We start from the raw sequence: 57,671 nt of genomic DNA, 5'->3' as shown, positions 1-57,671 counted from the left end.
TGATGATAATAATAAAAACAAGGATTTTATGGGTAATTATATGACTAGATAAGTAATTTTAATAAAAGACAACTGGTATTTATAAGGAGCCGTTGTCTTTTTTTATTTGATACTATAGTACCTAGTTTTTTTTAATAGATTTGCAGGATTTCAACTAATAATGGAGAATCTTAAATAGTGGGTAATAGATAGTAAGTTTTGCTGGAGGTAGGAGTTAATGCATCAGGACAACATAATTGAATTTAAGGGAACCAAAAAAGGTATTTATATACAAATTAAACCTGAAATAGATTTTCAGACCATTAAAAAGCTACTGGTTGATAAGCTTGAGGACTCTAAATCATTTTTTAAGGGAGCTAAGATTCTTGATATTCACTGTGATACTTTGTCGTCTGATGAGAAGGTAGAATTAAGTGAAATAATGTCAAATAGATATCACATGTGTGTTAATATGGAGGAGGCTTCTCCAATCCTTAATATAAACCAAGTATTTGATGGTATTCATGAGGGTATTACTAGGTTTCATTACGGTACTGTTCGTTCGGGACAAAAACTTCATATTAAAGGAAACTTAGTTATTTTAGGTGATGTTAATCCAGGAGCTGAAGTAATAGCACTGGGAAATATTATTGTTATGGGAAGCTTAAGGGGTATAGCCCACGCTGGTGGCGATGGCAACAAAAACGCTCGTGTAGCTGCTATTTATTTAGACCCAACCCAACTAAGAATAGCCGATGTCATTACCCGTGCACCAGATGGGGAGTATGAAAAGCCCCTTACACCAGAACAAGCATATATTAAAGACAATATGGTTTGTATAGAGCCGTTCTTAATTAGAAAGCAAAACTAAGTAAATGAATAGGGGGTAAATAAATGTCACAAGTTATCGTAGTTACTTCAGGTAAAGGCGGAGTAGGAAAAACTACTACTACTGCAAATATAGGAACAGGACTTGCAAAAATGGGTTATAAAACAGTTGTTGTAGATGCTGATATTGGATTAAGAAATTTAGACGTGGTTATGGGGCTAGAAAACCGTATTGTTTATGATATTGTAGATGTTGTAGAGGGTGTTTGTAGGTTAAAGCAAGCATTAATAAAGGATAAAAGATTTGAAGGGTTATATCTTTTGCCAGCAGCACAAACAAGGGATAAAAATGCAGTTACACCTGAGCAAATGCAAAAGCTTACAACAGAGCTAAAGGAGCTTTATGACTACATTATTATAGATTGTCCGGCTGGTATAGAGCAAGGCTTTAAAAACGCTATAGCAGGTGCAGACAAAGCTATTGTTGTAACAACCCCTGAAATATCTGCTGTTAGAGATGCCGATAGAATTATTGGTTTATTGGAGGCAGCAGAGCTAAGAAATCCCCTATTAATTATCAATAGAATTAGAATTGATATGGTTAAAAGGGGTGACATGATGAATATCGAGGATATGATTGATATTCTTGCTATTGATCTACTTGGTGTTGTACCAGATGATGAGTCTATCGTTATATCTACAAATAAAGGAGAGCCAGTAGTAATAGATAATAACTCACTGGCTGGACAAGCCTATAGAAATATAACAAGAAGAATTATTGGTGAGGAAGTACCATTTATGAATATGGAGACAGAGGATGGTTTTGTTTCTAAGCTAAGAAGGATTTTTGGATTAAAATAAATAGCCGAGAGGGGGAGATATCATGGATCTATTTAAATTTTTTGGTAAAGACAGTGGAACAAGTAAAAACGTAGCTAAGGAAAGACTTAAATTGGTGCTGGTGCATGACAGAACCAACTGCTCTCCTCACTTTCTTGAGATGGTGAAGGGTGATATAATTAAGGTTATTTCAGATTACATGGAAATTGATGAAGAAGGATTAGAAATAAAAATAACCAAAACTAAAAGAGAAATAGATGAAACCTCTATTCCTGCTTTAGTTGCAAATATTCCAATCAGAAAAATGAAGGATAGATATCGTGATTAATTCTGGAGGTTTGATATATGAATGTTGCATTAATTGCACATGATAAAAAAAAGGACTTAATGATAAACTTTGTTATAGCCTATGAAAACATACTAAAAAAGCATACACTGTTTGCTACCGGCACTACTGGGAAACGAATTATGGAGGCTTCTTCTCTTTCGGTTAATACATTTCAATCTGGTCCATTGGGAGGAGATCAACAAATAGGTGCTGAAATTGCAAAGGGTGGTATAGATATGGTAATCTTCTTAAGAGACCCTATGACAGCACAACCCCATGAACCAGATATACAGGCCCTCATACGACTTTGTGATGTTCATATGATACCCGTTGCAACTAACATTGCTACAGGAGAATTACTGATTCGTGGATTAGAGCGGGGTGACCTAGAGTGGAGATTATATAAAGAAAACTTAGTTTAGATGGAGCTTTGACTCCACCTGAACTATAGTTCCACTTGTTACAAGGCGTGGCGGTACTTATATCCCTCTAAAAAAGCAGGTGTTAGTAACGCAGCTGAGATAAAAGTAGAAACTATAACTGTGTATAAGACTATTTGATAAAAATAGTCTTTTTTGCTTATAAAAAACGCTACCTGTGAAGTTTCTCTATAATTGGTGATTGAGTTATGTAATAAAACCTCCTCTTAAGCAATATATTATATTAATCTAAACAAAGGGAGTGAGAGTTACAGATGAGTTTAACAAGGAAGGATCAGCCACCTATAAGAATCTTCAATTATAATAGTAGTAATAAAGATATATTTAAAATAGATATAAATGAATGGATAAAAAAAACACTGCTAAGGACTGTTATTTCTATAATAATCCTATTTCTTATTTTTACATTAAGATTATTTGATGGTAGATACAATTATGGCATAACAGAAGCAATAAAGTACCATGTTAATAAAGAATTTAAAGCTAAGGAAGTCTATAATACTACTTTAGCCTGGAGTAAAGACATATTAAATAAAGGGGCAGGGGTAATATCAGTACTTAATTTAACATCAGAAGGAAAAGAATTTATACTACCATTGAATGGACAAATTGTAGTAGGCTATAATGTAATTGATTCCAATACTAATAAACAGCTAAATGGTATTTTATTAGAACAGGAAAGGGGTAGTCAAGTGGTGGCAGCAGGTGATGGTGTAGTTATAGAGGCCAATTCCAGCCAAGGATTAGGACATTATTTAATAATAAAGCATAAAGGTGAGCTTTTATCGGTTTACAAGTACTTAGAAGCCACTAGGGTTGAAATAAATCAATCTGTTGTTAAGGGGGAACCGATAGGAACAAGCTCGAGTAAGCTGCTATTTGAAATGTGGTATAGAAAGGAGTCTATAAACCCATTTGACCATATAGATACATCAGTGAGTGATATAAGAATATAGTTAAGGTGGTATATAATGGAAAACCTTAAGGTGGGAGATATAAAACTAAAGCTTCATAGACTTTTGTTGCCTTTTTTTCTTTTTAGCTTTTTATTTGGTTATCTAAGGGAGATGTTAATTATCTTCCTTGTTGTTTTTATACATGAAATTGCCCATCTATTGGTGGCAAAAAGCCTAAGCATAACAATAAACGAAATAGAGCTATTTCCCTTTGGAGGTGTAGCAAAGCTAGAAAAAGATATATATCTAGAAGCCTTTAAAGAAATATTAATCGCTTGTGCAGGACCAATATTGAATCTTATTTTTTTCTTAATTACAGAATTTATATTACTAAATCATTTTAAAGAAAGCTACTATTTAAATTTCTTTAAAATTACTAATATAGCAATTGGGCTCTTTAATCTTATACCTATTTACCCCCTTGATGGAGGAAGGGTGTTGAGGGGAGCTTTATCGATGTTTTTAAGTATACAAAAATCCACAATACTATCTATATATATCGGAAAGGTATTTTCTATAATCATTTTTACTATAGGAATTTATTTAACATTTTTTTCTTTAGTTAACATTTATATAGCTTTTCTGGCCATATATTTATTTTACCAGGGCTACAAAGAAAAAAAAATAACAGCTTTCCTCCTCATGAAGGAAATAATCAGAAAAAAGGAGACATTACTTAGTAAAGGAATAATGGATACTAAGCATTTAACTGTATATGAAATAGTTAATTTTAATATGCTATTTAGCTCCTTTACATCTAGCAAGTACCATTATGTCACTATTATAGATCAAGATGGAACCCCAGTTGGAACCTTAACGGAAAGTCAAATTATAGAGGGTATATCTAAGTATGGTGGGCAAATTACCTTATGTGGTTACTTAAAAATCTTGAAAAGAAAAGAAACTTGTTAATAACATATTTTCAAAACCTTTAAGTTATCATATACTTATAGGGTAAGTTTTGTAAATATGAATGGAGGCTTATTGATGAATAGATTAGAAATACATGATATATTGTTTAAGGTAGAAAAACCTGCAAGATATTTAGGAAACGAGTTAAATAGTGTACATAAAGAAGTTGATGAAAGCACAGTACGCTTTGCATTTTGCTTTCCAGATATATATGAAATCGGAATGAGTCACTTAGGGCTACAAATATTGTATAAGCTTTTAAATAAACAGGAGAATGTTTATTGTGAAAGGGTTTTTGCCCCAGCCTTAGACATGGAACAAGAAATGAAGGAGAATAATATTCCACTTTTTGGACTTGAAAGCAGAAATCCAATTAAAGCCTTTGATTTTATTGGATTTACCCTACAATATGAGCTAAGCTACACAAATCTATTAAACATGCTGGAGCTGGCAGATGTTCCATTGTACAGTAAAGATAGAACAAAACAGCATCCCCTTATAATAGTAGGTGGGCCATGTGCATATAATCCAGAACCCATTGCAGATTTTGTAGATATAGTCATTTTGGGTGAAGCAGAAGAGGTTATATTAGAAATTATTAATGCCTACAAGAAAAGAAAAAGTGAAGAAAGCTTTAGTAGGAGGGATTTTTTAATAGAAATAGCAACAATTCAGGGTGTTTATATACCATGTCTTTATGATGTTGACTACAATGAAGATGATACTATTAAAGGAATTAACCCAAATACTGAAGGAATACCTAAAAGGGTAACTAAAAGAATAATAAAAAACCTAGATGATGCCTTTTATCCAGAAGAGTTTATTGTACCCTACATTAATACAGTACATGATCGTATAGTGTTGGAGATATTTAGGGGCTGTGCTAGAGGCTGTAGATTTTGTCAAGCTGGTATAATTTATAGACCTGTAAGGGAAAAGGGCTTTGACAGATTAAAGGGCTTAACAGAAAAATTACTAGAAAATACAGGCTACGAGGAAATTTCCTTAGCCTCCCTTAGCACAAGTGATTACTCTAAATTGGACATGCTGGTGAGACATCTAATAGATGAATATAAAGGGGATAGAGTAGGTATTTCCTTGCCCTCCCTAAGGCTTGATAACATCACTCTTCAGCTTATTGAAGAAATACAAAAAATAAGAAAAACAGGTCTAACCTTTGCACCAGAGGCAGGGAGCCAACGCTTAAGAGATGTCATAAATAAAGGCTTAACAGAGGAGGATTTACAAAGTGCAGTAAAAAAGGCCTTTAGCTTAGGATGGACCAGCATTAAGCTTTACTTCATGATAGGATTACCAACAGAAATTTATGAGGATTTGGAGGGCATAGGGCAGCTTGCATTCAAGGTTTTAGATGCATATTACAGTACAGATAAGGAAAAGCGTGGAAAAGCCATAAATATAACAGTTAGTGCCTCTACATTTGTACCTAAGCCATTTACCCCCTTTCAATGGGAGCCACAGGATTCACTAGAGGCAATTCACCAAAAGCAACGTTTTTTAGTAGAAAATATTAAAAACAAGAAAATAACCTTCAATTACCATGATGCTAAAACCAGCTTTCTTGAAGCCGTCTTTGCAAGGGGAGATAGAAGGCTTTCAAGGGTTTTAGCTCAGGGACTTAAGGCTGGCTGTAAGTTTGATGGCTGGATGGAGCATTTTGACTTTGATAGGTGGATGCAGGTTTTTGAAGAATGTAAAATAGATCCTACCTTTTATGCCAATAGAAGAAGAGATTATGATGAGGTTTTACCGTGGGATCATATAGATGTCGGTGTAACAAAAAAATACCTAATAAAAGAAAATGAAAAGGCCAGATCAGGTGAAGTAACTGTTGACTGTCGTAGCAGCTGCTCTGGGTGCGGAGTTAATAAAGGTATTGTAGGGGGGATATGCTAATGTATAAGCTAAGGTCCAGATTTTCTAAGAATGGTGATATTATTTTTATATCTCACCTTGATGTAATGAGGGTTTTTGAAAGGGCCTTGAGGAGAGCAAATATTCCAATATCCTATACTAAAGGCTTTAACCCTCATCCCATCATGGCATTTGCTACAGCACTAGGCTTAGGTGTAAGCAGCGATGCAGAATATATTGATATTCAATTGGATGAAAAAATAGAACTATATGATTTTATTAAACAACTAAACAATGCTTTGCCAAAGGGTTTAACAATAATTGAATCCTCATATATATCATCAAAGGAAGAGTCCCTAATGTCTGTTATAAAAAGGTCTGTTTATTTAGTAAATTTTAAGCTAAAGGATGCAGTATCAAAGGAGGATATTATTAATGAGTTAAACAAGTTCAAAAACCTTGAAGACATACCTCTTGAGAAGGAGAAGAAGAAAAAAGGCAAAAGGAAAGAGAAAACAATTCAAATAGTTAATATAAGGCCTAATATATATGGTATAGAGGTTTTTTCATTGGAGGAAAGGAATGCTATAATTAAAATGGACCTTGCAGCCGGTAGCGTTGCCAACTTAAAGCCTGAAATAGTAATAAGTAAAATTAATGAGCATACTAGACTAGATATAGAACTAGATACCATAAGAATCCATAGAATTAAACTATTTAAAGAAGTAAATGGGTCCTTTGTAACACCCCTAGAGGAATTAAAGACCCTATAATTAGTTGGGAGCTGGGAATATGAATGAGATAATTGTAGATGCAGGAATTACTGAAACTAGAATAGCCTTTGTGGAAGATGAGGAGCTAGTTGAATTATATATAGAAAGAAAGAAGGATAAGCCCATAGAGGGGAACATATACAAAGGTAGAGTAACTAATGTATTACCTGGAATGGAGGCAGCATTCATAGATGTAGGGTTAGACAAAAACTGCTTCTTATATGTAAAGGATGCAATTCCCCAGGAATTACTTAACGAAGAATCACAAATTACTAAAGAAATAACTATAAAGGAAATACTAAAGACAGGTCAAGAGATATTAGTACAAGTAATTAAGGAACCTATTGGTACTAAAGGAGCAAGAGTTACAACCCATTTAACTTTACCAGGTAGGTATTTAGTATTAATGCCTTCAACCGATTATATAGGTATTTCAAGAAGAATTAATGATGAAGATGAAAGAGAAAGATTAAAAGCAGAAATTGAAGATATTAAGCCTCAAAACATGGGAGTAATAGTAAGGACTGTAGCAGAGGGAAAAAGTAAAGAAGACTTTAAAGATGATATTAAATTTCTATTGAAGCTATGGCAAAAAATTGAAAGAGAAAAAAAGCTAGGATATGCACCTAGACTAATTCACAAGGACTTTGATCTTGTAAACAGAACAATTAGAGATATTTTTAATAAAGAAATAAGCAGGTTTATAATAAACAACCAGGAGGTTTTTAAAGGTACTAAGGAACTTGTTGACCTCATTTCTCCAGCCTTAAAGGATAGACTCATTTTAATGGAGGATGATATAGATGTTTTTCAACTATATAATCTTGAAAATCAAATAGAAAAGGGCTTGTCAAGGAGGATATGGCTAAAAAGCGGAGGATACATTGTTATAGATACTACTGAAGCATTAACTGTAATTGATGTAAATACTGGAAAGTACGTTGGTAGTGTAGATTTAGACGACACTGTATATAAGACCAATCTCGAGGCTATAGAGGTTATAGCTAAACAGTTAAGATTAAGGGATATTGGTGGCATTATCATAGTAGACTTTATTGATATGAATAGTGAGTGCCATGAAGCAGCAATTTTAAACAAATTAGAAAAGGCTCTAGCTAAGGATAGAACCAAAACAAAAATTCTGGGAATAACAAATTTAGGACTTGTAGAAATAACTAGAAAGAAGGTCCGACAAAGACTAGATTTTCAACTTCAAAAACAGTGCTTCTATTGTAATGGTACAGGACAAATATCCTCTGAATATCATTTGATAAGAAAAATAGAAAAGCAATTAAAAAGAACAATGCAACATACAAGCTGCAGAGCTGTTTTATTTAAAATAAATCCACTTTCAATTAAGGCCATTGAAGACCATAAGGAGTTAATAAATGAAATAGAAGCTAATACAAAGATTACAATATATTTTGAGGAAAATGAGGCTACACCATATGGAGATGTAAAGTTGGTGCTTATGGGGAGCAAAGAAGTGGTTGAGAAAGCTATTGAAGAAAAGTAATATTAAGGGGTTGACAGAATTATTATGCTATGATAATATATATTTCTGTAGGTAGCCGCTCAGATCGGGTTTTAAAAACTATGTTACCTAGTATCTGGCGAGACTGGGATGAGGAGGTGTATTTATGTACGCAATTGTTGAAACAGGTGGAAAGCAATACAGAGTTCAAGAAGGAGACGCCATTTTTGTAGAAAAGCTAAATGCTTCAGAAGGAGATGTAGTTACTCTTGACACTGTTTTAGCATTATCTAAGGAAGGCAAGTTAACTTTTGGATCACCTGTTGTTGAAGGTGCAAGTGTTCAAGCTAAAGTTGATACTCAGGGTAAAGCTAAAAAAATTATAGTGTTTAAGTATAAGCGTAAAAAGGATTATAGAAGAAAGCAAGGTCATAGGCAGCCATTTACAAAGCTTATTATTGAAAAAATAAATGGGTAGGCTTAAACCATGATATCAATTAAAATCTATAGAAATAACCAAAATCAAATATGTGAATTTAACATATCAGGCCATGCTAATGCTGAAGCGCATGGTAAAGATATTGTATGTGCTGCGGTTTCGGTGCTGGGTCAAACTACTATACTTGGCTTATATGAGGTTTTAGAAATAAAAGCTACTTATAAAATTGATAATGGTTATCTTCAATGTAGTATTCCCGACGATTTAACTGAAAAGCAAAGATACGATGTTAATATACTATTGGAAACAATGGTTGTAGGGTTGAAAAACATAAAAGCAGGATATTATGAGTATATAGATATTCATGACAAGGAGGTGTAGGTCATGCAATTTTTAATGGATCTTCAGTTATTTGCCAGCAAAAAAGGAGTAGGTAGCTCAAAAAACGGTCGTGACAGTATTTCCAAAAGATTAGGGGTAAAAAGATCAGATGGTCAATATGTTAGCTCTGGCAATATTCTTGTAAGACAAAGAGGAACTAAAATACATCCAGGAAACAATGTTGGAAAGGGTTCAGACGATACCTTATTCGCATTGGTGGATGGAGTTGTAAAGTTTGAAAGAAAAGGTAAAGATAAAAAGCAAGTAAGTGTGTATGCAAAAGAAGCTGCATTATAAAACTACCCGCTAAGCGGGTAGTTTTAGACTGATGAAAAATCCCAATTTTCTTTGTTACTTCAAAATCCTAGCATTCTTACGTATTATTATATACGCTGCAATCGCTAGGATTTTTTGCGCCTCGAAACTTAGACTTTTTGATCAGTCTAGCATTTGCAAATATAAAACTACCCGCTAGGCGGGTAGTTTTTTATATTACTTATATATTTCTTCAATAGGCTTAGAAGTAAAGCTAGGATAGTCTATTATTTCTCCCTCCCAGGTTCTAATTTTAACATAATTTTTACCATGGGATATAATGTATTGAGGTAAAATTGGAGTCTTGCCCTTTCCTCCTGGTGCATTAACTATATAGGTAGGTATAGCCATTCCAGAGGTATAGCCCCTTAAATACTCCATAATTTCAATTCCCTCAGCTACAGAAGTATTAAAGTGAATCGTACCTACAACCTTCTTGGCATGGAATATATAATATGGTCTAACTCTACACTTTAGCATTTCGTGATTTAATAGACGCATTACATATTTATCATTGTTTACACCATTTAATAACACTGCCTGATTCCCTAAAGGAACGCCAATATTAGCTAATTTATCGCAGGCCTCCTTAGATTCCTTAGTAATTTCCATAGGATGATTAAAATGGGTATTTATATATAATGGCGGATATTTCTTCAGGATACTTAATAGATTATCGGTAATTCTTTGGGGCATAGTAACTAATGTCCTTGAGCCAAGTCTAATATATTCAACAGATGGAATGGAATGTAGCTGCCCTAACAACCAATCAATCATTTCATCTGAAAGGGTTAAGGGATCACCACCAGTAATTAAAACATCTCTAATTTCTGGATTAGCCCTAATATAGTCGATAGATTCCTGTAGCATTTCTCTCGATTGATGTAAATCTTGTGTTCCAATATTTCTTCTTCTTTGACAATGTCTACAGTACATAGCACACTCGTTGGTTACATTAATAATTAAGCGGTCGGGGTATCTTCTTGTTATTGACCCAGCTGGATTGGTGAACTCCTCACCCATGGGGTCCTTCTTGCCCAGCTTCTTTTCTATTTCTATTCCAGAAGGAACAGACATAAGCTTTATAGGACAATATTTATTGCTACTATCTATTAGTGATAGATAGTATGGAGATATAGACCATCTAAAGTTTTTTTGAACCTTTTTAATTGACTTTATTTCCTTATCACTTAACTCAATTACCTGAGTTAAGAAATCCACGTCACTTATCCTATTCTTAAGCTGCCATTTCCAATCCTTCCAATCCTCTTCAGTAGCATTTAATAGGCTTAAAATTTTTCTTTTTTGCTCATCAATTTTAATCTGCTGCTGCTGTGATAAACCCTTTGGTATCTTATCCTTTATATCAAGATAATCCTGTATTCTAGATTTCAATTGCGCAGCTCTTTCGATGGATATTTCTCTACTATCTGTGCTAGTAAATTCTTTACAATCCATAGTATATCTCCTCCTTCAATATATGTATTTAAATAGCTAATCCAATATAGCTATTTTTTGCCGATGGGTAAAATAAATACTACTTTAATAGGAAAATTAATCAACAGAATATTATGAAAAATCCAAAAGTCTTTATATGTAGAATAGATAAAGAAATGGGTATATAGAATCAAAAAAAATGAATCTGTAGTCATAAAATATATCATATTTTCATTTTTATGTCAAATTGCAAATTAATAATTTTTTTAAAGAATAACTATTTTTATTATAAAAAATAATGTATTATTACATAATTTTATAAATAATTCAACATAAAAAAAGGAAATTTAATACATTTTATCGAAATAATTATTATTAAATTGTTTAAATAGGATGTGAAAAGATGCTTTCTAAAATTAAGTCATGCTCAATAAATGGTTTAAAGGTAGACTCCATAGAGGTAGAGGTTGATTTGGCAAATGGCCTACCGGCAATAAATATTGTAGGCTTAGCAGATGTTGAGGTTAAAGAATCTAAGGAGAGGGTTAGAGCAGCCATTAAAAATAGCAATTTAGAGTTTCCATTAAAACGTATAACAGTAAACCTTGCTCCAGCTGATACAAAAAAGGAGGGTACACATTTTGATCTACCAATCGCAATGGGTATTTTAGCTGCTTCAGGCCAGTTGAAAAATGAATTTTCTGCCTCGGATTTTATTGCTATAGGAGAGCTTTCATTGGACGGAGGAATTAACAGAGTTAAGGGTGTACTTCCTATGCTATTAGAAATGTGTAGTAATGGTATAAAAAAAGTTATATTACCTAAAGATAACCTACCTGAAGCAAAATATGTAATGGGCATAGAGTGTATTGGTGTAGAAAGCCTAAGTGAGCTTCAAAAATATATTAATGGTTGCTTATTGCTTGAACCACAAAAAGGGCAGATACAAAATATAAAAAATGAAAATAGTAAAGGTCTTGATTTTAAAGATATAAGTGGACAAGAAAATCTGAAAAGAGCTATGGAGATTACAGCTGCAGGAAACCATAATTTACTGATGATAGGTCCACCAGGTTCTGGAAAGACAATGGCAGCAAGGAGATTACCTTCCATTTTGCCTAAAATGACCTTTCAAGAGGCAATAGAGGTTACTAAAATTTATAGTATTGCAGGACTATTAGATAAGGATGAGGGGTTAATCCATAGTAGATCCTTTAGATCACCACACCATACCATATCCAATATCGCATTAACGGGAGGTGGGAGAATTCCTAGACCTGGAGAGGTTTCCCTTAGTCATTATGGAGTGCTGTTTTTAGACGAGCTACCTGAGTTTAATAAAATAGCCTTAGAGGTACTAAGACAGCCTTTAGAGGATGGAGTTATTAGTATTTCCAGAGTAAATGCCTCCTATAGCTATCCATCAAAATTCATGCTGGTGGCTGCCATGAACCCATGCCCCTGTGGCTACTATGGAGCTAAAACAGAAAACCAATGTAGCTGTTCACCACAGCAGGTAAAAAGGTATATGGGAAGAATATCAGGCCCATTATTAGATAGAATTGATATAGTTGTAGAAACTGCTTCAATAGCCTATAATGATTTAGTAGGCAGAAGTAAAATAGAAGACTCAAATACTATTAAAAAAAGGGTGGAGAAGGCTAAGGAGTTTCAGCAAGAAAGGTACTTTGGTACTGATATTTTAAATAATTCTCAGCTAGCCCCATCAGACATTAAAAAGCATTGTAAAACAGATGCGGAGGCCAAAAATATATTACAGATAGCCTATAATAAAATGAAGCTCAGTGCTAGGGGGTATAATCGCATACTAAAGGTAGCTAGAACAATTGCAGATTTAGATGCATCTGAAATAATAAAGGAGCAGCACATATCAGAAGCCCTTCAATATAGGAATACAAATAATATTTTTAAGTTTTAATATAGACTAGGAGGAGTAGGCAAAATGAAAATAGAGTTTTATCAATTAGGAACAGTAGAAGATAGTAAACTAAAATATGCTGTTATTTATTCTACATATAAAGAGGAAATTTTGCTAGTTAAACACAAAGATAGGTCAACATGGGAGATTCCAGGTGGTCGTAGGGAAGAAAATGAAGATATTAATGCCACTGGAAATAGAGAATTGTTAGAAGAAACAGGTGCATTAGAATTCAATATTAATCCTATATGTGAATACTCAGTTGAAAAGGGAGAGGTTGAGTCTTATGGAAGATTGTTTACTGCAAAAATTTATGAGCTAGGTGAACTACCTAACTTAGAAATATCAGAGGTCAAATTATTTGATAAGTTACCCATGAACTTAACGTATCCAGATATTCAACCTGCCTTATATAGAAGAGCAAAAGAATAAAAGAAAATACTCATATTAAAAATATAATTAAATAAAAAAACTGCCCTTAAGGGCAGTTAATCTACTTATAACTTAACAACATTCTCTGCTTGAGGTCCACGGTTACCTTCAACTACGTTAAATTCAACCATTTGTCCTTCTTCAAGAGTCTTAAAGCCTTCTCCACTGATAGCAGAGAAATGAACAAATACATCATCTCCACCTTCTACTTCAATGAAACCAAAACCTTTTTCTGCGTTAAACCATTTTACTTTACCTGTTTTCATTCTTTGAAACCTCCAAATAATTTTCTGATTTTTGTTATATAACAAGAACAAAAATCCAATATATTAATATTATCTTATGATTATATTTAATATGTGAATTATAAACACTTATTATACAACAATATTAATTTTACTACTTTTAAAAAAAAATGTCAACATATACATTTATTATAAAGGAATAATTTTTTGTCTGTAAATGTTTTACTAATTCCCTTTAGGAAAATTAAAGCACTCCTTACAGTATACTGGCTTATCTCCACTTGGTTGGAATGGAACAGCAGCAGTTACACCACACTTACTACAGGTTGCAGAGTACATTTGTCGTCTTACTGCTTTATTGCTTCTTGTATTTCTTGTGTTATTACGACCTTGTGCTTTTTTGGCAGCTCTACATTTAGGGCACCTGCCTGGCTCATTGGTAAATCCCTTTTCTGCATAAAATTCCTGCTCAGAAGCAGTGAAATCAAATTGATTTCCACAGTCTTTACAGTTTAAGTTTTTGTCCTTTAACATAATAATCCCTCCAAATTATATTTCGCTCGTCGCAAAGGAAATTTTTACTTCTAAAGGTTGAGAAGATTATTATCCAAAGACACTATCGAGCTTAATTTATTATATCATATTGTTTGATAAAAACAAACAAATTATGTAAATATATAGAAAATAATAGAAGGTGCTGCTAATACATAATTTTCCTTACTTCTAATAACCATAATATAACTAGAGCTTGATTTAAAAGGATTTTAGAATATAATAATTGTTAATATGTATACATTATTATTGTATGTAATGCTATATACTGCTATAATTTCCTTATATATTAAAAGGATGTGATATTATGATTAAATACTTTACTCCCCCTGAGTATCACACAGAGGCCAATACACCACGACATATTTTAGACAAGCTATCACTAAATAGCAGGACTTATTTTGTGGCAAGGTACGTAAAAATACTATTTGAGGCAAGAAAAGTTGTTGCAAAAGGGGAATTTGATACTGGGGCGTGGGCTAAGGCCTCCTTTGATATTTTCAAGCTAATAGAAGGCTGTGGAGGACGTTTTCATATAACTGGTCTTGATGTAATTGAAAAGCAAAAGGACCCAGTTGTTTTTGTTAGTAATCATATGAGTACATTAGAAACAATGGTATTCCCCTGCATTATAGCTCCATTTATGGAGGCAACCTTCGTAATTAAAGAAAGCCTTGCAACCCATAAGATTGTTGGTTCTATAATGAGAGCTAGAAACCCTATAGTTGTTTCCAGGGATAACCCGAGGGAAGACTTTAAAACAGTTATGGGTAAAGGAAAAGCTTTACTTAATGAGGGTACATCTATAATAATCTTTCCACAAAGCACTAGAACAGTAAACTTTATCCCTGAAGAATTCAACAGCTTAGGGGTTAAGCTAGCTAAAAAAGCAAATGTAAAAATTATTCCTATAGCAATAAAAACTGATTTTTGGCAAAATGGAAAATACTTAAAGGACATAGGACCTATAAAAAGAAATATTCCCATCAATATTGCCATTGGTAAAGCTATGGCTGTAAAGGGTAATGGGAAAGAGGAGCATAGGGAAATCCTAAGCTTCATTTCTGATAATCTTAAAATTTGGAAACATCAATAATCATATAATATAGTACCTTTCTATTAATATTAAGCATTACGACAAAATATTGTTTATTATTTTTTTGTTTTGTTATATAATGTGTAATGCATGAATTCATAATTTTGTAAATAATCTTGATATGAATTAGAAGCATCGTCGCAGGGGGTGTATCAATAATGCTTAAGGAAAGGGATTTCCTTATTTGGCTAAGTCATATTGGGGGTATCAGTTTTAAACTGTTAAATAATCTATATGACTATTTCGGCTGTCTTGAAGAATTACTGACTGCTAAAGAGTCTCATATATCCATTGCCTTAAATAATAATCGAATAATAACAAACCGCTTGATTAAAAATAGAAGCAAGCAATATATAGAAGAAATTATTCACCAATGCAACGAAAAAGGAATACAGGCCTTAACAATAAGTGACAGTGATTACCCTGAAAAGCTTAAGGGTATATACGATCCACCCTATGTAATATATTTAAAAGGCAAACTTGATATGACTTATCCAATAGTAGCTATTGTAGGTGCTAGAAAAGCAACACCCTATGGGAAATGGGCAGCCTTTAGCTTTGCCCGACAGCTTGCCCAGTGGAAGGTTGGTACAATTAGTGGACTAGCCTATGGTATAGATACTGAAGCCCATAGGGGAACATTGGCAGATAAGCAATACACCATTGGGGTGCTGGGCTGTGGAATAGATCAATGCTATCCTGTGTCTAATACAAATTTGATGGTTGAAATCCTAGAGAATAATGGGTGTATATTATCGGAGTATCCACCTGGTACACCTCCCTTGAAGTACCACTTTCCTGCTAGAAATAGAATCATAAGTGGTTTATCCGATGGAGTTTTTATTGTGGAGGCAGCTAAAAAAAGTGGTGCACTAATTACGGTAGACTTTGCTATAGACCATGGAAAAGATGTGTTTGTACTACCAGGAAATATTAATAGTAACTTAAGCAAAGGAACCAATAGTCTTATTAAGGATGGTGCCAAAATGGTACTAGAGGTTGAAGATATTATTGAAGACCTAAAAAAAACCTTTAATTTTATTAGTAAAAAAGATAACGAAATAATAAATGTATCACTAAGTAATAAAGAAGCTAAAATATATAATATAATAAAGCATGAACCCATACATATAGATTATATAGTACACAAAAGTGGCATAAAAATAAATGAAGTAAATCCCATTTTAACAGTTTTAGAATTAAAGGGTTTCATTTGTCAGTTGCCTGGTAAAATGTATACTGTAGTTTAATCAGTTGAAATGATTTTGTCTATATTTTCCAAAACAAAAGACGCAATGGAGGTGTGGTAATTGACAAAATCCCTAGTAATCGTAGAGTCGCCAGCAAAGGCAAAGACAATAAAAAAATTTCTTGGAAGAAACTACATTGTCAAAGCATCAATAGGACATATAATAGATTTACCTAAGAGCAAGCTAGGTGTTGATATCCAGAAGGATTTTGAACCTGACTATATTACCATAAGAGGTAAAGGACCTGTGTTAAAAGAAATACGACAGGAGGCTAAAAAAGCAAAAAAGGTTTTGCTTGCAACTGACCCAGACAGAGAAGGTGAAGCTATATCTTGGCATTTAGCCAATGCACTAAGTATAGATGAAGTAACTCCCTGTAGAATTGAGTTCAATGAAATTACTAAAACAGCTATTAAGGCAGCAATTAAAAAACCAAGAAAAATAAATAAAGCACTAGTAGATGCACAGCAGGCTAGAAGAGTATTAGATAGATTGGTTGGATATAAAATAAGTCCACTGCTGTGGCGTAACATTCGTAAAGGCTTAAGTGCAGGTAGAGTACAATCGGTGGCAACTAAAATAATTAAAGATAGAGAAGAGGAAATTAAGAGCTTTATACCTGAGGAATATTGGAGCTTGAAGCTAGACCTAGAGAAGGATGGAGATACCTTTGAAGCAAAATTCTTTAGTGATGATAAGGGTAATAAGGAGCTAAAAAATTCAAAGGTGGTTGAAGATATACTAGAAGTAATAAAGGGAAAACCTTTACTAGTAACCTCAGTTAAAGAAGGTGAAAAGCGCAGGAATCCTTACCTACCATTTATCACAAGTACATTGCAGCAGGAGGCATCAAACAAGTTAGGCTATTCAACCAAAAAAACAATGTCAATAGCACAGCAATTATATGAAGGAATAGATATTGAAAAAGAGGGAACAGCTGGATTAATAACCTACATGAGAACTGATTCAACCCGTATTTCAAAGGAGGCAATAAACAGCACTATTAATTATATAAATGAAGCCTTTGGAAAAGATTATGTAGGAAAGAGTATTAACAGGAAAACAGAAAAAAAAGATATACAGGATGCCCACGAAGCCATCAGACCTACGGATATACAGCGTACACCTGATAAAATAAAAACCTCCTTAACAAAGGATCAATATAACCTATATAAGCTAATATGGGAAAGATCAGTAGCTAGCCAAATGTCGCCAGCAATATTCAAAACAGTTGCAATAGAGCTAGAGGTGGAATCTATTGTATTTAAGGCATCAGGCTCTAGACTAAAATTTGATGGTTTCTTAAAGGTTTACTCCTTTGCCACAACTTCAGAGGATGTAAATTTACCTATTGTTAATGAAGGGGAAGAGATTAAGGTTATCAATGAAGAAGCTAAGCAACACTTTACTCAACCTCCAGCTAGGTACACAGAGGCATCCCTAGTTAAAACGATGGAGGAGTTGGGAATAGGTAGACCCAGCACCTACTCACCTACTATTACAACAATTTTGTATCGTGGATATGTAGAAAAGGAAGGTAGATATTTAAAGCCTACAGAGCTGGGTATTATAGTAACAGACATACTAGAGAACTATTTTTCTGATATTTTAGAGGTTCACTTTACTGCAGAGCTTGAGAAAAGCTTAGACAAAATAGAAGAAGGTAATGAAAACTGGAAGATATTAATTAAGGAATTTTACCAATCCTTTGAAAAAATGCTAGAGGTAGCAGAAAAAGATATGGAAGAAATAGATTTGGTTGAAGAAAGTGATGAGATGTGTAAGGAATGTGGAAAAACCATGCTGATTAAACATGGAAGATATGGAAAGTTTCTTGCTTGTTCAGGCTATCCAGATTGCAAATACACTGAAGCAATTGTAAATAAGGTTGGGGTAAAATGTCCAAATTGCAAGGATGGAGATGTAATTGAAAGAAGATCTAAAAAGGGGAGATTATTCTACGGGTGTAGTAGCTTTCCTAAGTGTAGATTTGTTTCATGGAATAAACCTGTAGATAAAAAATGCCCAAGATGCAACCAATTAATGGTTTACAAAAGCAATAAGAAGGGCGAAAAAATAGAATGTACCAATAAAGAATGTGGCTATCAAGAGAAAAAAGAAAATTAAAAATATTTTTAATATTTGTTAATAAATATTGAATTGAAGGTAGAGTTATGGTAGTATTCATTTGAGTTATTAATACTGGGGGGTGAGACTATGATTAAAGGTACAACGATTGTCGCCGCAAGGAAAAATGGTCTGGATTGTGCTATAGCAGGAGATGGTCAGGTTACCCTAGGAGAAAAAATAGTTATTAAGAATCATGCAAAAAAGGTTAGGAAGATTTATAATGATGAGGTATTAATTGGATTTGCAGGCTCAGTTGCAGATGCATTTACCCTAGCAGAAAAGTTTGAAAACTACCTAGAAAAGCATGGAGGAAACCTAAAAAGATCAGCTATAGAGCTTGCCCAAAGCTGGCGTAGAGATAAAATGCTAACAAAGCTAGAAGCAATGCTAATAGCTGTAAATAAGGAAGCTATGCTGGTTATCAGTGGAACAGGAGAGGTCATAGAGCCTGATGATGATGTTATTGCTATTGGCTCAGGGGGTGCCTTTGCACTATCTGCTGCCATAGCCCTAAGCAGAAATACAGATTTATCAGCTAAGGATATTGTAACAAAGTCATTAGAGATTGTTGCAGATATTTGCGTTTATACAAATAGCAATATAAGTGTGGAAACACTATAATAAAAGCTTCTTTATTATAAGTGAGGTGAAAAAATGTGTAATTACACACCCAGGCAAATTGTTGAAGAACTAGATAAATATATAATAGGTCAAAGCCTTGCAAAAAAAGCAGTAGCAGTTGCCCTTCGTAACAGATATAGGAGAAGCTTGATTTCCTTAGAATTTAGAGAGGAAATTAAGCCTAAAAATATACTCATGATTGGCTCAACAGGTGTAGGAAAGACAGAAATAGCCAGAAGGCTAGCTAAGCTTGTAGGAGCTCCCTTTGTTAAAATAGAAGCAACTAAGTTTACAGAGGTTGGCTATGTGGGACGGGATGTAGAGTCCATGATTAGAGATTTAGTTGAGGCATCCATAAGAATGACAAAAAACACATATATACAACAGAATTACGAAAAAGCTAAGATTTTAGCAAGTAAAAGAATAGTGGAGCTAATTGATCCATCTCCAAAAAAAGAAGCTTCGTTAAAAAATCCTTTAGAAATGTTTTTTAAAAACAAGCCAGAGTATGAGGAAGCTAATGTTAATGAAAACTATGAGGCTGAAAGAAAGCTGAAGCGTGAGCAAATTCAAAAGCAATTGAAGCTGGGACTTTTGGAAAAGGAAATTGTAGAGGTGGAGGTAATTGATCAAAACCCCTCATCAATTGGTGTTTTTTCAGGAATGGGTAGCGAAGAAATGAATATAAATATTCAAGATGTTTTGGGAGAGCTTGTCCCTAGAAAAACCAAGAAGAAAAAGGTTACTGTTGCCGAAGCCCGCAAAATCTTAACTGATCAAGAGGCTCAAAAGCTTGTTGATATGGATGATGTTATTAATAAAGCTATAATCAATGTAGAAGAAAACGGAATAATCTTCATAGATGAGATAGATAAAATATGTGGAAGAGAAGGAGCAGCTGGTCCTGATGTATCAAGGGAAGGGGTACAGAGGGATATACTTCCAATAGTTGAAGGCAGTACTGTAATGACAAAGTATGGCCCCGTAAAAACAGATCACATCCTTTTTATTGCAGCAGGTGCATTCCATATATCAAAGGTTTCGGATTTGATACCTGAGCTACAGGGTAGATTTCCAATAAGGGTTAGCTTAAGCAATTTAAATATTCAGGACTTTAAAGCTATCCTTACCCAGCCTAAAAATGCAATATTGATGCAGTACCAGCTGCTTTTGCAGACGGAGGGTATAAAGATAGAGTTTACAGAGGATGCCATATATGAGATCGCAAAGATATCCTTTATGATGAATGAGCAAAGTGACAATATTGGTGCTAGAAGACTACACAATGTAGTAGAAAAGCTTTTGGAGGAAATATCCTTTGAGGCACCAGATATGAAGGAAGAAGAAATTGTTATTGATGTGGATTATGTACATTCAAAATTGAAGAATACAATTAAGATTATCAATGAAGATAGGTTTATAATTTAATTACAAAGGAGGAAGTAAAATGGCAAGTGCTTTATTGGAAAAAACAAGACGAATAAATAAAATACTACAGCAGAGTGGTGACCATGCAATATCCTTTAACGAGCTATGTAGAATACTAAGTGAAATTTTAGATGCAAATGTTTATGTTGCCAGCTCAAAGGGAAAGGTGTTAGGTGTAAGCCTAACCGATACATCAGACTGCCCAATAGTTATTGATGAAAAAACCAGTGAGAAAAAGTTTCCTGAAGAGTATAACGAACAGCTGCTAAATATAACGGAAACAAAGTCCAACATAACACAAGATGAGCTTCTAAAAATATTTAAGTATGATGTTGAAAGCTACAATAAGTTAGTGACAATCGTACCTATAAATGGTAGCGGTAGACGCTTAGGAACCTTAGTTTTAGCTAGACATGAAAATGAGTTTGAAGATGAAGACTTAGTTATGGTGGAATACAGCTCAACTGTAGTAGGTCTAGAGATTTTAAGGGCAAAAACAGAAGAGATTGAAGAGGAAGCAAGGAAGAAGGCGGTAGTGCAAATGGCTATTGGCACCCTTTCATATTCAGAGCTTGAAGCAGTAGAGCATATCTTTAATGAATTAAATGGCACAGAAGGATTATTGGTTGCAAGTAAAATCGCCGATAGAGTGGGAATTACTCGTTCTGTCATTGTAAATGCCTTAAGAAAATTTGAGAGTGCAGGTGTTATTGAATCCAGATCATTAGGTATGAAGGGTACCCATATTAAAATATTGAATGATAGATTATTGGAAGAATTAAGAAAAGTTAAAAGATAGTGATAAAAGCATTTCAAAAATCATAACTAAAGGCTTAACTATATGTAATGCTCCTCATTTTTGTAAACAGAAAAAAACTGCTTACAAAAAGTAGGAGCATTTTTTTATTTTGTAAAATTTTTGTTAATCCTTAAAATAATCTTTATTTATGTAGTTTAATGTCGAATAATCAACTATAATTAATACATATGCAATTGCACATTAGTTAATAACTAAGTGTCTTGAAATAGGTTAATTCATAGGCTTCAAATAATCATTATAAGCTCCTGCAGCTTTTAACTTCATATTCTAGCTGAGTTTCATAAGTAACTTATGCACGTCATTAAGTTACTTTTTTGGAGCAGAGCTTCAGCCTACTGGAGTAAACCTTTGGTATACAAGCCATGATAAAAAATACATGGAATTATTAGAAAAATATGTCATAGTTCTTGAGTCCCGTTCTGTAGAAAAATGAAAAAAAAAGGAGGAATAAATAAATATTTGCCTAATATTATTTTAGTGAAGTCCTTATTAGCTTGCGAAAAAAGAAGAATTGTTAGAGGTACTTTTAATTGTTTATAATGATGAATATTAATACATATAGAAGGGAGCAGGAAAATGTTTAAAGGAATTAATTTGCTTAGTAATGCTTTAAATGCTTCATGGAAGCGGAATGAAGTTATTTCCAATAACATTGCAAACGCCAATACACCCAATTTCAAAAGATCAAAGGTTGTATTTGAAGAGCTACTTTCAGAAACTCTGAAGGGAAAGGGTATAAGGGGAGCCAAAACCAATAAAAATCATTTTGAAATCGGATTACAGCCTATTCATCAACAAAAGCACAAAATAGAAACAGAAAAGAACTATAGCACCAGGAGAGACGGGAATAATGTCGACATTGATGTAGAAATGGCAGAGCTAGCAAAAAATTCTATTTTACATGATGCTTTAACTACCCGTATAAATAGCCAGTTTAATAGATTAAAAACAGTAATAAAGGAAGGGAAGTGATGAATAATGAGTTTCTTTAATTCTATAAACATAAGTGCTACTGGTCTTACGGCAGAAAGATTAAGAATGGATACAATTTCTAAGAACATTGCAAATGCAAATACAACAAGAACAGCAAACGGCAGCCCATATAGAAGACAGGTGGTTGTTTTTAAGACAAAAGAAGCAAATATTCCATTTTCACAATATCTAAATAAGACTATAGGTAATGATGCCAAGTTTAATGGAGTAGAGGTTGTTGGTGTAAAGGACCATCAGTCTCCATATAAAAAGATCTATGACCCAGGACATCCAGATGCAGACCAAGAAGGGTATGTATCTATGCCTAATGTTGATATTATAACTGAGATGGCTAACATGATTTCAGCCTCAAGGGGCTACGAGGCCAATGTAACTGCCTTAAACACATCAAAATCAATGGCAATGAAGGCACTTCAAATAGGAAGATGATAAGGAGGTTAGAAAATGAATATTCAACAGGTTAACTTAACACCAAATACAAGCTTAGGACTTTTAGAGCCTAAAGAACAAAATAAAGAAACCTCCTTCTCTTCATTATTTATGGAGGCGGTAAAAAACGCTGACAAATTATCAAAGACAAGTGAGGATTATACTGTTAAGCTGGCGGCGGGAGAAGTAGATAGCCTTCACGAAGTTATGATCGCTGCACAAAAATCAGAAGTAGCATTACAGCTAGTCATAGAAATAAGAAATAAGGTGCTGGACGCTTATCGAGAAATTACTAGAATGCAGATTTAATTATAGCTGAGATGAGGTGAACCAATGACTGAAGCAGTTGAAACGATGCGGAACCAGCTTAATGAGTATTTTCAAGGGATGGAAAAGAAGCAAAAAATAAAATTAGCACTAACTACTTTGTTCATTTTACTAGCATTAACTGCTATAATACTTTATTTTACACGAACTGAGTATGTAGTAATTTATAATGACTTAGATGCTAAACAAGCTGGTGAAGTAATTAGTACTTTAGAAACCAATAATATTAAGGCAAAATCGGGAGATACTGTAGGAACAATTTTAGTGGCTAAGGAGGATGAGAAAAGAGCCCAAATGGTTGTAGCTACTCAAGGGCTACCAACAGCTCGCTTTTCATATGAAGATGCCTTTTCTAATTCCTTTATGATGACCAGTGAAGAGAGAACCCAAAGGTTTTTATATGCACAGCAAAACTATCTAGCCAGTACTGTTGAAGAAATCCCTGGCGTTAGAAAGGCAGTAGTACATTTAACTGTACCTGATAAAAGTGGATTTGTTTTTTCAGACAACGAAAGAACCTCAAAGGCGTCGGTATTTATTGATTTAGACCCCAGTGCAAAGCTTGATAAAAACAGTATTAATGGTATTGTAATGCTGGTATCAAACGCTGTGGAAGGTCTTTATCCCGAAAATGTTACTGTTCATGGTAATGATGGTAGAGTTTTAAATAGTCAAAATGAAGCAGGAGACTCATTTGACACTAATAATCATATTGATCTACAGCAGGCAGTTAAAAGTGATTTGGAAAAAAGTATAGGCGATTTCTTGTCAACTGTATACGGGTATGGTAATGTTGCAGTTATGGCTAATGTAAAACTGGACTTTGACAGTGAAATTACTGAAATATTGGAGTTTTCCCCACCTATAGATGGAGAAACATCAGGAATTATAAGAAGTATGCAGGAGCTTCAGCAAAATGTAGTAAATGAAGAAGCAGGCGGTATTCCCGGAACAGATTCTAACACAGAAGATATAACCCAATATGTAGAAAATGATTCAAATGTCTCAAGATACAATGAAGCCAGCAGAACTATTAATTATGAAATAAATGAACTTCGTCAAAAGATTGTTAAAGCACAAGGCCAAGTTCAAGATATAACAATAGCAGTCTACATAAATAGTAATGCAATTAACGGAGGTCAATTGACTGACGAGGAAAGAAAAGAGCTGCAAAATATTATTTCGGCGGCAGCAGGGCTTGATACTAGAGTAGTACAGGTGGGAGTTCAAGAATTCAGCAACTCAATTGAAGAACAGTTAAGATCAGCAATGGAAAATCAAGGCCCTCAAGGTGGCTTAGCAAGTATCCCATTATGGTTGTGGGGTATAGCTGGAACATTGCTGCTTGCGTCGGTATATCTAGCTTCAACTAAATTAAGAAAGAAAAAGGAAGAACCTGTGGAATCTATTAGGGAATTAATTCCACAAGATGAATTAGAAGAAATAGATTTAGAGCTGTCTGGATCACAGGCTAAACAACAAATAGAAAAAATGGTTTCTAAGAAGCCCGAAGCTGTTGCTCAGCTCCTAAGAAACTGGTTAAGCGAAGATTAGGGGTGATCGAAGAATGAGAAAGGGTACAAAGGGGGAATTATCTGGTCGTGAAAAGGCGGCAGTTTTGCTAATAAGCTTAGGACCAGAATTCTCAGCACAAATATTTAAGCATCTAAACGACGAAGAAATTGAAGAGCTTACTCTTGAAATAGCAAATATGAGAAAGGTACCCCCTGACGAAAAGGAAAAAATTCTTGAAGAATTCTATGAAATATGCGTAGCACAGGAGTACATTTCTGAGGGTGGTATAAATTATGCAAAGGACGTATTAGAAAAGGCGTTAGGCTCACAAAAAGCCATGGATATTATAAACAAGCTGACTGCATCATTACAGGTAAAGCCCTTTGATTTTGCAAGAAAGGCAGACCCAAGTCAGTTGCTTAATTTCATTCAAAATGAACATCCACAAACCATAGCATTAATTTTAGCATATTTGCCATCAAATCAATCGGCACAGATACTATCTTCATTACCACAATCAAAGCAATCTGAAATAGCTCAAAGAATAGCTATAATGGACAGAACTTCTCCAGAAATAATTAAAGAGGTTGAATCTGTTTTAGAAAGGAAGCTATCTTCATTAGTAAGTCAAGATTATACATCTGCAGGTGGTATTCAGTCAATTGTAGACATTCTTAATTCAGTTGACAGGGGTACTGAAAAGAATATAATGGATAATTTAGAAATACAAGATGCAGAGCTAGCAGAAGAAATCAGAAAAAGAATGTTTGTATTTGAAGATATCATTAATCTTGATAGCACATCAATTCAAAGGTTCATACGGGAAATTGATAACAAAGAGCTTGCTGTTGCATTAAAGGGAGCTACAGAGGAAGTATCAGATGTTATTTATGCCAACATGTCTAAGCGTATGGCAGAAATGATTAGAGAAGATATGGAATTCATGGGACCTGTACGATTAAGGGATGTTGAGGAGGCCCAGCAAAAAATTGTTAATATAATTAGAAAGCTTGAGGAAGCAGGAGAGATCATCATAGCCAGAGGTGGAGGAGATGAAATAATTGTCTAAAATTAGGGTTTTAAAATCTGCTGAGGTAAAATTAGGTGATAAAAAGGAAATAGACTTTAATGAAATTAAGCTAAACAACATAATAAAGCTCCACAGTAATGAAGAAGCTGTAAATGAAGAAGAAATAGATACATGTAATGATGAGGCAAATAAGATAAATGAAGAACTGGAAGCTATGCTAAATGAGGCAAAGGAAGAAGCCCAAAGAATTATAGAGGAAGCTAAGAAGGAAGCAGCCTTCATCCTTGGAGAGGCATATGAGGATAGTAAAAACATATTCGAGAATGCTAAAAGGGAAGGCTATAGTGCTGGAATAGCTGAAGGTAAAGACCTTGGACATCAGGAGGTAGCAGAACACATAGATGAAGCAAAAAATATAAAGCTACAAGCTTTGGAGGAGAAAAACCGAGCTATTAAAGAGGCAGAGAAGGATGTAGTTAAATTAGTAATAGAGTGTGTAAATAAAATTATCAATTATAAGCTAGAAGAAGATAACTCCTTGTTATTGGAAGTCATTAGAGCAGGTTTGGAAAAATCAACCTTTACAGAATCAATAGTTATTCGCGTATCAAAAGCAGATTATGATCTAGTAAATACAGAGAAAAACAAAATATTTATGATGACAGACGGCATTGAAAAAATGGATGTAAGGTGTGATGCCTCTTTACCCTCTGGTGGTGTCATGATTGAAACCCTGTCGGGAACAATTGACTCCAGTATTAGTACTCAAATAAAAGCAATAGAAAAGATTCTTACCGACATAACTATAAGTGAGTGATATTATGGCCTTAACTAATTTTAATAAATATATAGAAGCTATCCAATCAACAGACCTAATCAGATACACAGGTCAAGTATCTCAGGTTATTGGTCTAACAATTGAGTCAATAGGACCAGCTGTTAAAATAGGAGAAGTATGTATAATACATACATTAAAGGGCAAAAAACCAGTTTTAGCCGAGGCAGTTGGCTTTAAGGAGAAAAAGGTGCTTTTAATGCCCCTGGGTGAAATGGAAGGAATAGGACCAGGTAGCAAAGTAGAAGCAACTGGAACCTCCTTAAAGGTTAAGGTGGGAAGTGGCCTGTTGGGAAGGGTTTTGGATGGACTTGGGGAGCCAATTGATGGAAAAGGTCCGATAGTAGCATCGAAAAACTACCCAGTAATGGGGATTCCACCCAATCCATTGGCGAGGAAGCGTATTAAAGAGCCATTAACAGTAGGAATTAGAGCAATAGATGGTATGCTAACCTGTGGCAATGGACAGCGTATTGGTATTTTCTCTGGAAGCGGTGTTGGGAAAAGCACACTACTGGGGATGATTGCAAGAAATACACAGGCTGATGTTAATGTAATAGCATTAATTGGAGAAAGAGGACGTGAGGTTAAAGAGTTTATAGAAAATGACCTACAGGAGGAGGGCCTTAAAAGATCAGTAGTAATTGTTGCAACCTCTGATCAGCCACCTCTAATAAGGATGAAGGGAGCATTACTAGCAACCTCAATAGCTGAATACTTTAGAGATTTAGGAAGTAATGTAATGCTATTAATGGATTCTTTAACAAGGTTTTCAATGGCCCAGAGGGAAATTGGGTTAGCTATAGGAGAGCCTCCAGTTACCAAAGGCTATACTCCATCTGTTTTTACTGTACTTCCAAGACTACTGGAGCGTTCTGGAACCTCTGAAGAGGGTTCGATAACTGGCTTATATACAGTACTGGTGGATGGTGACGATATGAATGAACCAATTGCCGATGCAGTAAGAGGTATTTTGGACGGTCATATAGTTTTATCAAGAAAGCTAGCTAACAAAAATCATTACCCAGCTATTGATATATTATCCAGTGTAAGCAGGGTTATGCCAAATATAGTGGATAATAACCATTTAGCGGCAGCATCGAAAATTAAAGAGATTTTAGCAACCTATAATGAATCAGAGGACTTAATTAATATTGGAGCATATGTAAAGGGAACCAATAAAAAAATAGATTACTCAATCAGCAAAATAGAAGAAATAAGCAATTTCTTAACCCAGGGCACCCACGAAAAGGCAAATTTTGCAGATACATCTGAGGCAATGATTCAGATATTAAATAAGTAAGGAGGCAGGTTATGAAAAACAAGTTTTCCTTCAGATTTGAATCAATACTTAACCTAAAGGAAAAGCAAGAGGACAATAAAAAGATACTATTAGGAACTGCTACAAAAAAGCTTAAAAAAGAAGAAGAGAATCTAATGAGTCTTAAAAGCAAGAAGAACAGTATAGCCACTGAATGGAAGGAAAAAACAAAGGAAGCAATATCTATTAAGGAAGTACAAATACAAGCTTCTAAAATGAATTATATTGATGATGTAATAAAGCAACAGAATAAAATAATAATCAGCTGCGAAGAGGATGTTACTAACCATAGAGTACAGTTGATTGAGGCTACAAAGCAATCAAAAATATTCAATAGACTTAAGGAGAAGGATACCGATGTCTATAAATATCAGCTTATGAAAAACGAAGAATCACTTTTAGATCAGTTGGTCTCCTATAGATCTGCCACTAAGTAAGGAGGATAAGATGAGTCAAGAAAATAACAAAAACGGAGCCTTAAAAGCAGTAGCAATTGTTGCAGTATCATTCCTATTAGTTCCTGTTGTGACAGCTGCAATTATATATTATGCAAATCAAGATTTTAGATATAAGGCAAATGAAGCTTTGACAGTCTTACCTGGTGGGGTAGGAGAATATTTTGAAAATATGCCAACAAGGGAAGAGGAAGAGCTAATAAAGCAGCAAATTGCAAAATATTACATAACACTTGAAGAGGATAGATTAACAGATAAGCTAATGCTTATTAAAGCTGAGGATGAAAAGCTGTTTCAAGAGTTGGTATTACTGCTTACTAAAGAAAACTCCACAAAAATGAGAAATATAAGTGAAGCCATTAGATTAAAGGACCTAGAGGAAAATTCTCTAAAAAGAATGATAGAGGAAATTCAACAGGAGGAAATGGAAAATGCTTTACTAATTACCGATTACCTAACATCCTTAAAGCTAAGTGATGGCGTATTAGCCTTTGAAAGAAGCTTTAACAGTGGAGAAATAACACTAGAAATGATACCAATTATTTTTGATGCTATACCTAATGAAGAAGGAGCTAAGCTATTACAATACATAGATTCAGAAATGCAAGAAAGAATTAAGTTTAATTTATCAGCTACTAAAAAGGCAGAGCTAAACAAAGTAATTGAAGGTATACACCATAGGGAAAATCAGCTTAAGGAAGCTACAATGATATATGAAGAAAAAAGCATAGAGGAGCTTATTGCTATATTAGGAACTACAGACCAGTATAATATTCAGGATCTTTCAATTATATATATGAACTTATCCTTAGATAAGGGTGGCAAAGTTCTATCAAGGGTACAAGACAATGAAATGATATTTGACCTATATGAAAATATTAACGAAATAGAAAAGCTTAATGGAGCTGAAGGCAATATTTCCACTGCACTTGCAGCTTCAGTACAGGCCCATAAAAACTATAATAGTAAAATTAATGAGCTAGTAGAAATTTATCAAAAAATGCCAACTGTAGAGCTGGCTAAGGTTGTAGAGCAAATGCTAAATAGCAATCAAATATACTACAGACAACAGCTAACAAATGAGGAAGAATTAAGATTTACAAACCAACAGCTTGTGTTAGATGTTTTAAAGGAGTTTAAACCAACATTAACTGCCAGTCTTATTGAAAACTTTAGTACACAACGGGCCATTGAGCTAGCACAAAAAATAATGACCCGATAAATATATCTAATGTGAAGGGAGGTGAAAAGAATGATGGAACTAAACAACATCTTTGCAGCTAAGGATTTAACCCCAATGCAGCCTATAAAGAAGGGCTTAAAAAAAGAAGCATCCTCTAGCTTCCAAAATGTATTTGATAGGTTAAGCACTGAAAAGCCAGCTAAGGACAACAATAATGAAGCTAATAAATTAAGGGGTATGGATACCTTTGAAGCCAAAAACAAAGAGATTAAATCCCATAGCCAGCTGGAAAAGCCTATAGAGGAAGAGGAATTCTTAATTATAGAAGATGAGATAGAAGTTAGTCAGCATCAAAATGAAGCAGCTATAATAACTGAACTCATTAGTCAGCTAGAGGATTTAATAAACATTGGTTTATTAGAGGAAAAGGAAGCTGTAGAGCTTAAAGAAGCATTATTAAGCTTAAATGGAAGTAATGAAGAATTTCTTGCCCTAGTTAGTAGGCTAGAAGCTAAAATCAACCTGCTAATAGAAGCTAATGCTAATACTGAAATAATGCATCAGACATTAGATGTAGATCCTGAAAAAGCTGTTACCCTTAACCCCGCTGAAAAAGAAATTATGGAAAAGGCATTAAAAGCTCTAAAGGAGATTAAAGAGGAGCTTAAGACCCAAAAGCCAACAGAAGAGTCAGCAATTAAGGCTATATCAACTGAGGACAACACTATATCCACTAACGATAAAGCTACATCAGGTAAAACTATCACCAATGATATGTCTACTAGAGAGGGTATCAATGGAAATGGAATAAATGAGTTGGATAAAACAGTGGATAAGGAAGCTTCTAAATTAGTAGCACCAATACAAGAGGGACAAAAGAAGCCAGCAACAGATGATACAAAGCTAATCACGAAGGAACTCCCAATTAAAGAGGATTCTACTGAAGTAATTACCTTTGACACCCAACAAAATAGAGTATTAACAACAGAAAAGGTAATATCAATGATAAACCAATCCCCTACATCAGCTGATTCAAAGGATATTATAAATCAGGTGATAAATAAGGTAGAATTTCTTGTATTAAACAACAAAAACCAGTTAAAAATGCAGCTAACTCCAGAAAAATTAGGGACCTTGACAATTAAAATATCTGTTGAAGATGGAGTGCTAACTGGAAAGGTTTTTACAGAAAACCCCCAGGTTAAAGAGCTAATAGAAAACAACCTAAATCAATTAAAAATCAACCTAGGAGAAAAGGGTATATCTGTAAGCAGCCTAGAGGTTTCTGTAGGTGAAAATCAGCAAGACTTCAGAAGAAATGCAGGCTTCTATCAAAGACAGAAAAATAAAAAGACTACTACAGAAGCAGCAAATTCTATAGCTGCAAGCTATTTAGAAGAAAACACAATATCTAATCCATATCTAGTAACTTCAAAATTTAATGGAGTAGTTTAAAGAAGGGAGGATCTAAAGTGAGCAATATTTCAGAAGTTAACAACTTGTATAGAACCTATGACAATGAAGGAAGTAAATCAAAAAAGACCAATGACCTAAATAAGGATACCTTTTTAAATTTACTGGTTGCACAAATGCAAAACCAAGACCCTCTTAACCCAATGGAGGATAGAGAATTTATTTCACAGATGGCTCAGTTTTCATCTTTAGAGCAAATGCAGAACTTAAATCAAACAATGACTAATACACAAAATGAGTTGGTAGAGCATTTGAAACACATGAACAATAATTTAGTAAAGAGCCAAACAGCAATATTAGACGAAATTGAAAGGCTAGGAAGACATTTGGGAGTTCCTATTGAAGAAACAGAAGTAGATGAGACTGAAGATAATAGCTCTGAAGAAAATGATTCAGAGGTGGAAGTAACTGAATAGTTAAGTTCTCAGGATAATTGTCACGGGAGGTGTCAAAGAATGTATGACAATATGAGAATAAAACAAAGCTCCCTGCAACAGCCAAAGATACAACAGTTAAACAAGCAACCACATAAAAACCATAGCTTTGACTCAATTCTACAAAAAAAGATAAATCAAAGTATTCAGTTGAAGTTCTCAAAGCATGCTATGGATAGACTTGAAAAGAGAAATATTCAGTTGAGTGGTAGTGATATGACAAGGCTAAACCAAGCATTGGATATGGCTTCACAAAAGGGAATTAAAGAAACATTAATAATGATGGATAATAGGGCATTTGTGGCAAGTGTCACCAATAAAACCATCATAACAGCAGCAGTTGATGAGCAATTAAAGGAAAATGTCTTTACAAATATTGATGGTGCTGTAATAGTCTAAGCCGGACCGTCTATGGAGGCTTACCGTTTCTGACTGATAGATGAATCGGAGTACCAAATATTAATAGGAGGTCGAATTAATTATGATGAGATCAATGTTTTCAGCCGTATCGGGCTTAAGAGCACACCAGACCCGTATGGATGTTATTGGTAATAACATAGCAAATGTAAATACTGTGGGCTTTAAGGGCTCAAGAGTAACCTTTCAAGAGGTATTTAGCCAAACTGTAAGGGGGGCAGGTTCTCCACAGGGTGGTAGAGGTGGTACAAATCCACAGCAAATAGGTTTAGGTATAAATGTTGCTTCAATGGATACCTTCCACATTAGAGGAGCAGTTGAGAGAACAGACTATAACACAGATTTAATGATTAATGGAGACGGCTTCTTTATAGTGGCCGACGACCCAAACTTTCTTAATAGAAGCTACACAAGGGGTGGAAATTTCGCCCTTGATGAAGCAGGTAACCTAGTAACTGCCGACGGCTTTAGGGTTTTAGGTTATATGGCAGACGAAAATGGAGTTTTAAAATCTAACCTAGAGGGGTTACAAATTTCAAAGGCAGTAACCTTCGATGCAAAGGTAACAGCAAATGTTGGGTTTGAAAGCAATTTAGACAGCGAAACAGTTATTTATACTGGCACAGATCCAGTGGTTGAAGTAGGAGGCACAACTACAGCAGACTCTGTTTATCGTACTATTCTTCAAGACCCCAGCTCACCCTATGATGCAACATCAAATCCAGTAATAAAATATGAGATTAATCCTATACATGAGGATAAGGTTGCTAGGGAAACCTCTTATCAGGTATATGACAATTTAGGTGGTATACATCAAATAAAGCAGGTATTTGTTAAAGTACCAGGGGTAACAGGCCCACCTGACCTGAGTCAGTTTAGAGTTGAAACCTTCTATGTTAAGGAAAACGGTGAAATGATTCATGCAACTGCTGGAGCAGGTATAACAGGCACAGCCCCTACACTGCAATTTGATACTAACGGGAAAATTGTAGGTGGACTAAATGCAGCATATCAGATAGATGAGGCATTAACAAATGGTGCAGGTGACTTCACCTTCGATGTAGATTTTTCAAAGCTTACAATGTTCGCAAACACCTCTACAGCCTCTGCAACTAAAATTGATGGCTATAAGCAGGGCACCTTAAGTGAATTTACAATAGCCTCAACAGGAGAAGTAATGGGTATATTCGACAATGGTCAGAGAAGAATTTTAGGTCAAATAGCTTTAGCAAACTTTAAAAATCCAGCTGGCTTAGAAAAGACCTCGGCAAATATGTACAGAACCACTTCGAACTCGGGACAAGCAATGGAAGGTGTTCCTGGCGCTGGTGGCTTTGGAAACTTAAATCCTGGTGCATTAGAAATGTCTAATGTAGACCTTTCTAGGGAGTTCACAAATATGATAACTACACAGCGTGGTTTTCAGGCAAACTCAAGAATAATAACCACCAGTGATGAAATGCTTCAAGAGGTTGTTAACATGAAGAGATAGTATAAATGCAAATAATCCCGGGTACCCTGTACCCGGGAAATTAAAGGATGATTGATATGATAAAGCTAAAAAGGTTGAATCAATCAGCAACAATAGTTATTAATGCAGAATTAATAGAGATGATAGAAGAAACACCAGATACTATAATTAAGCTAACAAATGGAACAAAGCTGGTGGTTCAAAATAGCTTAGACGAAGTAATCGAATTGGTTATTGAGTATAAGCAAAGAATTCATTTAGGAATTCAAAAAAATATTGAATAAGGCAGAAATGAGGTGACGACTTGGATATAGCAACTATTATTGGTATTGTTGTCGGTACGGCCTTTGTAATAATGGGAATATTGATTGATGGTGACCTAATGACCTACTATAACCTAGCTTCAATCTTTATTGTTATTGGTGGTACGGTAGCTGCAACATTTGTGGCATACCCATTGGCAAAGGTATTAGAGGCCATGAAAATTGTCTCAAAGGCATTCTCCAATAAAGAAATTCAACCAACTGAGATTATTCAAAAAATTATTGGACTTGCTAATGTAGCTAGAAAGGAAGGGCTTTTAGCCCTTGAAGAGGCTGCTGAATCTATTGATGACAAGTTCTTACAAAAAGGAATAATGCTTATAGTAGATGGTACCGATCCAGAGCTTGTAAGAAACCTTTTGGAAACTGAATTGGCTTTTGTGGAGGAAAGACATACTAATGGACAAAGTATATTTGAATCTATGGGGACATTCTCACCGGCCTTTGGTATGATTGGAACTTTAATTGGTCTAATCAATATGCTTAAGAAATTAGACGACCCCTCATCAATTGGACCTAGTATGGCGGTTGCCTTAATTACAACCTTTTATGGGTCATTGTTGGCGAACCTAGTGTTTTTACCGATTGCCAATAAATTAAAGCTTAGAAGCCGTGAAGAAATTATGCGTAAGGAAATTATGGTAGAGGGACTTCTATCTATACAAGCAGGTGAAAATCCAAGAATCATTGAAGAAAAACTAAAGGCATTCTTACCGCCGAAGAGTAGACAAGTAGCAGAAGTTAAAGAGGAAGGCGTGGGAGCCAATGGCTAGAAAAAGACCAAAGGAACAGGGAAAAAAAGGATCTCCTGAATGGATGACTACATATGGAGATATGGTAACACTATTACTTTGCTTCTTTGTACTACTGTTTTCTTTTTCTGAAATAGATGCTAAAAAGTTTGAAGCCATGATACGCTCCTTTCAGGGATCAATTGGAGTTCTTGAAAATGGTAATACAATAGAAGTTAGTGAGTATATTTCAGAGGCTCTTGATGATGATCTTACCACAGACCAACAACAGGAACTGGAGGATTTTAGAGAGCTTAAAGAAAAGCTAGAAGCCTTCTTAACAGAAAATAATTTAGAGGGAGATGTACTAGTTACTTTAGAGGTTAGAGGCTTAGTGCTACGCTTCCAGGACAATGTTCTATTTGACTCAGGAAGTGCCGAGCTTAAAAGCACATCTAGGGAAATATTAACATATTTATCAACCTTTTTGGTAGAACCAGATTTAATATCTAAATATGTAAGAATAGAAGGACATACCGATACAGACCCCTTAAGACCTAGCTCAAGGTATGAAACCAACTGGGAGCTATCGGTTGCAAGGGCAGCCAATGTCGTAAGATACTTAATTGAAGAGGTTGGATTAGAGCCTAAACGGTTTTCAGCTTCAGGCTATGGTGAATATCATCCTATAGCACCTAATGATACAGCAGAAAATAAAGCTAAAAATCGACGGGTTGATATTGTAATATTAAAGTCTGAATTGGCAATATCATTACCCCAAGAATCAATGATGGAGGACTAACATGGAGACAAAAAAAATTATTATATTTGGGATTATAGGTTTTATATTATCTGCTATATTTTTCGGCTCAATATTTTACTTTACTGTATTAAGAAATAATGATAATGAAGAAAACATAAAGTCCTATGAGTTTTCTCTAGGAGAGTTTACTGCTAATTTAAGCAATGTAAGAACCTTTTTTAAAAGTACGATTGTAGTGGAAACAACTAACGAGAAGCTATTAGAGACATTTGAAGAGAAAAATGCAGAAATTAGAGACCAAATAATTAAAACCTTAATTACAAAAACTCCAGATATTTTACTAACTGAAGATGGACAGGAGAACCTTCGTAAGGAAATAAAGAGCATTGTAGCTAGAATTGTCGAAGCAGATGAAATAACTAATATATATTTTGTCGACTACATAATCCAATAGGAGGTGAAGTCGTTGTCAGATGTATTATCTCAAAATGAAATTGATGCTTTGCTAAAAGCATTAAACAGTGGAGAAGTAGACGCCGACGATATTAAAGAAGAGAAGCAGGAGAAAAAAATAAGACCCTATGATTTCAAGAGTCCTAAAAAGCTAGCAAAGGATCAATTAAGGACCCTGCACATAATACATGATAATTTTTCTAGAGTTTTGAATACCTTTTTGTCTGGATACCTAAGAAGCTATATTCATACTGAAGTATTATCTGTAGAAGAGTTATCATATTATGAGTTTAGCAATTCAATTGTTAATCCAGCTGTATTATCTGTTGTAAACTTCTCACCCCTCTCAGGACAAATAATATTAGAGATTTCACCCTCAATTGTATTTACTTTTATTGACCGAATTTTAGGTGGTAATGGTAAAGGGATGGAGGAAAAGCGAAACTTTACTGAAATTGAAATGACTCTAGTTAGAAAACTAAAGAAGCAAATATTAGACCTAATGATTGATCCCTGGGAGAATGTAATAGAGCTAGAGCCTAAGCTAGAAAAAATAGAGAATAATTCTCAGTTTGTTCAAATTGTATCACCTAATGAAACAGTTGCATTAGTTACCCTTAGCCTTAAAATAGGTGAAATAGAAGGGTTAATGAATATATGTATTCCCCATATAGTAATTGAGCCTATAATAGAAAAGCTAAGTACAAAATTCTGGTTTTCTACTATTAGCAAAACAATTACAGGTGAAGCAAAAGAAGGCTTAAAAAAGCGGGTTGAGAAAAGTAAAATTGGAATAAATGTATTGCTTGGCAAGGCACGTATTACCGTTAGAGATTTTTTAGAGCTACAGCAGGGGGATGTAATTATGCTGGACTCCTTAGTAAACAATGAACTTGAAATTTGTGTTAGTGATAGACAAAAATACTATGGGATACCAGGAACTGTAAAAAACAAATTATCAGTTCAAGTTACCCGAATTGACAGGAAAGGAGATGAGCAGGATGAGTGATATGCTATCTCAAGAAGAAATTGATGCTCTGTTACGAGGTGCTGGTGATGTAGATGATAATAGCCAAGAGAATGAGTTTGATTTTACTAGTGATGAGAAGGACACAATAGGTGAAATAGGTAATATTAGTATGGGAACTGCTGCAACTACCTTATCAACCCTATTGGGGAATCGAGTAAACATTACAACCCCTAGAGTATCTATCTTAGCTCTAGAGCAATTGGAGGAGGAGTATCCCATCCCTTTTGTAGCTGTTGATGTTCAGTATAAAGAGGGTTTAGAAGGCTTGAATGTACTAATAATGAAGGATACAGATGTTAAAATCATTACAGACTTAATGATGGGTGGTGTTGGAGAAGCATCTGAGGAACCATTATCTGACATACATTTAAGTGCTATAGGAGAGGCAATGAATCAAATGGTTGGCTCAGCTTCCACTTCACTGTCAGAAATGTTTACTAAAAAAATAGATATTTTTCCACCGAGAGTGTTTCCAATGGATTTATCATCTGACAATTTCAAAGAGCTATTTCCGGAGTTCACCATGAAATTTGCTCGTATATCCTTTAGATTGGTGATTGGCGATTTAATTGATAGTGAAATTATGCAGTTGATACCAATTGATTTTGCCAAAGAAATGGTTGATAAATTAATGTATAGCTATAGTAATGAACCATCGGAGGTGGTTAATCAAGTGAAAACAAATACATCGACTGTGGAGGAGAAAAGGGAAAATCCAGCAAGTGAAAATCAACAGCCTTTAAATACAGCTAGGGAAATTCCGCAAGCTCAACCAAGAAGAGAGCAACCTGTTAATGTTCAGCCTGCACATTTTCAATCCTTCGATCAATCTACAGCTAAGGGTGTTCCTGAGAATATTGACTTAATTCAGGATGTACCATTAAATGTAACGGTTGAACTGGGCAGAACAGTAAAAAGAATAAGTGAAATACTTGAATTTGGACCAGGAACAATTATAGAATTGGACAAAATAGTTGGTGAGCCATTAGATATATTGGTTAATGGTCAATATGTGGCAAAGGGAGAAGTAGTAGTTATTGATGAAAACTATGGTATAAGGATAACCGACATAGTTAGCTCTACCAAGAGATTTGCAAAAATATAAGTACTATAACAATTACATTTATTCATTGTTTACAAATATTAAAATAGATTGAACTTGACTGTTCAATAAGTGTATAATACCATTAAGAGGGTTACATACAAAAATTTTAGTATTTATTAACAAATATTACGAATGATTGTTAAAAGCAATTAAAGGGAGGAATTATAAATGGCAAAAGGAATTTTAATAGTTGATGATGCTGCTTTCATGAGGATGATGATAAAGGACGTACTAACAAAAAATGGATTTGAGGTAGTTGGAGAAGCAGAAAATGGAGCTAAGGCTATAGAAAAGTTTAAGGAATTAGAGCCTTTATTAACTATTATGGATATTACTATGCCAGAAGTTGATGGTATACAAGCTGTTAAGGAAATAAAGAAAATTGATGCCAATGCTAAGGTAATAATGTGCTCTGCTATGGGGCAACAGGCAATGGTAATTGAAGCAATTCAGGCGGGTGCCAAGGACTTTATTGTAAAGCCCTTTCAGGCAGACCGTGTAATTGAAGCTGTAAAAAAAGTGTTAGGCTAATAAGGTGCTGTAATGATAGAGGGAATTTTTACTGTCCTTACTTTATTATTAGCACTGGCAGTAGTTTTATTTCTTGCCTATGGAACTACTCTTTTGATTGGTAAAAAATCAGGAGCTTTATTCAATAACTCCTCTGTTAAGGTTTTAGAGAGGGTCCCTATTGGGCAACAGGCTGATATAACCATAATTCAAATTCATAACAGGGTATATATTCTGGCGATGCAAAGCAAAAACATAGAAGTTATAGATACTATGGAAGTAACAGAATGGCATTTAAACAAAGAGTCCTACACTTCCAATACAAAAGACAAGAAAAGCTTAGAACTGTCTGGTCTAAGGTCAAGAAAATTAGGTGAAATATTAAAGAATCAAGTCTTTAAAAAAGGTGATGAAGATAACAACAATGAGAATAATAAACATTAATAAAAGCAAAAAAAGCAGTATAAAATATTTGATTCTTGTCTTTGTTGTTGTAGCGATATTTACATTCTCTAGTATAGAAGTAAATGCCCAACCAGAATTTACAATTCCTAGAATTGGACTGAGTGTTGAGGAGGCAGAAACTCCTCAGCAGGTAACAACCTCTTTGCAAATTCTGTTTTTACTTACTATTCTTTCATTGGCTCCTGCTATACTTATAATGATGACGGGGTTTACGAGAATAATTATAGTACTATCCTTCTTAAGAAATGCAATAGCTACACAGCAAACTCCGCCAACCCAAGTTTTAATTGGTTTAGCATTGTTTTTAACCTTTTTTATAATGAGCCCTATAGCTGTAGAGATTAATGAAACTGCAGTACAACCATATTTGGCAGAGGAGATTTCTGATGCTGAAGCCATTGAAAACGCCATGAAACCATTGCGGGAGTTTATGTTTAGACAAACTAGAGAAAAGGATCTAGCTCTATTTATGGAGATAGCTAATGAAGGTACACCAGCCTCGCTGGAGGATATACCAACCTTAACTCTAATACCTGCTTTTATTATTAGCGAACTAAAAACAGCCTTCCAATTAGGCTTTGTGTTATTTATTCCCTTTATAGTTATAGATATGGTTGTAGCAAGCACATTGATGTCCATGGGTATGATGATGCTTCCCCCAGCTATGATATCATTACCATTCAAGCTATTACTATTTATAATGGTGGATGGATGGAATGTAATAATTAAATCTTTAGTTACTGGCTTTAATTAGGGGTGATTATATGAATGAAGCAATGGTAATTGAATTAGGTCAACAAACCTTATATACGATATTATTAATGTCTGCTCCTATGTTGGGTATTGGATTATTAGTTGGTCTTGCTGTAAGTATTTTTCAAGCCACAACTCAGATTCAAGAGGCAACACTAGCCTTTATACCTAAAATAGTGGCTATATTTGCAGCTATAGTTATATTTAGTCCATGGCTTTTATCAGTAATAATTAATTTTACTACAATGCTCTTTTCCAATATGAGTATTTATGTACAGTAAATGAGTGAGCATAATGAATGATTTAATGGTTTTCATTACAAATAATTTCATTTTATTTTTATTAATATTAGTAAGGGTAACTGGAATATTCGTTGCAGCACCAATCTTTTCAAGGGCAAACATTCCAATGCTGTACAAAATATGCCTGTCTGCTGCAATATCCTTTATTATGTTACCAATATTAATTAACGACTATTCAATAGAAGCTGATGCAACATTATCAATATTCTTTTATGCAGTTTCTGAATTTATGATTGGACTTATTATTGGTTTTATATCCTTTATGTTTTTTTCTGTTTTATATTTGGCAGGTACAATAATTGATACACAAATGGGCTTTGGTATGGTAAGTGTTTTTGATCCACAAACCAACACACAAATTCCTGTAATGGGTAACTTTTATAATAATCTGTTATCACTATTATTTATTGTTATCAACGGTCATCACCTATTGATTAAGGCTTTAGTTCATAGCTATTTTTTAATTCCTATTGGAGTAGCCTTTAATATTAACCTTGATGCAGTAAATTTATTTACAGCTATAATGAGTGAAATATTTCTGTTGGCATTTAAGTTTAGTGCCCCCGTTTTACTAACAATTTTCTTAGGCAATGTAGTTTTAGGTATATTAGCTAGAACAATGCCCCAGATGAATGTGTTTATAGTTGGTCTACCACTTAAAATCATGATTGGAATTACAACCGTAATAATAACATTGCAATACTTTATTCCTTTTTCTGAAATGCTGTTTGACAGAATGATAACTGCCATATACGAGATGATGCAAACTTTATCAAGAGGTTGATATTATGAATTATACTTTGAATATTAATTTACAGCTATTTTCTGAGGAAAAAACCGAGAAGGCAACCCCTAAAAAGGTTAAAGAGTCAAGAGAAAAAGGACAGGTATTACATAGTAAAGAGGTTAATTCAGCATTTTTACTGATAGCAGCATTTTTAACAATCTATTTATTTGCAAATTATATTGGAGGGTCAATAGGTAACCTAACAAATTATGTCTTTGAAAACTTTTTAACTACAGATTATGTTTTTTCTACAAGCAACATCTATAGATTGATAATTTTTTGTATGTATAACATTTTTCTAATAATCCTACCGGTTGCTGGTATTTGCTTTTTAATCGGCTTAATAGCCACCTATATGCAGGTAGGATATTTGTTTACAACACAAACATTGACGATTAAGTTTAGTAAGTTAAATCCTATTGAGGGCTTTAAAAGAATTCTTTCACTAAAGGCCTTAGTGGAACTCTTTAAGTCTATAGTAAAAATCGTTTTTATAGGCTATGTTGTATTTGTTTATGCAAGAAATAATATTGGTACAATTTTCAATACCATATCTATGGATATAGAGACTATTGTGGCAACCCTTGTGTCAACCTCCTTTCATATAGGAATAACAGCAGGAATTGTTCTAGTTTTTCTGGCTATAATGGATTATTTGTATCAAAGGTATGAGCATGAAAAGAGCTTGAAAATGACTAAGCAGGAAATTAAAGAGGAGTTTAAGCAAACTGAGGGTAATCCACAAATAAAATCAAAGATTAAAGAAAAGCAAAGACAAATGTCAATGCGTCGTATGATGCAGGATATCCCAAAGGCAGATGTTATAATTACAAACCCAACACATTTTGCTATAGCCATAAAGTATAATAATATGGAGGACCAAGCTCCAAAGGTGTTGGCAAAAGGACAAGATTTAGTTGCCCATAGAATAAGGGAGCTTGCAAGTAGCCACGAAATACCCATTGTTGAAAACAAACCTTTAGCACGAAGCTTATATAATCAAGTGGATATTGGTGATTTTATTCCTCCTGACCTATATCAAGCGGTTGCTGAAGTTCTAGCATACGTATATCAAATAAATAACAGAATCTAAGGGGGGCCGTCGATGAAATTCGGAGATGTAATTGTTGTACTTGCAGTTATAGCGTTAGTTATTATTATAATTATCCCCATACCTTTAGGAGCCCTAGATGTATTACTTAGCTTTAATATATCCTTAGCTCTACTAATTTTAATTATTGCAATGTATAACAAAGAAGCGTTACAATTTTCTATCTTTCCTTCTTTGCTACTTCTAACAACCCTGTTTAGATTAGCTTTAAATATCACTACAACTAGGTACATATTATCAGAGGGTAATGCAGGAAGCGTTATTGAGACCTTTGGAGATTTTGTAATGCAGGGGAATGCAGTTGTTGGATTTATAGTATTCTTAATTATTATAATTATTCAGTTTCTAGTAATTACAAAGGGTTCTGAAAGGGTTGCAGAGGTAGCAGCAAGATTTACACTTGATGCTATGCCTGGTAAGCAGATGGCAATTGATGCAGACTTAAATGCTGGACTAATTGACGATCGAGAGGCTAGAGAACGTAGAATAAAGATTCAGAGGGAATCAGACTTCTACGGTTCAATGGATGGTGCCAGTAAGTTTGTAAAGGGAGATGCTATAGCTGGTATAGTTATTACCATTATTAATATAATAGCAGGCTTAATTATAGGTGTATGGCTTGGTGGCTTAGACTTTGCTACTGCAATTCAAAAATATACATTATTAACTGTAGGAGATGGACTTGCAAGTCAGATTCCTGCACTTTTAATATCTACTGCCACTGGTATTGTTGTTACTAGAGCAGCCTCTGAAGGTAACCTAGGCAGTGACCTGCTTAGTCAGCTATTTAATCAGCCTAAGGTAATGTTTATAATCTCTGGAGTATTGTTTGCTTTAGGACTAACCCCATTACCTAGACTTCCATTCTTTCTATTATCTATAATATTTTTATACCTAGGCTTTCAATTAAGAAAAGCCATTAAGGCAGCTGAGGTTGAAGATATAGCCTCTGAAACACAGGATGATGCTGAAGAAAAGAGAAGACCAGAAAATGTTTTACCTCTATTAAACATTGATCCTATAGAGCTGGAGTTTGGGTATGGTATTATACCATTGGCAGATACTAACCAGGGTGGCGACCTTTTTGATCGCTTTGTAATGATTAGAAGACAGTGTGCTATGGAGCTTGGAATTATTGTACCTATGATTAGATTAAGGGATAATATCCAGTTAGAGGCAAACCAATATGTTATTAAAATTAAAGGTGTAGAAATAAGCGGTGGAGAGATAGTTTTTGATCATTACTTGGCTATGAATCCTGGTTCAGCAGAAGGTGAGGTTGAGGGTATTGATACCATAGAGCCCGCCTTTGGATTGCCTGCTAAATGGATTGATGAGCAGGAGAGGGAGAAGGCAGAAATTCTTGGCTTTACAGTAGTTGATCCCCCATCAATTATTGCTACCCACTTAACGGAAATCATTAAAAAGCACTCCCATGAGCTTCTAGGAAGGCAGGAGGTTAAGAAGCTAGTTGATAATGTACGTGAAAGCAATTCAGCATTAGTTGATGAAATAATCCCTAATCAGCTTTCCTTGGGTGAAATACAAAAGGTATTAAGGAACCTGTTAAAGGAGGGTGTTTCAATACGAAATATGGTTACAATACTAGAAACACTTGCCGACTATTCTGGAGTAACAAGAGATACGGATATGCTTACTGAATATGTGAGACAGGCCTTATCTAGGGTTATAACAAAGCAATTTATTAACAATCAGCCTACAAAGGTAATAACCCTTGACCAAGGACTAGAGCAAAAAATAATTGACTCTATTCAGCAAACAGAGCGGGGCAACTATGTATCTATAGATCCTGATATAATTCAATTAATACTAAAGAATCTATCCCAACATGTACAAAGACTAATGTCTTTGGGTGAACAGCCTATAGTGATTACAGCACCGATTGTAAGACTATATTTTAAAAGACTAACTGAGCAATTAACCTCAGACCTAATAGTTTTATCCTATAATGAAATAGATCCATCGGTGGAAATCGAATCAATAGGGATGGTGAATATTTAATGAAGGTGAAAAAGTTTTATGTATATAATAATCGGGAGGCAATAATTAAGATCAGAGCAGAGTTGGGACCAGATGCTGTTATACTCCATCAAAAGAAGGTTAAGCAAAAAGGGCTGTTTGGCTACTTTAAAAAGCCCATGATTGAAGTGGTAGCAGCAATTGAAGATACCCAAGCTCCAAAGCCTATTGAAGTCAAAAAAGAACCTAAAGAATTCTTAATTAAAAAGCCAGAGGATGTTTTAAGGGAAAGGGTAGAGCAAAAGCAGCCTGATAAAAGTCAGCCGATAAAGCCAGTAGCAAAGGATGAAATACTCGAAATAAAGGATATGCTATATAGTGTTTTAAAGAAGGTAAACAATGATGATATAAATGATATTATTAAAAGAACAGAGAATAAAGAGTTAGCCAACATATATAGCTGCTTAAAGGATAATGAAATTGAAGATCATATTTTAGAAGAAATATTAAATCAGCTAAGCGAAAGCATTAGAGAAGATAAAATAATTGATAGTAAAGAGGCCTTAATAAATAGACTGAAGAAAATTGTAGATCATTACATCATTGATAATAAGAAGCCATCATCAAAGGTGATATTTTTTGTTGGACCTACAGGTGTGGGTAAGACAACAACCATTGCTAAGCTGGCAGCCCATTACTCAATTAATGAGGGAAAAAAAATTGGATTTATTAGCGCCGATACTTATCGTATTGCTGCTGTAGAGCAGTTGAAAACCTATAGTGATATATTAAGTATTCCAGTAGAGGTTATTTATAATCCAGATGAAATACATGATGCTATAGAAAAACTAAAATCTCACGATATTATTATGATAGACACTGCTGGAAGGAGTCACAAAAACCATAAGCAGGTGGATGAATTAAAGGAACTACTAAATCAAGTAATGGAAAAGGAAACTTACCTTGTTGTTAGCTGTACGTCAAAGAATAAGGATATAAAGGAAATTATAAATACCTATAGCTTCATAGACAATTATAAAATTATTTTCACAAAAATAGATGAGGCAACCACCTATGGTACAATAATTAATACTGCAGTAGAAACACAAAAACCCATTTCCTATATTACTACTGGACAAAGTGTTCCAGACGATATTGAAATAATGAGTGTTGATAAAGTAGTAAGCCTTTTAATGAAGGAGGCTTAAAATGAAGGATCAAGCTGCTAAACTAAGAGAACTAATTTATAATAATAAGACAAAGGACTTAAAGGAAAGCAATATAGAAAAACAAGCTAGGATAATATGCATAACTAGTGGAAAAGGCGGCGTTGGAAAAACCAACTTCACATTGAATTTAGCTATTGCCCTAAGTAAGCAAAGCAAAAAAGTTATAATACTTGATGCCGATTTGGGTCTTGCTAATATTGATATTGCATTAGGCGTAGTTCCAAAGTATACCTTAGCAGATGTAATTAGTGGTAAAAGGGAGCTAACAGATATAATGATTCCTGGACCTAGTGGTATTAAAATTATTTCTGGTGGCTCTGGTATAACTGAGCTTATAGATCTATCACAGGATAGATTAAAATCCTTAATTGAGGAATTTCAAGGATTAAACAATCATGCAGATGTCATTTTAATAGATACAGGTGCTGGTCTTTCAAGAGGCGTATTGTCATTTGTATTAGCTGCAGAGGAGGTTGTTGTGGTTTGCACTCCTGAGCCTACTGCAATTACAGATGCATATGCCATGATTAAAACAATAGCCAGTAAAGAAAAGGGGAAAAAACTGAAAATATTAATTAATAGAGTTGAGAGCTTAAGTGAAGGTAGGATAGCATTTGAAAAGCTTAAAAATGCATGTGATAGGTTTTTAAATACATCAATAGAAAAGCTAGGCTTTATCTCAGATGATGTAGTGGTAACAAAGTCAGTTAAACTACAAACCCCCTTTATACTTCAATATCCCAACAGTACTGTAAGTAAAAATGTTGAATTGATTGCAGCTAAATTAATAAACGATAATGTGAAAACGGAAGAGTCAATTACAACAAAAGGCTTTTTTAGTAAGGTGATAAATCTTTTTAGATAGCGAGGTGACACTTATGGACTTATTTAGTGAATTAATTGTCGGTGAAAAAATAGAAATTGAGCCAATGAATAAAAAGAATAATGATAAGAGCTTTATAGTTAGCCAACTGATTGATATAAAAAATAATCTTTTGCATATAACTAACCCAATAAAAAGGGGTATACCCTATCCACTTTTGGAGGGACAGCAAATTAAGATTATTTTTTATAGAGAAGAAAAAGGAATATTCAGGTTTGTTGCCGAAATAAGATATAAAGTACAAAGTAGAATTGTAATATATGCTGTCGAACCAATTTCACAACCAGAAAGAATTCAACGAAGATATTTCTTTAGACTAGATATAATTTTAAATGCATTTGTAGGTAGACTTGAGGAAGAAGCTAAATGTGAATGTATTGTTAAGGATTTAAGTGGTGGTGGAATGAAGCTAGTTAGTAAAGCAGAGTTTAAAGAAGGCGAAATTCTTGAATGTCATGTTAACCTGAAGGATGGTGTACGTGTTACAACTGTTGGGGAGGTAATACGTTCAATAAAGGATCCTATTACTAATGAGTATGAACTAGGAGTAAGGTTTAAGGATATAAGCGAAAGTGTTAGAAATAAAATAATATCTTTCTTATTTGAAAGACAGAGATTACTTCGAAAAAAAGGATTGATTTAGAATGACAGAAAAAACAGACCCAATAAAAGTCTTGATAGTAGATGATTCAGCCTTTATTAGAAAAATATTGACTGATATCATAAATAGTGACCCAGACCTTAAAGTTGTTGGGTTTGCAAGAAATGGTAAGGATGCTATTGAAAAAATTGCTGTATTACAGCCAGATGTAGTTACAATGGATGTAGAGATGCCAGTAATGAATGGAATTTTATCCCTTGAACTAATTATGAAAAAAAATCCAATACCAGTTGTAATGCTCAGTAGCCTCACCTCTGACGGAGCCAAATCTGCTATAACTGCATTGGAGCTAGGGGCAGTAGATTTTATAGAAAAACCATCAAGTGTATTTGGTGTTAATGCAGAAACCTTAAAAAATGAAGTGATTTTCAAGATTAAAGCTGCTTCTAAGGCTAAGCTCGAGAAAAAAAGAAATACGGGGGTAGCAATAAAAAGCTTTACCTTAAAAAGTCAAGTAGAAAGAGGCAATAACATATCAAGCAGTATTATAGCTATAGGAACATCTACCGGTGGTCCCAGGGCTCTACAGGCTATACTTCCACTATTACCAGCAAGCATTAATGCATCAATTCTCATAGTTCAGCATATGCCACCTGGCTTTACACGATCATTAGCTGAAAGGCTAGACACAATATCTCAAATTAAAGTTAAAGAGGCAGAGGATAAAGAGGAGCTTCTACCTGGAGTTGCCTACATAGCACCAGGAGATTTTCATATGGCAGTTGAAAAAACTAAGGGTAATAGATGTTTTATTAAATTAGACAAAACTCAACCTGTATCGGGACACAGACCATCAGCCGATGTACTATTTAGTTCAGTTTCTAAGCTAGATAATGAGAAGGTGTTAGCTGTTATAATGACTGGTATGGGTTCAGATGGAACAAATGGATTAAGAGAGTTAAAGGATTCTAAAAAATCACCAATTTTAGCCCAAGATGAAGAAAGCTGTGTTGTTTATGGTATGCCTAAAAGTGCTGTTAAGGCTGGTATTGTAGATGATATTCTACCATTAAATAAAATTGCAAAAGCAATAATAAATAGGTTGGAGGTGCTATAAATGGATATGAATCAATATTTGGATATTTTTATTGAGGAATCAAAGGAACATTTACAAAACATGAATCAGATACTTCTACAAATGGAAAATGATCCGGAAGAAATTAGCAAGCTAAATGAGATTTTTAGAATTGCCCACACTTTAAAGGGAATGGCCAGCACAATGGGCTTTCAAAATTTAGCTCGATTAACCCATGAAATGGAAAGCGCACTTCATTTAGTTAGAAGTGGTGAGTTAAAAATGAGTACCAGTATAATTGATCTACTATTTCTTTGTTTTGATGAGCTTGAGGGATATATTGGCGAGATTGAAAGCAATGGCGTTGAAGGAGAAAATACATCTAGTGAAATAGTGAAAAAGCTTGAGGACTTAAGGCTCAAGGGAACCGTAAGCAAAGAAGCTCCACCTAAAGCAGAGGCTAAGGAATTTAATCAAGAGAAAATGAATCTTCAATTGGACGAATATGTACATAGTGTTATTAAAAAGGCTTTACAGCAGGAGCTTAATGCTTATTTTATAAAGATTACATTAGATAAAAAGTGTATGCTGAAATCTGCTAGAGCTTATATTATAATTAATAATTTAGAAAAGCTGACAGAGATTGTTCACTCAAATCCAAGTATCGAAGACATTGAAGATGAAAGATTTGATTTAAGCTTTGAGCTTGTTGTGGTAACAAAATCAGATAACAGCATCTTAAAGAAGGAACTAAGCAATATACCGGAAATAGAATCTATAGAAATTATAGACCTTAAAGGAAACATAATAGTAAAGGAAGAAAAAGAAAGGGAAATAGCACCTAATGAGCTATTACATGAAAACAGCATAGTTGAACAGCAGTTAACCAATAAAGCAGCAGATGAAAGCAAAGGCAGAAAAGCTAAAACTGGTAAGACTGTAAGGGTTGACATAGACAGACTAGATAATCTAATGAATTTAGTTAGTGAGTTAATTATAATAAAGACTAGGCTTGAAGATATTGATGACTCAGGCAATGGTCAAAGTATGCATGAAGCAATAGAATATTTAGAAAGAATAACAACCAGCCTACATGATGCAGTAATGAAGGTGAGGATGGTTCCAATAGAAAGAGTGTTTAATAGATTCCCAAGAATGGTTAGAGATTTAGCTAAGGACCTAGGCAAAGAAATATCTCTAATAATGAAGGGTGAAGAAACAGAAGTAGACAGAACAGTTATTGATGAAATAGGGGATCCACTAATCCATTTAATTAGAAACTCTATAGACCACGGAATAGAAGAGCCAGATGTAAGATTAGTTGCAGGTAAATCTAAGAATGGAACAGTAAAGCTTATCGCTTATCCCGATGGAAACAGTGTTGTAATTGAAGTAGAGGATGATGGTAAAGGGATTGATATAGACAGGGTTAAGGCTAAGGGTATAGAGCGTGGATTAATTACTCAACAGCAAAGCCTGATTATGGATGATATTGAGGCTATAAATCTATTATTTAATCCTGGCTTCAGTACCGTAAACAAAATAACTGATATCTCTGGTAGAGGCGTAGGCTTAGACGTTGTAAAAACTAAAATTGAATCACTGGGTGGAGTTGTAGAGGTTGACAATAGAAGGGGAGAAGGAACTAAGTTTATTATCAGGCTACCATTAACACTGGCTATTATACAAGCATTACTTGTTAATGTTGGACCAGAGAAATATGCAATACCCTTAAACACAATAAAGGAAATTACTACTATATCTCAAAGGACAATTAGAAGAGTTCAAAATAATGAGGTTGTATTATATAGAAATAACACACTGCCAATTTTAAGGCTATCTAGCTTATTACAGGTAGAGGCTAATCAAAATGAAGCAGAGGACTATATAGTGGTTATTGTTAAAAAGGGAGAAAAGACTGCGGGTATTGTAGTTGATCACCTAATCGGTCAACAGGAAATAGTAATTAAGTCACTTGGTAAGTATTTATCAAATGTCAAGGGAATTGCAGGAGCAACAATTTTAGGTAACGGATCTGTTGCGTTAATAGTAGATACCAATTCATTTTTTTAGGGGGTGAACCATTTGAATACTAATACGGAAAAAAACAACCAATATGTTATATTTAAGCTTAATAGTGAGAATTATGGGATACCTATTTCCTATGTGGAGACTATAGAAAAGGTATCTGAAGTAACAAGAGTTCCTAATGCACCCCATTACGTAAAGGGAGTTATTAATTTAAGGGGGGAGGTTGTACCTGTTGTTGATTTAGTCAAACGATTTAAGTTCAATGAAAGCCCTATAACTCCTGAAACAAGAATAATAATTTTATCGGTAGAGGAGATTATGCTGGGTATATTAGTTGACAGCTCATCTGAAGTTTTAACCATTGATAAGGATACAATCGACAACACCTCTAATTTTGTAAACACCTTTGAAGACGACTATATAAGTGGAATCGGAAAGGTTGAAGATCGTATGATTATTATAGTTGATATACTTAAAATATTGGATATTGATTTATCAGAATAGGTAGGTGATGCCAACCATGACATTTACTATTGAAGACTTAAACAATCTACACCTTGATGTGCTTCGTGAAATAGGTAACATTGGCTCTGGTAATGCTGCATCTGCCCTAGCTAAAATGATTAATAAGCGTATAGATATGGATGTTCCCATTGTACAGATTTTAGCCTTTGAAGATGTTGCTGCTATTCTTGGTGGTGAAGAAATGGTGGTGGCAGGCATATACTTTGAGGTAGAAGGTGACATAACAGGCAATATAATGTTTTTATTAGATATTGCATCATCCAAGATATTAACAAGCATCCTTATGGGTAGAGAAGACGGCTCAGAGGAATTAGATGAAATGGATCGCTCTGCTCTGCAGGAAGTAGGTAATATTCTATCTGGCTCCTATATTTCATCTTTATCTGCACTAACAGGATTAAAAATAAAGCTATCAGTACCATCCCTGTGTATTGATATGGCAGGAGCAATATTAAGTGTACCAGCAATACAGTTTTCGCAAACAAGTGATAAAATAGTTTTAATTGAAACTCTACTAAAGGAAGGTAGTAACCAGGTTAAAGGTAATTTCTTCCTAATACCAGATAGCAAGTCCTTTGACAAACTATTGCAGAGTTTAGGAGTGTATAGCTAAAATGCAAAAAGTGATAAAAGTTGGAATGGCAGATTTACAAGTGGTTGAAGAACCACATATACTAACGACTCTTGGATTGGGTTCATGTGTAGGTATAGCATTATATGACAAGCAGAAGAAAATTGCTGGTCTTGCCCATATAATGCTACCCTCAAGTACACAAATTAAAAACAACTCTAATTTAGCAAAATTTGCCGATACTGCCATTGATCTATTAATTAAAGAGATGGTTAAGAGGGGAGCTTCTACAGCTAGACTAAAGGCAAAAATTACTGGAGGAGCACAAATGTTTTCATTCGGTAATAATGGTGGAGATTTAATGAAAATTGGCTATAGAAATGTTATTGCTACAAAAGAAATATTAGAATTATATAAAATAGACATTTTAGCAGAGGATACTGGGGGAAACCATGGAAGAACCATTGAGTTTTACTCTGAAACAGGTGATTTACTAGTTAAAACAATAGGATTCGGTTTAAAAACAATTTAGTGGCTTTTCATACTAGCCAGGAGGTTAATTATGGATTACTTAAGCCTATGGCAAAAATATAAAAAGAATAATGATACTGATGCTAAGCATCGTTTAATTGAGACATATATCGAGCTTGTTAAAATTGTTGCTGGTCGACTCTCTACTACTTATGGTAGTAATGTTGAATATGAGGATTTAGTAAGCTATGGAGTATTCGGCCTATTAGATGCAATTGAAAAATTTGAACTAGACAAAAACGTTAAATTTGAAACCTATGCTCAAATTAGAATACGTGGTGCAATAGTAGATCACTTAAGAAGCCTAGACTGGATACCTAGATCTATTAGACAAAAAGCTAAAGAGGTGGATGCCGTCTTTAGAAGGCTGGAGAATAATTTTGGAAGAAGCGTTACAGATAAAGAGGTGGCAGCGGAATTAGGAGTAGGCTTAAAGGAGTTTTATACTATTCTTCAGCAAATTCATAACTTAAATGTTGTTTCCTTAGAGGAGCAATTAACAGAAACAAATATAAAAACTATATCAGATGAAGCAGACAATATTCCTGAAAACATCGTGTGTGGTAAGGAAATAAAGGATGTACTAAAAAATACCATAGATCAGCTACCAGAAAGAGAAAGGCAGGTTATTTCATTATACTATTATGAAGAATTAACCTATAAAGAAATAGGTGCTATTTTAAATATTTCTGAGTCTAGAGTTTCACAGCTCCATTCAAAGGCAATCTCAAGACTAAAGGGGAAGCTAGCATAATAAAGTGTTAACAGTTTTTTCAGTTACAAAGGGGGTTATAGGATGGAAGAGCAAGCAATTATAATTGAAGGCGTAGACTATGATGAGGCATTGGACAGGGGCTTAAATCAACTTGACTTAACAAAGGAGGAAGTTGATGTAGTCATCATTGAAGAGAAGAAGGGATTTCTATTTAAAAAAGGCTACATTAAAATAAAGATAACTCCAAAGGATTCAACTGAAGAAGTTACACCTGATGCTGTTATCAATAAAGATATTGAGGCTTTAATAGACGAAAATAGCCTTATGGATAACTCTAGTAACGCTACTGCATTTAATATAGACTATAGAGAAGATGGAGTTTATCTTGATGTAACAGATAGGAGTAAAGGAAATGAGCAAAGCTTAATCGACGATATAGCCCAATACGTAAAGGAAAAGAAGGTTACTGATTATGATATACTCAAAATAACCATGGCAGTAAAGGAAAGCATGTGTGGCGTTTTAATTGCCCCTCCCCAAGAAGAAAATCTTATAGATAGTACTGTTAAATACGATATTAGTAAAGACCGTATGGAGGCAAGAATTGCTTTAACTAATGCCCTAGGTGGTAAGTTCTTTACACTGGACTCCCTAAAGGAGGAAATAGACCAATATGGTATTAAATACGGAATTAGTGACGAGCAATTATTATATTTAATTAATAACAAGTTAACAGAGGTGTTTGTACCTATTGCTAGAGGAAAAGACCCTGTTAATGGAATTGATGGTAAAGTTATTTATCATTTTGATACAAGTAAAGTATTTAAACCAGTTGTGTTGGAGGACGGAACTGTAGATCACAAAACCTTGAATTTGGTTAAGAACGTAAAGAAGGGTGATTTACTAGCAGAAATTATACCACCTACTGAAGGGGTAATTGGATACGATGTTATGGGTAGAGAGCTTAAACCTAAGCAGGGTAAAGAAGCAAGATATAAGGCTGGAAAAAACACTGTAGAAGGTGAAGATAGCTTGAAGCTTTATTCCTCAACAGATGGACAAGTTAGCATAGAAGACGGTAAAATTACCGTTAGTGAAGTTTATAATATCATTGGAAATGTTGATAACTCAACTGGGAATATAAACTTTAACGGTTCTGTTGTAGTTAAAGGAAACGTTAAATCAGGATTTGTTATTAGGGCAGAGGGAAATATTGAAGTTCACGGTGTAGTAGAAGGTGCTACCCTTATTGCTAAGGGAGATATTTTACTAAATAGAGGAGTTCAAGGAAACTATCAATGCTATTTAGAATGCAATGGTAATCTTATAGCAAAGTATATTGAAAATGCTAAAATAAAATGCAATGGAAACCTACAGGCCGATTGTATTCTACATAGTGAGGTGTTTACAAAGGGAAAAATTTTATTAACTGGAAAGAAGTCCCTTGTAGTTGGTGGAGATATTAAGGCTGGTGAAGAGCTAAGAACAAAAACCATTGGATCACATATGGGTACCATTACTAAAATTGAAGTAGGAGCTGACCCAGAAGAAAGAGCTAAGTTAGAGGAAATGAGAATTGAAAGAAATGAGTTAGAGAAGAACTTATCTAATCTTAAAAAGACAATAGACCTGTTATCACGCATATCTAAAACCTCTCAGCTGCCAAAGTCTAAGCAGGAAGTATACGTAAAGTCAATAAAAACCTATGAATTTTTACTAAATAAGCATGAAAAGCTAGTTGAAAGCTATAACTTACTAGAGGCAAAAATACATAGCGCCTCAAGAGGTAAGGTACACGTATCAGATACAATATATCCAGGGGTAAAAGTAACAATTTTAAATGCCACTAGACATTTTAACGATGAGGCTCAAAATTGCACCTTATATAAAAAGGAAGGCGATGTAACAATTGGTCCATATGAAAGGTAGGGGAAATAAATGTCGGTTAAGCCTATAGATTTTCATTTAACTTATGCAAATACTGTTAGAGAATCAAGGGACAAGCAAAATGATTTCCACCGACATAAGGATATTAATCATTATAATGAGAACAAGCTTGAAGCTGAAGTAAATAAAAATCTTCAAAAAACTAAAAATACTGAAGAAGCCCAGCATAAAGCAATTAACCAAAGAAATAAAGAAGAAAAATCAAAGGGTAGACAGCAGGAGAAAAAAAGAAAAAGGCAAAAATCTGAAATTAAAAAGCAGTTGGATAAGGATTCTGGTATAGGTCAAAAGCTAGATATTATGATATAAGAGGTGCATTATGGATTACAATACTATTATTATTATTGCCGGTAGCATTATTATATTAATAGCATTACTAATTGTAATGAGAAGTAATAATCAAGAGCCTGATAATCATTACAATAGCTCAATTATTCATCTACAAAACATTAAGGATCAGGAGCTAGAATTGCAACAGGTAGTAATACATGAACTGGAAGGGCTTAAAGGTGATATGGGTATAATCAAGGAGGATATTTCTACTTTATTTAGTTTATATAATGACTTAAATAGAAATAGTCTTAGCAAAGGAGCTTCTAATAATGATACAGGTCAAAAAGAAGTTGAGCCCTTTAATCAAAAGCTAAATTATAATATATTTACTCAGAAAAATACAGATATTATCAGGTTACACCAAGAGGGTAATTCACCCGATGAAATAGCCAGAAAGCTTAATAAAAGCATTAGGGAAATAGAAATGGTAATAAAACTGGTGAAGTGAGGTGAATACACTTGAAAAAATTTTGTCTATACAGTTTAATGATAGGAATAGGAGTTGGAATGATACTGGCTGCCTCCTTTAATATTGTTTTTTCTAATAATGAACAGCAATCATCTATTAACTTATATAATCAGAAGCAAAATGAATTAGAGGCAACCATTGCTAATTTAAAAAATTCTTATTCTCATGATAATACTAAAAAAAATAAAGAAGGTGTAGGTATTAATAGGGAAGAATATGCTGACAATAATAATGAAGAAGAGGTTAATAATAATCAGCAAGGCAACAACAAAGCCAACAATAATAGTGTAGAAACTGATGAGACTATTGAACAGGATTACTATGAGATATATATTACTAAAGGTATGAATAGTCAAGAAATTGCAGGTGTTTTATTAGATATCGGAGCTATAGAAAGTGAAGAAGATTTTTTAAATTACTCTATTAAAAAAAAGGTTACAACTAAGTTTAGAATTGGATATAAAAAAATACCAGTAGATAGCAGCTATGATGATATAATAAGTATATTAACCAATGTTACCAGCCTAGAATAGTAACAATTAGCAAAAATCTTAAGAAATCATAAAAAAATTGTTGCTTTTGTAAATAACTCTATGATAAAATACTAGAGGTGATTAAAACACACATCCTTTGACCTATTCAGCAGTGCCAATGGTTCTGAATAGGAATGAAAGGGATGGAGGAATAACTATAGGAGGTGTCTGTTAATGTCAGTAATTTCAATGAAACAACTTTTAGAAGCAGGTGTTCATTTTGGACATCAAACAAGAAGATGGAATCCCAAAATGGCAGAGTATATCTTCACAGAAAGAAATGGTATTTATATTATTGACCTTCAAAAGACTGTAAAAAAGGTGGAAGAAGCCTACAACATCATGAAGGAAATTGCAGCTGAAGGAAAAAATGTTCTTTTTGTTGGGACAAAAAAACAAGCTCAAGAGGCCATAGAAGAAGAAGCAAAAAGATGTGGTATGTATTACGTAAATCAAAGATGGTTAGGTGGTATGTTAACTAACTATAAAACTATCAAGAATAGAATTGATAGGTTACATGAGCTAGAGAAAATGGAGGAAGATGGTACCTTTGATGTTCTACCAAAGAAGGAAGTTATAAAGCTTAGACATGAAATGGAAAGACTTGAAAAATTCTTAGGTGGAATTAAGAACATGACTGAGCTACCAGAAGCCCTTTTCGTAGTAGATCCAAGAAAAGAAAGAATTGCAATCAAAGAAGCCCATAAAATTGGTATACCAGTTATCTCAATTGTAGATACTAATTGTGATCCAGATGAGGTCGACTACGTTATACCAGGTAACGATGATGCAATTAGAGCCGTTAAATTACTTACTGCTACAATGGCCAATGCAGTGCTAGAAGGTAAGCAAGGAGAGCAAACTGTAGAAGAATAGATGGAAAGCTAGGTAAGGGTTGAAAGGGGTTGTCCCTTGCTCCCTTACCTTTATTATATTTAAAGAGGAGGATGTATATATGAGTATAACTGCAGGTATGGTAAAGGAACTAAGAGAAAAAACCGGAGCAGGCATGATGGATTGTAAGAAGGCTTTATCTGATACAAATGGTGATATGGAAAAAGCTATTGAGGTATTAAGGGAAAAAGGTCTAGCTGCAGTTGCAAAGAAATCTGGTAGAATTGCAGCTGAGGGTTTGGTGGAATCATACATACATGGTGGCCGAATTGGTGTATTAGTAGAAGTCAATTCAGAAACTGATTTTGTTGCCAAAAATCAAGAGTTCAAAGATTTTGTTAGGGACGTAGCTATGCAGATTGCTGCTTCTAACCCATTATATGTTAAGAGGGAAGAGGTTCCTACAGATAATATTGAAAAAGAGAAGGATATCCTTAGAAAACAAGCTTTAAATGAAGGAAAGCCAGAAAAGATTGTAGATAAAATGGTTGAAGGCAGAATTGAAAAATACTATAAGGAAGTTTGCTTGTTAGAACAACCCTTTGTAAAAAATCCTGATATTACTGTAAAAGATCTTTTAACAGAAAAAATATCAAAAATTGGAGAAAACATTTCTATAAGAAGATTTGTTAGATTCGAAGTAGGTGAAGGCTTAGAAAAGAAAGAGGAAAACTTTGCCGAAGAGGTAGCAAAGCAATTAGGACAATAATTAGTCTACCAATTTAAAACTTTGTCTATAATCTGAGGAGAACACAGTGGTGTTCTCCTTTATAATAAAGAATGAGTTTAAAGCTTTTTTGAATTTTTTTTTATTCTAAGGTGACAATAAGTAAATGGATTTTAAAGGCAAATAAAGGATTTTTACTATGCTTGTAGAAATAATAGATTAGAATGGAGGATTCAAATGGCCAAACCTATATATAAGAGGGTGTTATTAAAAGTAAGTGGTGAAGCTTTAGCAGGGAAGCAAGGCTTCGGATTAGATACCGATACCATCAATAATATAGCTAAAGAGGTAAAGGAAATTTTAGCCATGGGAGTGGAGGTGGCCATAGTAGTTGGTGGAGGTAACTTTTGGCGAGGTAGAAGCGGTGAAGGAATGGATAGAACAACAGCCGACTATATGGGAATGTTGGCTACAGTTATTAATGGTTTAGCCCTACAGGATGCCTTGGAGAACATAGACGTTCTAACCAGAGTTCAAACAGCAATTGAAATGAGACAAATTGCAGAGCCATATATTAGGAGAAGAGCCATAAGACATTTAGAAAAGGGACGTGTAATAATATTTGCAGCAGGTACAGGAAATCCATATTTTTCTACTGATACTACAGCGGCCTTAAGGGCAGCTGAAATTGAAGCAGAGGTTATATTACTAGCAAAAAAAGTTGATGCTGTTTATGATTCCGACCCCCAAATTAATCCAGCAGCCAAAAAGTTTAATCAATTGACCTACTTAGACGTGTTAAAGCTGGGGCTTAAGGTGATGGATTCAACTGCTACATCACTATGCATGGATAATAGAATACCAATTAAGGTTTTTGGAATAGATAAGCCGCAAAACATAAAAAAGGTTGTTTTAGGAGAAGCGATAGGTACATACATAAATAGCTAGCAATTAATTTATATTAAAATTATTAGGCATTTG

At 34.3% G+C, this 57,671-nt stretch carries 66 protein-coding genes (1 of these 66 running past the window's edge); 63 read left to right on the top strand and 3 right to left on the bottom strand.

Translation table 11 applies throughout. From position 1 onward, the window contains the following. From F8154_RS05170 to rpmA, 13 genes are all read left to right on the top strand, one after another. On the top strand, positions 1 to 52 hold the end of the coding sequence (locus F8154_RS05170; RefSeq protein WP_151860541.1) for a penicillin-binding transpeptidase domain-containing protein. It extends 2,849 nt beyond the left edge of the window; only the last 52 of its 2,901 coding nucleotides appear in the window; its start codon lies beyond the left edge, outside the window; its stop codon occupies positions 50 to 52. 165 nt (positions 53 to 217) lie between these two features. Continuing rightward, positions 218 to 850, top strand: coding sequence for a septum site-determining protein MinC (minC, locus tag F8154_RS15485; protein WP_151860540.1), 633 nt, complete (start codon positions 218 to 220; stop codon positions 848 to 850). 23 nt (positions 851 to 873) lie between these two features. Further along, positions 874 to 1,668: a septum site-determining protein MinD gene (gene minD, locus F8154_RS05160; RefSeq protein WP_151860539.1), complete on the top strand. Its 795-nt coding sequence runs from the start codon at positions 874 to 876 to the stop codon at positions 1,666 to 1,668. A 19-nt stretch (positions 1,669 to 1,687) separates the two neighbouring features. Next, positions 1,688 to 1,975, top strand: a complete 288-nt coding sequence (gene minE, locus F8154_RS05155) for a cell division topological specificity factor MinE (protein WP_334296200.1) — start codon at positions 1,688 to 1,690, stop codon at positions 1,973 to 1,975. A 17-nt stretch (positions 1,976 to 1,992) separates the two neighbouring features. After that, positions 1,993 to 2,397 carry a methylglyoxal synthase gene (gene mgsA, locus F8154_RS05150; protein ID WP_151860537.1) on the top strand — a complete coding sequence of 135 codons (405 nt, stop codon included), beginning with the start codon at positions 1,993 to 1,995 and terminating at the stop codon, positions 2,395 to 2,397. Positions 2,398 to 2,669: 272 nt separating this feature from the next. Continuing rightward, entirely contained in the window at positions 2,670 to 3,371 is a 702-nt protein-coding gene (locus F8154_RS05145; protein ID WP_151860536.1) for a murein hydrolase activator EnvC family protein, read from the top strand. A gap of 15 nt (positions 3,372 to 3,386) precedes the next feature. Beyond that, on the top strand, positions 3,387 to 4,283 hold the full coding sequence (locus tag F8154_RS05140; RefSeq protein ID WP_151860535.1) for a M50 family metallopeptidase: 897 nt from the start codon (positions 3,387 to 3,389) through the stop codon (positions 4,281 to 4,283). 75 nt (positions 4,284 to 4,358) lie between these two features. Then, on the top strand, positions 4,359 to 6,200 hold the full coding sequence (locus F8154_RS05135) for a TIGR03960 family B12-binding radical SAM protein (protein ID WP_151860534.1): 1,842 nt from the start codon (positions 4,359 to 4,361) through the stop codon (positions 6,198 to 6,200). Continuing rightward, entirely contained in the window at positions 6,200 to 6,931 is a 732-nt protein-coding gene (locus tag F8154_RS05130; RefSeq protein WP_192930169.1) for a TIGR03936 family radical SAM-associated protein, read from the top strand. Before F8154_RS05135 ends, F8154_RS05130 begins: the two co-directional genes overlap by 1 nt. Positions 6,932 to 6,950: 19 nt before the next feature. Further along, a complete protein-coding gene (locus F8154_RS05125; RefSeq protein WP_151860532.1) occupies positions 6,951 to 8,447 on the top strand; it encodes an Rne/Rng family ribonuclease in 1,497 nt (498 codons plus the stop codon). 124 nt (positions 8,448 to 8,571) lie between these two features. Beyond that, complete coding sequence (gene rplU / locus F8154_RS05120; protein ID WP_151860531.1) at positions 8,572 to 8,883, top strand: 50S ribosomal protein L21; 312 nt, start codon at positions 8,572 to 8,574, stop codon at positions 8,881 to 8,883. 9 nt (positions 8,884 to 8,892) lie between these two features. Then, the gene (locus F8154_RS05115; protein WP_151860530.1) at positions 8,893 to 9,225 is read left to right on the top strand and encodes a ribosomal-processing cysteine protease Prp; all 333 of its coding nucleotides are present in this window, start codon (positions 8,893 to 8,895) and stop codon (positions 9,223 to 9,225) included. Between the two features lie 3 nt (positions 9,226 to 9,228). Continuing rightward, positions 9,229 to 9,522, top strand: coding sequence for a 50S ribosomal protein L27 (gene rpmA / locus F8154_RS05110; protein WP_151860529.1), 294 nt, complete (start codon positions 9,229 to 9,231; stop codon positions 9,520 to 9,522). A gap of 195 nt (positions 9,523 to 9,717) precedes the next feature. Here rpmA and eam read toward each other — a convergent pair whose 3' ends face one another. After that, complete coding sequence (gene eam, locus F8154_RS05105) at positions 9,718 to 10,998, bottom strand: glutamate 2,3-aminomutase (RefSeq protein WP_151860528.1); 1,281 nt, start codon at positions 10,996 to 10,998, stop codon at positions 9,718 to 9,720. 382 nt (positions 10,999 to 11,380) lie between these two features. On the opposite strand from eam, the gene F8154_RS05100 reads away from it, so the two are divergent. Both F8154_RS05100 and F8154_RS05095 read left to right on the top strand, forming a co-directional pair. Continuing rightward, positions 11,381 to 12,916 carry a YifB family Mg chelatase-like AAA ATPase gene (locus F8154_RS05100; RefSeq protein WP_151860527.1) on the top strand — a complete coding sequence of 512 codons (1,536 nt, stop codon included), beginning with the start codon at positions 11,381 to 11,383 and terminating at the stop codon, positions 12,914 to 12,916. Positions 12,917 to 12,940: 24 nt separating this feature from the next. Then, positions 12,941 to 13,348: an NUDIX hydrolase gene (locus F8154_RS05095; RefSeq protein WP_151860526.1), complete on the top strand. Its 408-nt coding sequence runs from the start codon at positions 12,941 to 12,943 to the stop codon at positions 13,346 to 13,348. Between the two features lie 65 nt (positions 13,349 to 13,413). Here the strand turns inward: F8154_RS05095 and cspD are convergent, their stop codons facing one another. Then, positions 13,414 to 13,614, bottom strand: a complete 201-nt coding sequence (gene cspD, locus F8154_RS05090) for a cold-shock protein CspD (RefSeq protein ID WP_151860525.1) — start codon at positions 13,612 to 13,614, stop codon at positions 13,414 to 13,416. Positions 13,615 to 13,818: 204 nt separating this feature from the next. Further along, the gene (locus tag F8154_RS05085; protein ID WP_151860524.1) at positions 13,819 to 14,127 is read right to left on the bottom strand and encodes a zinc-ribbon domain containing protein; all 309 of its coding nucleotides are present in this window, start codon (positions 14,125 to 14,127) and stop codon (positions 13,819 to 13,821) included. A 325-nt stretch (positions 14,128 to 14,452) separates the two neighbouring features. On the opposite strand from F8154_RS05085, the gene F8154_RS05080 reads away from it, so the two are divergent. From F8154_RS05080 to pyrH, 48 genes are all read left to right on the top strand, one after another. After that, positions 14,453 to 15,241, top strand: coding sequence for a lysophospholipid acyltransferase family protein (locus F8154_RS05080; RefSeq protein WP_151860523.1), 789 nt, complete (start codon positions 14,453 to 14,455; stop codon positions 15,239 to 15,241). A gap of 158 nt (positions 15,242 to 15,399) precedes the next feature. Next, a complete protein-coding gene (gene dprA / locus F8154_RS05075; protein WP_243141173.1) occupies positions 15,400 to 16,491 on the top strand; it encodes a DNA-processing protein DprA in 1,092 nt (363 codons plus the stop codon). A 60-nt stretch (positions 16,492 to 16,551) separates the two neighbouring features. Beyond that, entirely contained in the window at positions 16,552 to 18,618 is a 2,067-nt protein-coding gene (gene topA, locus F8154_RS05070) for a type I DNA topoisomerase (protein ID WP_151860521.1), read from the top strand. A 90-nt stretch (positions 18,619 to 18,708) separates the two neighbouring features. Next, positions 18,709 to 19,242, top strand: a complete 534-nt coding sequence (hslV, locus tag F8154_RS05065; protein ID WP_151860520.1) for an ATP-dependent protease subunit HslV — start codon at positions 18,709 to 18,711, stop codon at positions 19,240 to 19,242. A 33-nt stretch (positions 19,243 to 19,275) separates the two neighbouring features. Continuing rightward, complete coding sequence (gene hslU, locus F8154_RS05060) at positions 19,276 to 20,670, top strand: ATP-dependent protease ATPase subunit HslU (RefSeq protein ID WP_151860519.1); 1,395 nt, start codon at positions 19,276 to 19,278, stop codon at positions 20,668 to 20,670. A 19-nt stretch (positions 20,671 to 20,689) separates the two neighbouring features. Beyond that, the gene (codY, locus tag F8154_RS05055) at positions 20,690 to 21,469 is read left to right on the top strand and encodes a GTP-sensing pleiotropic transcriptional regulator CodY (RefSeq protein WP_151860518.1); all 780 of its coding nucleotides are present in this window, start codon (positions 20,690 to 20,692) and stop codon (positions 21,467 to 21,469) included. A 597-nt stretch (positions 21,470 to 22,066) separates the two neighbouring features. Beyond that, a complete protein-coding gene (gene flgB / locus F8154_RS05050) occupies positions 22,067 to 22,462 on the top strand; it encodes a flagellar basal body rod protein FlgB (protein ID WP_151860517.1) in 396 nt (131 codons plus the stop codon). Between the two features lie 6 nt (positions 22,463 to 22,468). Then, positions 22,469 to 22,912: a flagellar basal body rod protein FlgC gene (flgC, locus tag F8154_RS05045; protein WP_151860516.1), complete on the top strand. Its 444-nt coding sequence runs from the start codon at positions 22,469 to 22,471 to the stop codon at positions 22,910 to 22,912. A 15-nt stretch (positions 22,913 to 22,927) separates the two neighbouring features. Then, the gene (fliE, locus tag F8154_RS05040) at positions 22,928 to 23,221 is read left to right on the top strand and encodes a flagellar hook-basal body complex protein FliE (protein ID WP_151860515.1); all 294 of its coding nucleotides are present in this window, start codon (positions 22,928 to 22,930) and stop codon (positions 23,219 to 23,221) included. Positions 23,222 to 23,245: 24 nt separating this feature from the next. Further along, positions 23,246 to 24,793, top strand: coding sequence for a flagellar basal-body MS-ring/collar protein FliF (gene fliF, locus F8154_RS05035; RefSeq protein ID WP_151860514.1), 1,548 nt, complete (start codon positions 23,246 to 23,248; stop codon positions 24,791 to 24,793). Positions 24,794 to 24,806: 13 nt separating this feature from the next. Beyond that, positions 24,807 to 25,823, top strand: coding sequence for a flagellar motor switch protein FliG (gene fliG / locus F8154_RS05030; RefSeq protein ID WP_151860513.1), 1,017 nt, complete (start codon positions 24,807 to 24,809; stop codon positions 25,821 to 25,823). Then, positions 25,816 to 26,601, top strand: a complete 786-nt coding sequence (locus F8154_RS05025; RefSeq protein ID WP_151860512.1) for a FliH/SctL family protein — start codon at positions 25,816 to 25,818, stop codon at positions 26,599 to 26,601. Before fliG ends, F8154_RS05025 begins: the two co-directional genes overlap by 8 nt. Before the next feature lie 4 nt (positions 26,602 to 26,605). Then, positions 26,606 to 27,922 carry a flagellar protein export ATPase FliI gene (gene fliI / locus F8154_RS05020; protein ID WP_151860511.1) on the top strand — a complete coding sequence of 439 codons (1,317 nt, stop codon included), beginning with the start codon at positions 26,606 to 26,608 and terminating at the stop codon, positions 27,920 to 27,922. 11 nt (positions 27,923 to 27,933) lie between these two features. Beyond that, on the top strand, positions 27,934 to 28,377 hold the full coding sequence (gene fliJ / locus F8154_RS05015) for a flagellar export protein FliJ (protein WP_151860510.1): 444 nt from the start codon (positions 27,934 to 27,936) through the stop codon (positions 28,375 to 28,377). 10 nt (positions 28,378 to 28,387) lie between these two features. Beyond that, positions 28,388 to 29,617 carry a hypothetical protein gene (locus tag F8154_RS05010; RefSeq protein ID WP_151860509.1) on the top strand — a complete coding sequence of 410 codons (1,230 nt, stop codon included), beginning with the start codon at positions 28,388 to 28,390 and terminating at the stop codon, positions 29,615 to 29,617. A gap of 30 nt (positions 29,618 to 29,647) precedes the next feature. Continuing rightward, positions 29,648 to 31,033 (top strand): flagellar hook-length control protein FliK, encoded by a 1,386-nt coding sequence (locus F8154_RS05005; protein ID WP_151860508.1) that lies wholly within the window; start codon positions 29,648 to 29,650, stop codon positions 31,031 to 31,033. Positions 31,034 to 31,050: 17 nt separating this feature from the next. Continuing rightward, on the top strand, positions 31,051 to 31,467 hold the full coding sequence (locus tag F8154_RS05000) for a flagellar hook assembly protein FlgD (protein ID WP_151860507.1): 417 nt from the start codon (positions 31,051 to 31,053) through the stop codon (positions 31,465 to 31,467). A gap of 39 nt (positions 31,468 to 31,506) precedes the next feature. Continuing rightward, on the top strand, positions 31,507 to 31,884 hold the full coding sequence (locus F8154_RS04995) for a TIGR02530 family flagellar biosynthesis protein (RefSeq protein WP_151860506.1): 378 nt from the start codon (positions 31,507 to 31,509) through the stop codon (positions 31,882 to 31,884). A gap of 82 nt (positions 31,885 to 31,966) precedes the next feature. Continuing rightward, entirely contained in the window at positions 31,967 to 33,394 is a 1,428-nt protein-coding gene (locus F8154_RS04990; protein ID WP_151860505.1) for a flagellar hook protein FlgE, read from the top strand. A gap of 56 nt (positions 33,395 to 33,450) precedes the next feature. Beyond that, positions 33,451 to 33,657 carry a flagellar FlbD family protein gene (locus F8154_RS04985; protein WP_151860504.1) on the top strand — a complete coding sequence of 69 codons (207 nt, stop codon included), beginning with the start codon at positions 33,451 to 33,453 and terminating at the stop codon, positions 33,655 to 33,657. Positions 33,658 to 33,677: 20 nt separating this feature from the next. Then, positions 33,678 to 34,469: a flagellar motor protein gene (locus F8154_RS04980; protein ID WP_151860503.1), complete on the top strand. Its 792-nt coding sequence runs from the start codon at positions 33,678 to 33,680 to the stop codon at positions 34,467 to 34,469. After that, positions 34,462 to 35,229: a flagellar motor protein MotB gene (locus tag F8154_RS04975; RefSeq protein WP_151860502.1), complete on the top strand. Its 768-nt coding sequence runs from the start codon at positions 34,462 to 34,464 to the stop codon at positions 35,227 to 35,229. Before F8154_RS04980 ends, F8154_RS04975 begins: the two co-directional genes overlap by 8 nt. Before the next feature lies 1 nt (position 35,230). Beyond that, on the top strand, positions 35,231 to 35,644 hold the full coding sequence (locus tag F8154_RS04970; protein WP_151860501.1) for a flagellar basal body-associated FliL family protein: 414 nt from the start codon (positions 35,231 to 35,233) through the stop codon (positions 35,642 to 35,644). 12 nt (positions 35,645 to 35,656) lie between these two features. After that, positions 35,657 to 36,652 carry a flagellar motor switch protein FliM gene (gene fliM / locus F8154_RS04965; protein ID WP_151860500.1) on the top strand — a complete coding sequence of 332 codons (996 nt, stop codon included), beginning with the start codon at positions 35,657 to 35,659 and terminating at the stop codon, positions 36,650 to 36,652. Continuing rightward, positions 36,645 to 37,778, top strand: coding sequence for a flagellar motor switch phosphatase FliY (gene fliY, locus F8154_RS04960; protein WP_151860499.1), 1,134 nt, complete (start codon positions 36,645 to 36,647; stop codon positions 37,776 to 37,778). Before fliM ends, fliY begins: the two co-directional genes overlap by 8 nt. Before the next feature lie 168 nt (positions 37,779 to 37,946). Continuing rightward, a complete protein-coding gene (locus F8154_RS04955) occupies positions 37,947 to 38,309 on the top strand; it encodes a response regulator (protein ID WP_151860498.1) in 363 nt (120 codons plus the stop codon). A 12-nt stretch (positions 38,310 to 38,321) separates the two neighbouring features. Next, complete coding sequence (locus F8154_RS04950) at positions 38,322 to 38,732, top strand: flagellar biosynthetic protein FliO (RefSeq protein ID WP_151860497.1); 411 nt, start codon at positions 38,322 to 38,324, stop codon at positions 38,730 to 38,732. Beyond that, complete coding sequence (gene fliP, locus F8154_RS04945; RefSeq protein WP_243141172.1) at positions 38,713 to 39,507, top strand: flagellar type III secretion system pore protein FliP; 795 nt, start codon at positions 38,713 to 38,715, stop codon at positions 39,505 to 39,507. The genes F8154_RS04950 and fliP overlap by 20 nt, the downstream gene beginning before the upstream one ends. A 10-nt stretch (positions 39,508 to 39,517) precedes the next feature. Beyond that, positions 39,518 to 39,787: a flagellar biosynthesis protein FliQ gene (fliQ, locus tag F8154_RS04940; RefSeq protein ID WP_151860495.1), complete on the top strand. Its 270-nt coding sequence runs from the start codon at positions 39,518 to 39,520 to the stop codon at positions 39,785 to 39,787. A 13-nt stretch (positions 39,788 to 39,800) separates the two neighbouring features. Then, positions 39,801 to 40,592 (top strand): flagellar biosynthetic protein FliR, encoded by a 792-nt coding sequence (gene fliR / locus F8154_RS04935; RefSeq protein ID WP_151860494.1) that lies wholly within the window; start codon positions 39,801 to 39,803, stop codon positions 40,590 to 40,592. 4 nt (positions 40,593 to 40,596) lie between these two features. Further along, positions 40,597 to 41,688 carry a flagellar biosynthesis protein FlhB gene (flhB, locus tag F8154_RS04930; RefSeq protein ID WP_151860493.1) on the top strand — a complete coding sequence of 364 codons (1,092 nt, stop codon included), beginning with the start codon at positions 40,597 to 40,599 and terminating at the stop codon, positions 41,686 to 41,688. 12 nt (positions 41,689 to 41,700) lie between these two features. After that, positions 41,701 to 43,728 carry a flagellar biosynthesis protein FlhA gene (flhA, locus tag F8154_RS04925; protein ID WP_151860492.1) on the top strand — a complete coding sequence of 676 codons (2,028 nt, stop codon included), beginning with the start codon at positions 41,701 to 41,703 and terminating at the stop codon, positions 43,726 to 43,728. After that, the gene (flhF, locus tag F8154_RS04920) at positions 43,728 to 44,894 is read left to right on the top strand and encodes a flagellar biosynthesis protein FlhF (protein ID WP_151860491.1); all 1,167 of its coding nucleotides are present in this window, start codon (positions 43,728 to 43,730) and stop codon (positions 44,892 to 44,894) included. The genes flhA and flhF overlap by 1 nt, the downstream gene beginning before the upstream one ends. Position 44,895: 1 nt before the next feature. Beyond that, a complete protein-coding gene (locus F8154_RS04915; RefSeq protein WP_151860490.1) occupies positions 44,896 to 45,780 on the top strand; it encodes a MinD/ParA family protein in 885 nt (294 codons plus the stop codon). A 13-nt stretch (positions 45,781 to 45,793) separates the two neighbouring features. Continuing rightward, entirely contained in the window at positions 45,794 to 46,441 is a 648-nt protein-coding gene (locus F8154_RS04910) for a flagellar brake protein (RefSeq protein ID WP_151860489.1), read from the top strand. Position 46,442: 1 nt separating this feature from the next. Further along, positions 46,443 to 47,516, top strand: a complete 1,074-nt coding sequence (locus F8154_RS04905) for a protein-glutamate methylesterase/protein-glutamine glutaminase (protein ID WP_151860488.1) — start codon at positions 46,443 to 46,445, stop codon at positions 47,514 to 47,516. Continuing rightward, entirely contained in the window at positions 47,517 to 49,547 is a 2,031-nt protein-coding gene (locus tag F8154_RS04900) for a chemotaxis protein CheA (RefSeq protein ID WP_151860487.1), read from the top strand. Positions 49,548 to 49,559: 12 nt separating this feature from the next. Next, complete coding sequence (locus tag F8154_RS04895; RefSeq protein ID WP_151860486.1) at positions 49,560 to 50,009, top strand: chemotaxis protein CheW; 450 nt, start codon at positions 49,560 to 49,562, stop codon at positions 50,007 to 50,009. Between the two features lie 16 nt (positions 50,010 to 50,025). Next, positions 50,026 to 50,643 (top strand): chemotaxis protein CheC, encoded by a 618-nt coding sequence (locus tag F8154_RS04890; protein WP_151860485.1) that lies wholly within the window; start codon positions 50,026 to 50,028, stop codon positions 50,641 to 50,643. Between the two features lies 1 nt (position 50,644). Then, positions 50,645 to 51,133 (top strand): chemotaxis protein CheD, encoded by a 489-nt coding sequence (locus tag F8154_RS04885; RefSeq protein WP_151860484.1) that lies wholly within the window; start codon positions 50,645 to 50,647, stop codon positions 51,131 to 51,133. Positions 51,134 to 51,163: 30 nt separating this feature from the next. Beyond that, entirely contained in the window at positions 51,164 to 51,886 is a 723-nt protein-coding gene (locus tag F8154_RS04880; protein ID WP_151860483.1) for a FliA/WhiG family RNA polymerase sigma factor, read from the top strand. A gap of 42 nt (positions 51,887 to 51,928) precedes the next feature. Then, positions 51,929 to 53,776: a FapA family protein gene (locus F8154_RS04875; RefSeq protein ID WP_151860482.1), complete on the top strand. Its 1,848-nt coding sequence runs from the start codon at positions 51,929 to 51,931 to the stop codon at positions 53,774 to 53,776. Positions 53,777 to 53,785: 9 nt separating this feature from the next. Then, positions 53,786 to 54,103 (top strand): hypothetical protein, encoded by a 318-nt coding sequence (locus F8154_RS04870; RefSeq protein ID WP_151860481.1) that lies wholly within the window; start codon positions 53,786 to 53,788, stop codon positions 54,101 to 54,103. 10 nt (positions 54,104 to 54,113) lie between these two features. Continuing rightward, positions 54,114 to 54,575: a DUF6115 domain-containing protein gene (locus F8154_RS04865; protein ID WP_151860480.1), complete on the top strand. Its 462-nt coding sequence runs from the start codon at positions 54,114 to 54,116 to the stop codon at positions 54,573 to 54,575. A 38-nt stretch (positions 54,576 to 54,613) separates the two neighbouring features. Further along, complete coding sequence (locus F8154_RS04860) at positions 54,614 to 55,129, top strand: hypothetical protein (RefSeq protein WP_192930168.1); 516 nt, start codon at positions 54,614 to 54,616, stop codon at positions 55,127 to 55,129. A 174-nt stretch (positions 55,130 to 55,303) separates the two neighbouring features. Further along, positions 55,304 to 56,005, top strand: a complete 702-nt coding sequence (gene rpsB, locus F8154_RS04855; RefSeq protein WP_151860478.1) for a 30S ribosomal protein S2 — start codon at positions 55,304 to 55,306, stop codon at positions 56,003 to 56,005. A gap of 79 nt (positions 56,006 to 56,084) precedes the next feature. Beyond that, on the top strand, positions 56,085 to 56,732 hold the full coding sequence (tsf, locus tag F8154_RS04850; protein WP_151860477.1) for a translation elongation factor Ts: 648 nt from the start codon (positions 56,085 to 56,087) through the stop codon (positions 56,730 to 56,732). A gap of 195 nt (positions 56,733 to 56,927) precedes the next feature. Then, a complete protein-coding gene (gene pyrH / locus F8154_RS04845) occupies positions 56,928 to 57,638 on the top strand; it encodes a UMP kinase (protein ID WP_151860476.1) in 711 nt (236 codons plus the stop codon). Positions 57,639 to 57,671: the final 33 nt, after the last annotated feature.

Source organism: Alkaliphilus pronyensis (genome assembly GCF_009017275.1).
Classification (GTDB): domain Bacteria; phylum Bacillota; class Clostridia; order Peptostreptococcales; family Natronincolaceae; genus Alkaliphilus_C; species Alkaliphilus_C pronyensis.
The sequence above is the reverse complement of the archived record's forward strand: the minus strand, read 5'-3'. Positions and strand labels throughout refer to the sequence as shown.

Coding starts and splice junctions, on each gene's coding strand:
- fliJ (WP_151860510.1), top strand. CDS start 27,934: ATGAAAAACAAGTTTTCCTTCAGATTTGAATCAATACTTAACCTAAAG.
- fliQ (WP_151860495.1), top strand. CDS start 39,518: ATGAATGAAGCAATGGTAATTGAATTAGGTCAACAAACCTTATATACG.
- eam (WP_151860528.1), bottom strand. CDS start 10,998: ATGGATTGTAAAGAATTTACTAGCACAGATAGTAGAGAAATATCCATC.
- fliE (WP_151860515.1), top strand. CDS start 22,928: ATGAATATTCAACAGGTTAACTTAACACCAAATACAAGCTTAGGACTT.
- F8154_RS05085 (WP_151860524.1), bottom strand. CDS start 14,127: ATGTTAAAGGACAAAAACTTAAACTGTAAAGACTGTGGAAATCAATTT.
- minC (WP_151860540.1), top strand. CDS start 218: ATGCATCAGGACAACATAATTGAATTTAAGGGAACCAAAAAAGGTATT.
- mgsA (WP_151860537.1), top strand. CDS start 1,993: ATGAATGTTGCATTAATTGCACATGATAAAAAAAAGGACTTAATGATA.
- F8154_RS04990 (WP_151860505.1), top strand. CDS start 31,967: ATGATGAGATCAATGTTTTCAGCCGTATCGGGCTTAAGAGCACACCAG.
- F8154_RS04985 (WP_151860504.1), top strand. CDS start 33,451: ATGATAAAGCTAAAAAGGTTGAATCAATCAGCAACAATAGTTATTAAT.
- F8154_RS04885 (WP_151860484.1), top strand. CDS start 50,645: ATGCAAAAAGTGATAAAAGTTGGAATGGCAGATTTACAAGTGGTTGAA.
- fliG (WP_151860513.1), top strand. CDS start 24,807: ATGAGAAAGGGTACAAAGGGGGAATTATCTGGTCGTGAAAAGGCGGCA.
- F8154_RS04860 (WP_192930168.1), top strand. CDS start 54,614: ATGATAGGAATAGGAGTTGGAATGATACTGGCTGCCTCCTTTAATATT.
- F8154_RS05145 (WP_151860536.1), top strand. CDS start 2,670: ATGAGTTTAACAAGGAAGGATCAGCCACCTATAAGAATCTTCAATTAT.
- pyrH (WP_151860476.1), top strand. CDS start 56,928: ATGGCCAAACCTATATATAAGAGGGTGTTATTAAAAGTAAGTGGTGAA.
- hslU (WP_151860519.1), top strand. CDS start 19,276: ATGTGTAATTACACACCCAGGCAAATTGTTGAAGAACTAGATAAATAT.
- F8154_RS05135 (WP_151860534.1), top strand. CDS start 4,359: ATGAATAGATTAGAAATACATGATATATTGTTTAAGGTAGAAAAACCT.
- F8154_RS05115 (WP_151860530.1), top strand. CDS start 8,893: ATGATATCAATTAAAATCTATAGAAATAACCAAAATCAAATATGTGAA.
- flhF (WP_151860491.1), top strand. CDS start 43,728: ATGAAGGTGAAAAAGTTTTATGTATATAATAATCGGGAGGCAATAATT.
- F8154_RS04875 (WP_151860482.1), top strand. CDS start 51,929: ATGGAAGAGCAAGCAATTATAATTGAAGGCGTAGACTATGATGAGGCA.
- flgB (WP_151860517.1), top strand. CDS start 22,067: ATGTTTAAAGGAATTAATTTGCTTAGTAATGCTTTAAATGCTTCATGG.
- F8154_RS04975 (WP_151860502.1), top strand. CDS start 34,462: ATGGCTAGAAAAAGACCAAAGGAACAGGGAAAAAAAGGATCTCCTGAA.
- tsf (WP_151860477.1), top strand. CDS start 56,085: ATGAGTATAACTGCAGGTATGGTAAAGGAACTAAGAGAAAAAACCGGA.
- fliP (WP_243141172.1), top strand. CDS start 38,713: ATGAGAATAATAAACATTAATAAAAGCAAAAAAAGCAGTATAAAATAT.
- fliF (WP_151860514.1), top strand. CDS start 23,246: ATGACTGAAGCAGTTGAAACGATGCGGAACCAGCTTAATGAGTATTTT.
- codY (WP_151860518.1), top strand. CDS start 20,690: ATGGCAAGTGCTTTATTGGAAAAAACAAGACGAATAAATAAAATACTA.
- F8154_RS04905 (WP_151860488.1), top strand. CDS start 46,443: ATGACAGAAAAAACAGACCCAATAAAAGTCTTGATAGTAGATGATTCA.
- F8154_RS04880 (WP_151860483.1), top strand. CDS start 51,164: ATGGATTACTTAAGCCTATGGCAAAAATATAAAAAGAATAATGATACT.
- fliR (WP_151860494.1), top strand. CDS start 39,801: ATGAATGATTTAATGGTTTTCATTACAAATAATTTCATTTTATTTTTA.
- F8154_RS05095 (WP_151860526.1), top strand. CDS start 12,941: ATGAAAATAGAGTTTTATCAATTAGGAACAGTAGAAGATAGTAAACTA.
- flgC (WP_151860516.1), top strand. CDS start 22,469: ATGAGTTTCTTTAATTCTATAAACATAAGTGCTACTGGTCTTACGGCA.
- minD (WP_151860539.1), top strand. CDS start 874: ATGTCACAAGTTATCGTAGTTACTTCAGGTAAAGGCGGAGTAGGAAAA.
- rplU (WP_151860531.1), top strand. CDS start 8,572: ATGTACGCAATTGTTGAAACAGGTGGAAAGCAATACAGAGTTCAAGAA.
- F8154_RS05125 (WP_151860532.1), top strand. CDS start 6,951: ATGAATGAGATAATTGTAGATGCAGGAATTACTGAAACTAGAATAGCC.
- dprA (WP_243141173.1), top strand. CDS start 15,400: ATGCTTAAGGAAAGGGATTTCCTTATTTGGCTAAGTCATATTGGGGGT.
- F8154_RS04900 (WP_151860487.1), top strand. CDS start 47,517: ATGGATATGAATCAATATTTGGATATTTTTATTGAGGAATCAAAGGAA.
- F8154_RS04950 (WP_151860497.1), top strand. CDS start 38,322: ATGATAGAGGGAATTTTTACTGTCCTTACTTTATTATTAGCACTGGCA.
- F8154_RS05100 (WP_151860527.1), top strand. CDS start 11,381: ATGCTTTCTAAAATTAAGTCATGCTCAATAAATGGTTTAAAGGTAGAC.
- F8154_RS04955 (WP_151860498.1), top strand. CDS start 37,947: ATGGCAAAAGGAATTTTAATAGTTGATGATGCTGCTTTCATGAGGATG.
- fliY (WP_151860499.1), top strand. CDS start 36,645: ATGAGTGATATGCTATCTCAAGAAGAAATTGATGCTCTGTTACGAGGT.
- F8154_RS04915 (WP_151860490.1), top strand. CDS start 44,896: ATGAAGGATCAAGCTGCTAAACTAAGAGAACTAATTTATAATAATAAG.
- F8154_RS04910 (WP_151860489.1), top strand. CDS start 45,794: ATGGACTTATTTAGTGAATTAATTGTCGGTGAAAAAATAGAAATTGAG.
- rpsB (WP_151860478.1), top strand. CDS start 55,304: ATGTCAGTAATTTCAATGAAACAACTTTTAGAAGCAGGTGTTCATTTT.
- F8154_RS05140 (WP_151860535.1), top strand. CDS start 3,387: ATGGAAAACCTTAAGGTGGGAGATATAAAACTAAAGCTTCATAGACTT.
- cspD (WP_151860525.1), bottom strand. CDS start 13,614: ATGAAAACAGGTAAAGTAAAATGGTTTAACGCAGAAAAAGGTTTTGGT.
- F8154_RS04995 (WP_151860506.1), top strand. CDS start 31,507: ATGTATGACAATATGAGAATAAAACAAAGCTCCCTGCAACAGCCAAAG.
- F8154_RS04870 (WP_151860481.1), top strand. CDS start 53,786: ATGTCGGTTAAGCCTATAGATTTTCATTTAACTTATGCAAATACTGTT.
- rpmA (WP_151860529.1), top strand. CDS start 9,229: ATGCAATTTTTAATGGATCTTCAGTTATTTGCCAGCAAAAAAGGAGTA.
- flhB (WP_151860493.1), top strand. CDS start 40,597: ATGAATTATACTTTGAATATTAATTTACAGCTATTTTCTGAGGAAAAA.
- F8154_RS04970 (WP_151860501.1), top strand. CDS start 35,231: ATGGAGACAAAAAAAATTATTATATTTGGGATTATAGGTTTTATATTA.
- F8154_RS05005 (WP_151860508.1), top strand. CDS start 29,648: ATGATGGAACTAAACAACATCTTTGCAGCTAAGGATTTAACCCCAATG.
- F8154_RS04865 (WP_151860480.1), top strand. CDS start 54,114: ATGGATTACAATACTATTATTATTATTGCCGGTAGCATTATTATATTA.
- F8154_RS05130 (WP_192930169.1), top strand. CDS start 6,200: ATGTATAAGCTAAGGTCCAGATTTTCTAAGAATGGTGATATTATTTTT.
- fliI (WP_151860511.1), top strand. CDS start 26,606: ATGGCCTTAACTAATTTTAATAAATATATAGAAGCTATCCAATCAACA.
- flhA (WP_151860492.1), top strand. CDS start 41,701: ATGAAATTCGGAGATGTAATTGTTGTACTTGCAGTTATAGCGTTAGTT.
- F8154_RS04890 (WP_151860485.1), top strand. CDS start 50,026: ATGACATTTACTATTGAAGACTTAAACAATCTACACCTTGATGTGCTT.
- hslV (WP_151860520.1), top strand. CDS start 18,709: ATGATTAAAGGTACAACGATTGTCGCCGCAAGGAAAAATGGTCTGGAT.
- F8154_RS05010 (WP_151860509.1), top strand. CDS start 28,388: ATGAGTCAAGAAAATAACAAAAACGGAGCCTTAAAAGCAGTAGCAATT.
- F8154_RS05080 (WP_151860523.1), top strand. CDS start 14,453: ATGATTAAATACTTTACTCCCCCTGAGTATCACACAGAGGCCAATACA.